Source organism: Actinocrinis sp., assembly GCF_035653575.1.
Taxonomy (GTDB): Bacteria; Actinomycetota; Actinomycetes; order Streptomycetales; family Catenulisporaceae; genus Actinocrinis.
Map to the genome: position 1 here is coordinate 1 of NZ_DASRBQ010000069.1, position 57,671 is coordinate 57,671.

45 protein-coding genes and 2 pseudogenes (1 of these 47 running past the window's edge) are annotated in these 57,671 nt (G+C 69.6%); 27 read left to right on the plus strand and 20 right to left on the minus strand.

Translation table 11 applies throughout. The features are described from left to right. Window positions 1-664, minus strand: a 664-nt coding sequence (locus tag VFA06_RS09940; protein WP_324840169.1) for a sigma-70 family RNA polymerase sigma factor, incomplete at its 3' end; no start/stop codon positions are given. An 82-nt stretch (window positions 665-746) separates the two neighbouring features. On the opposite strand from VFA06_RS09940, the gene VFA06_RS09945 reads away from it, so the two are divergent. From VFA06_RS09945 to VFA06_RS09960, 4 genes are all read left to right on the plus strand, one after another. Then, the gene (locus tag VFA06_RS09945) at window positions 747-1,196 is read left to right on the plus strand and encodes a carboxymuconolactone decarboxylase family protein (protein ID WP_349260138.1); all 450 of its coding nucleotides are present in this window, start codon (window positions 747-749) and stop codon (window positions 1,194-1,196) included. 169 nt (window positions 1,197-1,365) lie between these two features. After that, window positions 1,366-1,749, plus strand: a complete 384-nt coding sequence (locus VFA06_RS09950; RefSeq protein WP_324840171.1) for a hypothetical protein — start codon at window positions 1,366-1,368, stop codon at window positions 1,747-1,749. 83 nt (window positions 1,750-1,832) lie between these two features. Beyond that, entirely contained in the window at window positions 1,833-3,206 is a 1,374-nt protein-coding gene (locus VFA06_RS09955; RefSeq protein ID WP_324840172.1) for a hypothetical protein, read from the plus strand. Between the two features lie 133 nt (window positions 3,207-3,339). Next, complete coding sequence (locus tag VFA06_RS09960) at window positions 3,340-6,618, plus strand: PKD domain-containing protein (protein WP_324840173.1); 3,279 nt, start codon at window positions 3,340-3,342, stop codon at window positions 6,616-6,618. Window positions 6,619-6,712: 94 nt separating this feature from the next. Here VFA06_RS09960 and VFA06_RS09965 read toward each other — a convergent pair whose 3' ends face one another. The 4 genes from VFA06_RS09965 to VFA06_RS09980 form a co-directional block, all read right to left on the minus strand. Then, on the minus strand, window positions 6,713-7,684 hold the full coding sequence (locus tag VFA06_RS09965) for an FAD:protein FMN transferase (protein WP_324840174.1): 972 nt from the start codon (window positions 7,682-7,684) through the stop codon (window positions 6,713-6,715). After that, window positions 7,681-8,424: a hypothetical protein gene (locus VFA06_RS09970; RefSeq protein WP_324840175.1), complete on the minus strand. Its 744-nt coding sequence runs from the start codon at window positions 8,422-8,424 to the stop codon at window positions 7,681-7,683. Before VFA06_RS09970 ends, VFA06_RS09965 begins: the two co-directional genes overlap by 4 nt. 142 nt (window positions 8,425-8,566) lie before the next feature. Further along, a complete protein-coding gene (locus VFA06_RS09975; protein WP_324840176.1) occupies window positions 8,567-9,925 on the minus strand; it encodes a HAMP domain-containing sensor histidine kinase in 1,359 nt (452 codons plus the stop codon). 116 nt (window positions 9,926-10,041) lie between these two features. Next, a complete protein-coding gene (locus tag VFA06_RS09980) occupies window positions 10,042-10,725 on the minus strand; it encodes a response regulator transcription factor (protein WP_324840177.1) in 684 nt (227 codons plus the stop codon). 183 nt (window positions 10,726-10,908) lie between these two features. On the opposite strand from VFA06_RS09980, the gene VFA06_RS09985 reads away from it, so the two are divergent. After that, window positions 10,909-11,418, plus strand: coding sequence for a DinB family protein (locus tag VFA06_RS09985; protein WP_324840178.1), 510 nt, complete (start codon window positions 10,909-10,911; stop codon window positions 11,416-11,418). Between the two features lie 130 nt (window positions 11,419-11,548). Here the strand turns inward: VFA06_RS09985 and VFA06_RS09990 are convergent, their stop codons facing one another. Together VFA06_RS09990 and VFA06_RS09995 are read right to left on the minus strand one after the other, a co-directional pair. Beyond that, entirely contained in the window at window positions 11,549-12,664 is a 1,116-nt protein-coding gene (locus tag VFA06_RS09990) for a glycoside hydrolase family 19 protein (protein WP_324840179.1), read from the minus strand. 205 nt (window positions 12,665-12,869) lie between these two features. Then, the gene (locus VFA06_RS09995; protein ID WP_324840180.1) at window positions 12,870-13,511 is read right to left on the minus strand and encodes a TetR/AcrR family transcriptional regulator; all 642 of its coding nucleotides are present in this window, start codon (window positions 13,509-13,511) and stop codon (window positions 12,870-12,872) included. Between the two features lie 105 nt (window positions 13,512-13,616). On the opposite strand from VFA06_RS09995, the gene VFA06_RS10000 reads away from it, so the two are divergent. The 4 genes from VFA06_RS10000 (at window position 13,617) to VFA06_RS10015 (ending at window position 17,314) form a co-directional block, all read left to right on the plus strand. Then, window positions 13,617-14,768 (plus strand): acyl-CoA dehydrogenase family protein, encoded by a 1,152-nt coding sequence (locus VFA06_RS10000; protein ID WP_324840181.1) that lies wholly within the window; start codon window positions 13,617-13,619, stop codon window positions 14,766-14,768. A 95-nt stretch (window positions 14,769-14,863) separates the two neighbouring features. Further along, window positions 14,864-16,051 (plus strand): acetyl-CoA C-acyltransferase, encoded by a 1,188-nt coding sequence (locus tag VFA06_RS10005; RefSeq protein ID WP_324840182.1) that lies wholly within the window; start codon window positions 14,864-14,866, stop codon window positions 16,049-16,051. Between the two features lie 52 nt (window positions 16,052-16,103). Continuing rightward, window positions 16,104-16,865 (plus strand): glucose 1-dehydrogenase, encoded by a 762-nt coding sequence (locus VFA06_RS10010; RefSeq protein ID WP_324840183.1) that lies wholly within the window; start codon window positions 16,104-16,106, stop codon window positions 16,863-16,865. Beyond that, the gene (locus VFA06_RS10015; protein ID WP_324840184.1) at window positions 16,862-17,314 is read left to right on the plus strand and encodes a MaoC family dehydratase; all 453 of its coding nucleotides are present in this window, start codon (window positions 16,862-16,864) and stop codon (window positions 17,312-17,314) included. The genes VFA06_RS10010 and VFA06_RS10015 overlap by 4 nt, the downstream gene beginning before the upstream one ends. 70 nt (window positions 17,315-17,384) lie before the next feature. On the opposite strand, the gene VFA06_RS10020 is transcribed toward VFA06_RS10015, so the two are convergent. After that, window positions 17,385-19,838: a glycoside hydrolase family 3 C-terminal domain-containing protein gene (locus VFA06_RS10020; RefSeq protein ID WP_324840185.1), complete on the minus strand. Its 2,454-nt coding sequence runs from the start codon at window positions 19,836-19,838 to the stop codon at window positions 17,385-17,387. A gap of 458 nt (window positions 19,839-20,296) precedes the next feature. On the opposite strand from VFA06_RS10020, the gene VFA06_RS10025 reads away from it, so the two are divergent. From VFA06_RS10025 to VFA06_RS10060, 8 genes are all read left to right on the plus strand, one after another. Then, window positions 20,297-21,982: a hypothetical protein gene (locus VFA06_RS10025; protein ID WP_324840186.1), complete on the plus strand. Its 1,686-nt coding sequence runs from the start codon at window positions 20,297-20,299 to the stop codon at window positions 21,980-21,982. A 367-nt stretch (window positions 21,983-22,349) separates the two neighbouring features. Then, complete coding sequence (locus VFA06_RS10030; protein ID WP_414639862.1) at window positions 22,350-23,255, plus strand: ABC transporter permease; 906 nt, start codon at window positions 22,350-22,352, stop codon at window positions 23,253-23,255. Next, window positions 23,252-24,220 carry a carbohydrate ABC transporter permease gene (locus VFA06_RS10035; RefSeq protein WP_324840188.1) on the plus strand — a complete coding sequence of 323 codons (969 nt, stop codon included), beginning with the start codon at window positions 23,252-23,254 and terminating at the stop codon, window positions 24,218-24,220. The genes VFA06_RS10030 and VFA06_RS10035 overlap by 4 nt, the downstream gene beginning before the upstream one ends. Window positions 24,221-24,307: 87 nt before the next feature. Continuing rightward, complete coding sequence (locus VFA06_RS10040) at window positions 24,308-26,569, plus strand: xyloglucanase (protein ID WP_324840189.1); 2,262 nt, start codon at window positions 24,308-24,310, stop codon at window positions 26,567-26,569. A 35-nt stretch (window positions 26,570-26,604) separates the two neighbouring features. After that, entirely contained in the window at window positions 26,605-28,497 is a 1,893-nt protein-coding gene (locus tag VFA06_RS10045) for a beta-galactosidase (RefSeq protein WP_324840190.1), read from the plus strand. A gap of 67 nt (window positions 28,498-28,564) precedes the next feature. Further along, window positions 28,565-29,116 (plus strand): GNAT family N-acetyltransferase, encoded by a 552-nt coding sequence (locus tag VFA06_RS10050; RefSeq protein ID WP_324840191.1) that lies wholly within the window; start codon window positions 28,565-28,567, stop codon window positions 29,114-29,116. A gap of 36 nt (window positions 29,117-29,152) precedes the next feature. Next, window positions 29,153-29,572 (plus strand): helix-turn-helix transcriptional regulator, encoded by a 420-nt coding sequence (locus tag VFA06_RS10055; protein ID WP_324840192.1) that lies wholly within the window; start codon window positions 29,153-29,155, stop codon window positions 29,570-29,572. A gap of 9 nt (window positions 29,573-29,581) precedes the next feature. Beyond that, a complete protein-coding gene (locus tag VFA06_RS10060) occupies window positions 29,582-30,001 on the plus strand; it encodes a VOC family protein (RefSeq protein ID WP_324840193.1) in 420 nt (139 codons plus the stop codon). 80 nt (window positions 30,002-30,081) lie between these two features. On the opposite strand, the gene VFA06_RS10065 is transcribed toward VFA06_RS10060, so the two are convergent. The 7 genes from VFA06_RS10065 to rsmI form a co-directional block, all read right to left on the minus strand. After that, entirely contained in the window at window positions 30,082-32,844 is a 2,763-nt protein-coding gene (locus VFA06_RS10065; protein WP_324840194.1) for a beta strand repeat-containing protein, read from the minus strand. A 170-nt stretch (window positions 32,845-33,014) separates the two neighbouring features. Next, a complete protein-coding gene (locus tag VFA06_RS10070; RefSeq protein ID WP_324840195.1) occupies window positions 33,015-33,977 on the minus strand; it encodes a 4-(cytidine 5'-diphospho)-2-C-methyl-D-erythritol kinase in 963 nt (320 codons plus the stop codon). 5 nt (window positions 33,978-33,982) lie between these two features. Further along, complete coding sequence (locus tag VFA06_RS10075) at window positions 33,983-34,984, minus strand: rRNA adenine dimethyltransferase family protein (RefSeq protein WP_349260142.1); 1,002 nt, start codon at window positions 34,982-34,984, stop codon at window positions 33,983-33,985. After that, on the minus strand, window positions 34,981-36,774 hold the full coding sequence (locus VFA06_RS10080) for a ubiquitin-like domain-containing protein (protein WP_324840197.1): 1,794 nt from the start codon (window positions 36,772-36,774) through the stop codon (window positions 34,981-34,983). The genes VFA06_RS10075 and VFA06_RS10080 overlap by 4 nt, the downstream gene beginning before the upstream one ends. 366 nt (window positions 36,775-37,140) lie before the next feature. Further along, entirely contained in the window at window positions 37,141-38,034 is an 894-nt protein-coding gene (locus VFA06_RS10085) for a TatD family hydrolase (RefSeq protein WP_324840198.1), read from the minus strand. Further along, a complete protein-coding gene (gene metG, locus VFA06_RS10090; RefSeq protein WP_324840199.1) occupies window positions 38,031-39,659 on the minus strand; it encodes a methionine--tRNA ligase in 1,629 nt (542 codons plus the stop codon). Before metG ends, VFA06_RS10085 begins: the two co-directional genes overlap by 4 nt. A gap of 68 nt (window positions 39,660-39,727) precedes the next feature. Next, complete coding sequence (rsmI, locus tag VFA06_RS10095; RefSeq protein ID WP_324840200.1) at window positions 39,728-40,651, minus strand: 16S rRNA (cytidine(1402)-2'-O)-methyltransferase; 924 nt, start codon at window positions 40,649-40,651, stop codon at window positions 39,728-39,730. 54 nt (window positions 40,652-40,705) lie between these two features. Between rsmI and VFA06_RS10100 the strand changes: the two genes are divergently transcribed. Beyond that, window positions 40,706-42,586, plus strand: a complete 1,881-nt coding sequence (locus VFA06_RS10100) for a dolichyl-phosphate-mannose--protein mannosyltransferase (RefSeq protein ID WP_324840201.1) — start codon at window positions 40,706-40,708, stop codon at window positions 42,584-42,586. Window positions 42,587-42,937: 351 nt separating this feature from the next. Here VFA06_RS10100 and VFA06_RS10105 read toward each other — a convergent pair whose 3' ends face one another. The 3 genes from VFA06_RS10105 to VFA06_RS10115 all read right to left on the minus strand — a co-directional run bounded on the left by VFA06_RS10105 (window position 42,938) and on the right by VFA06_RS10115 (window position 45,277). Further along, window positions 42,938-43,291, minus strand: a complete 354-nt coding sequence (locus tag VFA06_RS10105; protein ID WP_324840202.1) for a hypothetical protein — start codon at window positions 43,289-43,291, stop codon at window positions 42,938-42,940. Window positions 43,292-43,698: 407 nt separating this feature from the next. Beyond that, on the minus strand, window positions 43,699-43,917 hold the full coding sequence (locus tag VFA06_RS10110; RefSeq protein ID WP_324840203.1) for a hypothetical protein: 219 nt from the start codon (window positions 43,915-43,917) through the stop codon (window positions 43,699-43,701). A 367-nt stretch (window positions 43,918-44,284) separates the two neighbouring features. Then, a complete protein-coding gene (locus tag VFA06_RS10115) occupies window positions 44,285-45,277 on the minus strand; it encodes a hypothetical protein (RefSeq protein ID WP_324840204.1) in 993 nt (330 codons plus the stop codon). Window positions 45,278-45,572: 295 nt separating this feature from the next. Between VFA06_RS10115 and VFA06_RS10120 the strand changes: the two genes are divergently transcribed. The 6 genes and pseudogenes from VFA06_RS10120 to VFA06_RS25890 form a co-directional block, all read left to right on the plus strand. Then, window positions 45,573-45,713: a hypothetical protein gene (locus VFA06_RS10120; protein ID WP_324840205.1), complete on the plus strand. Its 141-nt coding sequence runs from the start codon at window positions 45,573-45,575 to the stop codon at window positions 45,711-45,713. Between the two features lie 68 nt (window positions 45,714-45,781). Beyond that, window positions 45,782-46,807: a LacI family DNA-binding transcriptional regulator gene (locus VFA06_RS10125; protein ID WP_324840206.1), complete on the plus strand. Its 1,026-nt coding sequence runs from the start codon at window positions 45,782-45,784 to the stop codon at window positions 46,805-46,807. A gap of 101 nt (window positions 46,808-46,908) precedes the next feature. Then, window positions 46,909-48,939, plus strand: a complete 2,031-nt coding sequence (locus tag VFA06_RS10130; RefSeq protein ID WP_324840207.1) for a glycoside hydrolase family 31 protein — start codon at window positions 46,909-46,911, stop codon at window positions 48,937-48,939. Window positions 48,940-49,002: 63 nt separating this feature from the next. Further along, window positions 49,003-50,889, plus strand: coding sequence for an ABC-F family ATP-binding cassette domain-containing protein (locus tag VFA06_RS10135; RefSeq protein WP_324840208.1), 1,887 nt, complete (start codon window positions 49,003-49,005; stop codon window positions 50,887-50,889). A gap of 125 nt (window positions 50,890-51,014) precedes the next feature. Then, window positions 51,015-51,224: pseudogene (locus VFA06_RS25885) on the plus strand (response regulator transcription factor); the annotation flags it as partial. A gap of 75 nt (window positions 51,225-51,299) precedes the next feature. After that, window positions 51,300-51,488, plus strand: a pseudogene (locus VFA06_RS25890) (helix-turn-helix domain-containing protein); the annotation flags it as partial. A gap of 37 nt (window positions 51,489-51,525) precedes the next feature. Here VFA06_RS25890 and fdhD read toward each other — a convergent pair. Next, the gene (gene fdhD, locus VFA06_RS10145; RefSeq protein ID WP_324840210.1) at window positions 51,526-52,449 is read right to left on the minus strand and encodes a formate dehydrogenase accessory sulfurtransferase FdhD; all 924 of its coding nucleotides are present in this window, start codon (window positions 52,447-52,449) and stop codon (window positions 51,526-51,528) included. A 170-nt stretch (window positions 52,450-52,619) separates the two neighbouring features. Further along, on the minus strand, window positions 52,620-52,823 hold the full coding sequence (locus VFA06_RS10150) for a cold-shock protein (protein WP_324840211.1): 204 nt from the start codon (window positions 52,821-52,823) through the stop codon (window positions 52,620-52,622). Between the two features lie 440 nt (window positions 52,824-53,263). Here VFA06_RS10150 and VFA06_RS10155 point away from each other — a divergent pair, with 440 nt between their 5' ends. The 3 genes from VFA06_RS10155 to VFA06_RS10165 form a co-directional block, all read left to right on the plus strand. Then, on the plus strand, window positions 53,264-55,138 hold the full coding sequence (locus VFA06_RS10155; protein ID WP_324840212.1) for an ABC transporter ATP-binding protein: 1,875 nt from the start codon (window positions 53,264-53,266) through the stop codon (window positions 55,136-55,138). Window positions 55,139-55,143: 5 nt separating this feature from the next. After that, window positions 55,144-57,096 carry an ABC transporter ATP-binding protein gene (locus tag VFA06_RS10160; protein WP_324840213.1) on the plus strand — a complete coding sequence of 651 codons (1,953 nt, stop codon included), beginning with the start codon at window positions 55,144-55,146 and terminating at the stop codon, window positions 57,094-57,096. Window positions 57,097-57,287: 191 nt separating this feature from the next. Further along, window positions 57,288-57,671: the 5' portion of a response regulator transcription factor gene (locus VFA06_RS10165; RefSeq protein ID WP_324840214.1), read on the plus strand. 288 nt of this gene lie beyond the right edge of the window; 384 of the gene's 672 nt are visible here — the first part of the coding sequence; it begins with the start codon at window positions 57,288-57,290; its stop codon lies off the right edge, out of view.

Genomic DNA, 57,671 nt, shown 5'->3' on the forward strand with positions numbered 1-57,671 from the left:
TGGCGCCGAGGGTGACGACCACGCCGGAGGGGGTGTCGACGGTCAGTTTCACCTCGGGGTCGAGGATCCGCAGCAATTCTTCGAAGTCGCCGCGGCGAGCCGCCGCCAGGAAGGCCTGGACCACCTCTCGCTGCTGCCGTCCGACACCGGTCGGCCGCTCGATCCTCTGCACCTTCCTGCGGGCGCGGCTGGCGAGCATCTTGGCGGCGGCGGTGGACTTGCCGAGGATCTGGCCGATCTCGTCGAACGGCACCGCGAACAGGTCGTGCAGCACGAATGCCAGCCGCTCGCTCGGCCCGAGCGACTCCAGGACGACGAGGAGCGCGAGCCCGACCGATTCGGCGATCACCGCGTCGCCCTCGAGAGCGTGATCGTCCTCGAGCGTCACCACGAGCTCGGACAGAGCGTCGTCGTAGGGCGCCTCCGGGCGGGCTTGGCGCGATCGCAGGACGTCGAGGCTGATCCGGCCGACTACGGTGGTCAGCCAGCCGGCGAGGTTGTGGATGCTCGCGGCGTCCTGGCTGGAGAGCCGCAGCCAGGCCTCCTGGACCACATCCTCAGCGTCAGCGTGCGATCCGAGCATGCGATAGGCGACCGCGCGCAGCCGATCACGCTGGGCCTCGAACATCTCGGCTACCGGGTCCGTCGGGCCGGTGTCGGACATGGTGTTACCTTCCTCGGCTCTGCTCCGTCACAGGGAATGACGGGCCCGAAGGGGCACAGGTAACCGAATAAGGGGCAAGAAGATGCAAGCACGTGTGGACAGGCCGTCCCATCCCGACGTGACCACAGCTATCCAGCACCTCTACAAGGCGATTCACGCCGGGGGCGTCGACAAGCGGCTGCTGTCGCTGGTCCATTTGCGTGCCAGCCAGATCAACGGCTGCAGCCCGTGCGTCTTCGCCGCGATCCAGTCGGCGAAGCAAGCCGGTGAGACCGACGAACGGCTGCACAACGTGGTCGCGTGGCGCGAGACGTCCTTCTACTCCGATGAGGAGCGCGCTGTCCTAGCCCTCACCGAGGCCGCCACCCGGCTCCAAGACGGCGCACCGGGCGTCACCGACGAGATCTGGGAGGCCGCCACCGCTCACTTCAGCGAGGAGCAACTGGGCGCGATCACCTTGGAGATCGCGATGACCAACTTCTTCAACCGGATCAACCGTACCGTCCGGGAGCAAGCCGGCAAGAGTTGGTGATGGCGGCTCCGATTCGGGAAACGATCTTGCTGGAGTTGGGAAAGGTTCCGGGGAAGGGGCGGAAGGTCGCAGCCCAGGCCTACTCGTGAACGGCCGACGGGAAATGCAGTTAGAGGCGCCTCGCGTGTTGATACGCGGGGCGCCTCTAGTCGTATGAGTGACTAAGAGAGTGACTATCGTGCCGTTCCGGCTCGGGTTCTTTCGAGAGCTTCCGCACGGCGACCCGGAAGGGCCTTCGCTCCTCGAGGCCGGACGCCAGACGCGGGATGACGAGCCGGCGATCGTGCATTACCTCGCCGAAAGCCCTGTCTTGGTGATCTCGGGCAGCGTCGTGCACGACGTTCTCGACCCGCAGCATCCGGTCGCCGGCCGCAACGCAATTCGCACGGACGGCGTGTGGATCTGGCCCAATGATCTGGCGTATTACGTGGCTAAATACCACATCGAGCTGCCTGCCGAGTTCATCGCGCATGGAACGCGGAATCAGTGGGCTGTTCGTCATCTCGCGCAGGCCGAGCTGGAGGAGCTGGAGCGGGAGATGCTCGGCGAGTAGCCCCCCGCGATGGGCTCGCGGCTCGCGCTTAGCTTCCGCGATGGGCTGGCGGGTCGCTGCACCGAAGCAGTTATGGTGTCTCGGTGACCGCGGAGACTACCGGACAGGAGCGCGCGAACGCTCCGGCGCAGGAAACCACCGCCGCGATGCTGAGGCAGCGCGCTGCAGCGCTCTTCCCCCGGGACGCCGCGAGCCGGGTCGTCGCTTCGCGCGTGGTGCTGGGCATCGCGTTCGTTCTGTCGGCCGCCGCGCTGTCGTTGGCGCGGCAGGGCGGCCCGGGCGCGCTGGACTCGATCTGGGCGGAAGACGGGACGCACTACCAGTTCGCCTTCGACCACGGCGCGATCCACTCGCTGTTCGCGCCGGTCAACGGCTACCTGCTCCTGGTACAGCGGATCGTCCTGTCGGTGATCGCGCTCTTCCCCGTCGCGTGGGCTGCCGCACTCATGGCCATCTTCGGCGGCCTGGCGAGCTCCGCCTGCGCGCTGCTGGTGTACCACGCTTCGGCCGCCCTTGTTCCTTCTCGCGTGGCGCGCATGTGTGTCGTGCTGCCGATGGCGCTCATTCCGTTCGGCGAAAGCGAGGTCGGCAACAACGTCGTCGACACGCAGTGGTACCTGACCTTCAGCCTGTTCTGGATGTTCTTGTGGAATCCGCGTAGCCGCGTCAGACAGGCACTGGCTGCGGCCGTGATTTTTTCCGCGGTCGGCAGTGACCCGCTCGCGCTGGCGTTTCTGCCGCTGCTGGCGCTTCGGTTGTGGAGCCGCCCGCTGCGGGAATCGGCCTGGCAACTCGGTGCAGTTGCCGCCGGCGTTGCGTTTCAGGGCATTGGGCTGCTGCGGGGCGCACTCGGAACGCGTCCCCCGATGTACGACTACAACGTGCCCTTCGCCCTGCGCGGCTATGTGCGTTACGTGACCGGTACCACGTTGGCCAGCTCGCGGGAACTGGCTCACGTGGGGCTGCGTGGAACGTTCGCAGCGGAGGTCACCGGTCTGCTGGCGGTCCTCGTCGTCGCCTGCGCAGCACTGCTGCTGGTCAACCGCGCGGCGAATCGCACGTTCGCGGCGATCTGTGCGGTGCTCAGTGTCGGCTTCTACTGCCTCGTAACGATGCAGGGCGGTGCGTATACGGACCGGTATGCCGTCGTGCCGCTGCTGCTGCTTATCACCGCGCTCACCGTGTTAAGTAGTGCTGCTGAGCTGCACCGGGACTCTCAGCGCGTTGCGATGCGCACCTACCTGCCGCTGGCCGCGTTATGTGTCTTGGTCGGCGCCAACGTGGCGGCTAATTACCGCGGAGGCAGCGAACCGCGCGCGACCGCGCCCTCGTGGAGCAGCCAGGTGAGCGCAGGCCGGGCCGCATGCCGCGTCCCGGGGACCCGTGAGGCTCGCCTGCAGATCGCTCCTGGCGGTGGCTGGCACGTCACGGTGCCGTGCTCGCGCTTGACCGGCTGATATCAGGGCCGACGTTGTAGCGAACTCGTGACGTCAGCGGCTTTCTTAGAGGCCGGATCGTCGCCCGCGGCTGGTACTGTCAGCGATCCGGCGGGGGCGGGCAGGCCGCCCGGCCGTGGTTCGGGTGGGATACATGAGAACTAAAGTGCGCGTCGCGCTGACATTGAGCGCCGTCACTGTCGCAGCGGGGCTGACGGCCTGGCCCGCGCAGGCGGCCGGGACTACCTACTACGTCGACATCTCCAACCAAGCTTGCTCGGACAGCGGAAGCGGTACCGCGGCCGCGCCGTTCTGCAGCATCCAGGCGGGCGTGAACGCCGCGTCGGCGGGCGACACGGTCATAGTGTCGAGCTCGCTGAACCGGACGTACCAGGCCGGCACCGTGATCTCCAAGTCCGGTTCGGACAGGTCGCCGATCACCATCGTGTCCAACCCCGCGCAGCACTACCAGAGCAACGGCAATCCGCTGATCTGGATGACGTCGGGCTCGTCCGCCTTCACGCTCAACGGCGCCAGCCACATCGTGATCCGGGGCTTCGCGATCCTCAACTACGCGTCGGCTCCGCTGGTCCAGGTCCAGAACTCTACGGACGTCACGCTCGACGGCATCGACGGCGCTGGCTCCGCGAACGACGGCGGGTCGGCGGCGGTGACCGTCGACGGAGCGTCCAGCGCCGTCACGATCAGCCGGAGCATGCTGAGCGGCGTCACCGTGAGCTCGGGCGCCGCGAACGTCACGGTGACGACGAACCGCCTCTTCGGTAATTTCGGGCAGACCCCGATTCTGGCGACCGGCGTCAACGGCCTGAGCGTGACCAGCAACACCGTCCAGCGCGCCTGTCCGTCGGGGATCGACGTCGAGGGCACGTCCCAGCAGGTATCGATCGAGAACAACATCGTCATCGACGACTGGGGCTGGGGACCGGGCATCTCGGGCGGCTACCGGGACTGCGCCGGCGTGGTTTCCGGCACGACGCCGGCCAAGCCCGAGGTGACCGTGTCCGCTGGCTCCGCGGCACAGACGACAAGCGACTACAACGACCTCTACACCTGGCCCACCAACAACACGGCCATGTACAGCTGGAACGGCGCTACCTACCCGGGTCTCGCCGCGTTCACCGCGGCCACGGGGCAGGGAACGCACGACCTCGCCTCGCTGCCGTGGCCGGCCCAGCAGCAGGCGAACCCGTATCCGACCGCGGATCTGCCGCTCACCGAGGGTTCGCCGGCGATCGACTCCGGCGACGCGAACGCGCCGGGATTGCTGGCCACCGACATTCTCGGTAACGGGCGCACGGACGACCCGTACGTGCCGAACGCCGGCACCGGATCAGGCTACGTCGATCGCGGTGCCTACGAGTTCGTGCCGCCGGCCGGCAGCCCGGCGACCGTCACCGCGACGCCGCTGACCGGGACGTACCCGCTGGTGGTCACCGCGACGGCGACACCGCCGAGCGCTTGGGCCTGGGCCAGCACCTACTCGTTCAACTTCAACGACGGCACCGGGTGGACGACCCCGTCATCGTCGAACAAGATCCAGCACACCTACGAGAAGCTCGGGGCCAACACCGCCGGGATCGACGTCCGCGAAACGCTGTACGGTGCCACGACCTCGGCGCACGACTCCGACACCATCACCGTCAACCCCGGCAGCGCCCCGCTCGTCGCCTCGCTCAATCTGTCGTACCCGAGCGTGCCGGCCGCGCCGATCTCCGTCACCGCCAGCGGAGCGGGGACCACGGACGGCGCGCCGATCTCCTCGTACTCCTTCGACTTCGGCGACGGGTCCGCTCCGGTGGTCGTGTCCGCGGCTGACGGGAATTCGGCCACGCACCTGATGGCGGTCGGCACGTACACCGTGAAGCTGACTGTCGTCGACGCGCTCGGGAACACCGCGACGGCCACGCAGCAGCTCGTGGTCTCGACCAACGCCGCGGAAGCCGCCGCGCTGACCGTCACCGAGGGAGCACCGGTCAACGGCCTGGTGCCGGTGACCATGGATCCGAAGGGCACCAGTGACGGCGCGCCGATCACCTCGTACTCCTTCGACTTCGGCGACGGGTCCGCTCCGGTGGTCGTGAACGCCGCGACCTCCGCTCCGGTGACGCGCTCGCTGCCGCTGGGCTTGTATCCGGTCAAGCTCACCGTCTCCGACGCGCTGGGCCGCACGCAGAGCGTGTCGAAGACGGTCGCGGTGGGCGGCGGCTTCCAGCCGTACGGCCCGGCGCGGATCATGGACACCCGCAAGGGCATCGGCGTCCCCGCGGGCGCCGTGCCCGCGCTCGGCACGGTCAAGCTCAAGCTGCCGCAGGCGCTGCTCGGCACCGCGGACAGCCCGACGCTCGCGGTCGTGCTGAACGTCACCGTGACCGCGCCGTCTTCCGGCGGCTACCTGACGGTCTACCCCGACGGCGTGACTCGGCCCACCAGCTCGAATCTGGACTTCAACGCCGGCGAGACCGTGCCGAACCAGGTCACCGTCCCGGTCGGCGCCGGCGGCACCGTGGACTTCTACCTCGGCAGCGGCGCGAGCGCGCAGCTGATCGCCGACGTGGAGGGTGTGTATACCCTCGGCTCGGGAACCGGCTACACCGGGGTCGGCCCGACCCGAGTGCTGGACACGCGGTCCGGGCTCGGCGGCGCGGGCGGCCGGGTGGCCGGCGGCGGCACGCTGACGTTGACCGTGCCGACGAGCGTCGTTCCAGCGAGCGCCACGGCAGTCCTGATGAACGTGACCGTGGTCCACCCGTCCGGTGGCGGCTACCTCACCGTCTACCCGGATGGCGGCTCCCGGCCGACTACCTCAGTCCTCGACTTCCCGGCGAACGACACCGTGCCGAACCTCGTCGTCGTGCCGATCACGAACGGCAAGGTCGACTTCTACCTCGGCAGCGCGGGCAGCGCGGACCTGGTGGCGGATGTGGCGGGGTACTACAGCCCGTCGTCCACGAGCGTGTTGCTGCCCTTCGTCCCGACCCGGCTGCTCGACACCCGCAAGATCGGGCCGCTGCCTGCGGGCACGTACGGCACGCTGGAACTGTCGACCGCGCTCGGCGTTCCGTCGAACCTGCTCAGTGCGGCGCTCTACAACGTCACCGTGACGCGGCCGCAGACGGGTGGCTACCTGACCGTCTTCCCGGACGGCCTGCCGGCGATGCCCAAGGCCTCGAACCTGGACTTCGCCGCCGGACAGACCATCGCGAACGCCGTGCTGTCCCCGCTGCTCGACGGCGGATCGAACATCTACAACGGCTCGGGAGGCAACGTCGACGTCATCGTCGACCTGTTCGGAGTCTTCGCCCCGACGATCTCGCAGAGCCCGCTCGGCTCGTCCGTCACGCACCTGAGCGGCGTGGCCGGGCAGCAGAGTGCCCTGCACGCTCCGCACGGAGCTTCGAGCGGAACGCGTTGACCGTCGAAGCACCCTGACGAACCACGCTGAGGAGCAGGCGTTCGGCTCCGGACCCGGTGACGGGTTCGGAGCCGAACGCGTTATGCGCGGGCTGTCACAGCGCCGGCCAGTCCGCGAGGATCAGGACACTGCCGTCGACGTGCACGAGGCGCGCGGGCAAGCCGAGATCGGTGAGCCAGCGGGCGGCGGATTCACCGCGAGCGATGGCTGCCGTGGCCGCGATGCTGGCGTCGACGCACGTGATCGCGGCGACGCTGACCGCGCTCCAGCAGGACTGAGCGGGCGCGCCGAGGCGGGAATCGACAAGGTGTTGCAGCGCCGTGCCCGCCGCGATCCAGCGAGGTGCCGCCGCGCTCGACGTGGCGAGTCCGCCCTCTGCGATGCTGACGGATCGGCCGGGAGCGTCGGCGTGACCGATGGCCGCCTGCTCGGACGCACCGTCGCAGGCGCCGTCGTGGGGATCGTCGGCCACGCGCACCCGCCAGCCTCCATCAGGGGGCTGACCTTGGACGGCGAGGTCATCACCGAGGCTCACCAATACACCGCAGCCAGCGGCTCGGTGCGCGGCATACGCGGCGCGGTCCGCCGCCAAAGCCTTGGCTGTAGCGCCGAAGTCGAGCAGTGAGCCCGGTTGGATGCGGACCGACTGCCGGCGCGGATCCCAGTCGACCGATCGCCAGCCGGGGGCCGGGGTAGCCCGGGCCAGGCTGATACTCGCGCCGCCAGCGCGCACCTGTTCGAAGTCCCGGTCGTACCCCGCGCCGACGACCGCAGCCGCGCGGGTCGGGTCCACCGCGCCCTCGGTGAGCCGAGCCGCCCGCAACGCGACCTCCACGGCCTCGGCGAACAGGTCGCTGACGGGCACAGGTCGACCCGCGCTCGCGTTCACGCGCGCGAGTTCCGAATCGGCGCGGAAACGGCTGCACGCCGAATCCATTGCCTCGATCTGCGCGCGCGCGGCCGCGCAGGCCGAATCCAGCCGATCGGGCACCACCGACAGCACGACCGCTGTCCCGCCGAACGCGGGGAACTCGGCCCGCGCGATGTCGAACGCGGGAGTGGTCACCGCTGCCACGACGCCGACAGGTGCGCGGCGGCCATCGCGATCGCGACACCTGCGGCCAGGCCGACCGCCGTGATCGACCAGCGCAGGCCGCGACCGCCGACCGCGACCGCCGTCCCGTAGGCCCGTGAGCTGCGCAGGTCCGCGCCGATGAGGCCGGGCAGCCGCCAAATGTAGGCGAGCACGTGGATGGTCATCACTCCCAGCCAGAGCACGAAGCACGCTTTGTGCAAAAACAGCAGCGGGATGCCGTGGTAGGACGTGCCCTTCTCGAAGCCGAGCGCGACGCCGGTACCGAGAACGCCCACGCTCGTGAGGATCACGAACGGCCCGAGCACGCGCAGCAGCGGCGCAGGCGGTCCTTTGCGCGCATATTCGCGATCGCCGGTGTAGTAGCGGACGAAGCGGTAGAACGTCGAGCCGATCTTCACGCAGACCGGACCGATGAGAAGCAGCCCGATGAAGTAATGCCAATACAGCAGGCTGCGCAGGGACAGAATCGTTACGCCCTCCGCGGCGAACAGCACGAGCAGCACCGCTCCGGTGATCGCGGTCAGCCGCTCGTTGCCCTCGGGTCCGGAATGCGACCCGGTCGGCGGAGTCCGGCGATGGGACGTCGCGCCGGAGGAGTACGCGGCCTCGTTCGATGCGGCGTTGCCTGACGCTGCGTTGTCGGATACCGCGTTGTTCCACGCGGCGCTGTCGGACACGGCGTTGTTCCACGCGGCGCTGTCACGTACCACGGCCCGGTGCGTCCCTTCTGCAGAGCTCCCCTCCAGGATCGATTCCGGGCTTCGTGAATCCGGTTCAGAACTCGCTCAGAAGCGGTAAAGATCGCTGCTCGGTCCTAGCGAAGCAGCGTGCCGCGGGCGTTTCAGACGCCGATCAGGACACTGACGGAAGATCGAGTTCCACGGTCAGTCCGCCGCCGGGGGTGTCCGTGAGCCGCACCGCGCCGCCGTTCGCCGTGATCAGCCGGTGCACGATCGCCAGGCCCAGCCCGTTTCCGCGCGCGTCCGGATTGCCGAAGCGGCGGAACGCGGCCTGCTTGGCCGGTTCGTCCATGCCGGGGCCGTTGTCGATCACGTGGAGCAGCACCCGGCCGTCGACGCGGCTCACCCGCATCTGCACACGGCCCGCGTCCGGGACCGCCTCCAGGGCGTTGGCCAGCACGTTGTCGAGCATCTGCTCCAGATCCCCCGCTCCGAGGCGCGCCACCGCCTCCGAGCCGATCGCGCCGGCGGTCTCGGGCAGTTCCAGTTCGATCCGCCGCTCCCTGGCCAGCGGTTCCCACGCCGCGACGCGTTCCGCCGCGACCGCACCGACGTCGACCGGCTCGCGGCGCGGCACCCGCCCCTCCGCCCTGGCGACCGCGAGCAGACCATCCACGAGCCGGGAGAGCCGGCCGATCTCCTCCAGCGCTCCGGCCAGTTCGGCGGCGGTTCCGCCCTCGGTCTCCGCGGCCAGCACGTCCAGTCGCAGCCGTAGCGCGGTCAGCGGCGTGCGCAGCTGGTGTGAGACGTCGGCGACCCACGCCCGATGCCCGTGCACGAGAGTCTGCGTCCGCTCTGCCATGCGGTTGAAGGTGGCCGCGAGTGCGCGCACCTCGGCTGGCCCGTGGCTGGTCTCGGCGCGGACGGTCAGCTCTCCATCACCGAGCCGCGCCGCCGCGGCGCCAAGCCCGCTCAGCGGCCGGGATACCCAGCGGGCCAGCCGAAGCGAGAGCGCCACGCCAAGGATCAGGGCGGCAAGTCCAGTCAATCCGAGCCAGACCCAAAGCACCGTCATGTGCTCGTCGAGCTCACCGGTTGAGCGCCCGAACACCACGGTGCCCGAATACTTGTCGTCATCCGAGACCGGCACCGCGGCCAGGAACCACGCTCCATTCTGCGCGGTCTGCTCGTGGTCGCGTGCGGTGCGTGCCGTCACGACTAAGGCTCGGGCGTGTGCGTCCGTCGTCGCCGAGCAGCCCGCGGAAGCGAGCAGGCTGTCATCCGGCCCGTAAACGGCGGCGCAATCGTGGTGCTTCGCCGCATCGGCGAGGGCGGCGTTCATCGCGGTGGGTGGGTGGTGGTCGGTCAGGTACTCCTCGGCGGCGGAGGAGATCTGGCGTCCGGCCGAGATCGCGTCGAAACGAAACGATTCGCGTTCCTTGGCGTCGACCGCCACGCCGATCGGAACCACCGCCACCACCAGCAGAGCCGCGATCAGTGCTACGAACGTGAGCGCAATGCGTCGGGACACGGCCGGTCAACCCGCCGTCACGGCGCTGCGTGCGGCAGTGCCGACAGTCGCCGGGCTGCGTACGACGGTGCTGGCGGTCGCCGGTCTGCGGGCCGGGCGCGCAGCGGTCGAGGGGCTCATTCGAGTTCGCCGAGCCGGAACCCACGCCCGTACACGGTTTCCACCAGGCCTGTCACGCCGAGCTTGCGGCGCAGCGCCGCCACATGCACGTCCAGCACCTTCGTCGGCCCGTACCAGTTGGCGTCCCAGACGCGCTCCAGCAGCTCCTGGCGGGAGACGACGCGACCGGGGTCGGCGGCCAGGCACTCGAGGATGTCGAACTCCTTCGGGGTAAGCGACACCTCGGTCCCGTCCACGGTCACCCGGCGGGTGCGCGGATCCACCGTCATCGGGCCGTGAATGTACACCGCCGGGCCGCTCGGCCGGATGCGGCGCAGCACCGCCCGGATGCGTGCCAGCAGCTCCGCGAGGCCGAAGGGTTTGACCAGGTAATCGTCCGCGCCCTCGTCAAGGGCGACGACCCGGTCCCCTTCCTCTCCGCGCGCGGTCACCACGATGATCGCCGCGTCGCAGCGCCGGCGCAGGCCGCGGCACACCTCGAGGCCGTCCATGTCCGGCAGCCCGAGGTCGAGCAGCACCACGTCAGCCGGCGCCGCGGCCAGGGCCTGCGCGCCGGTCCCGACGACCTCGACCTGATATCCGGCCCCGGTGAGCCCGCGGGCCATCGAGTTCGCGATCCCAGGATCGTCCTCGACCACCAAGGCCTGGATGCGCCCGCCACCGCTGCCGCTTGCCGTCACAGGGCCACCTTATGACGCCGGCCGGTACCCGCCCCAGCTAGCCGGGCGAAAAGCGGCAGGATAATCGAGCGATGTCAGCCGCGAGCTGCGCGTCGCCGGCCTTGAGTAGCATCGCGCAGAGTCAGATCCCCGGCTGAAATTCCGGGACCAGTGCCCGGGCCACGCACAGCGAAGGAGAACTCCGTGGATCAGGAAGAAGAACGCTGCGAGGAGTGCGGCTTCGTCTACCACCTCGACCACGCCGGCGCGGCGATCCGGATCCTCCCCGAGCTCGCCGAGGAGATGGCGCAGCTGATGCGCACCGAAGGGGCCGACCTGCGCGGCCGGCGGCAGCCGGAGGTCTGGTCACCGCTGGAGTACGGGTGCCATCTGCGTGACGTGCTCCTGGTCCAGCGTGAGCGGGTGCTGCTGGCGCGTCGCGTCGACCGGCCGGAACTCACCTCGATGGGCCGGGACGAGCGCGTGGAGCACGACGGCTACGCGTCGCAGCAGCCTGAGGATGTCGCCCGCCAGCTGTCGGACGCCGGGCTGATGTTCGTCGGCGTGCTCAGCCAACTGAGTCCCGCCGACTGGGAGCGCGAGGCGCTTTATCCGTTCCCCGCGCCGACGCCGCGCACGCTCGCGTGGGTCGCGGTTCACACCGTGCACGAGGCCCGACACCACTTGATGGACGTGCGTCGGCAGCTTGGCTGAGTGAGAGTATTGACTGAGTGGCGCTGACCGGCTCAGACGGCGGAACGGCGCGATCGCGTGGACCGGAAAGGGAATCCGGGCCACGCGATCGCGCCGTTCTCGGTGTTTCGCGGGCGCTCGGCTCAGGCGGTCAGCAGGTCAGGTTCGATCCGGCCGGCACGCCCAGGATCTGGACGAACTGCTCGTAGTCGTTGACCCGGTCCTGCATCTCGGCGGTGTTGCCGCCGTTGCACTCGATGCTGCCGTTGATTGCGCGGATGGTCTGGCCGAAGCCCGCGCCGTTGACCATCGCGTCGTGCGCCGTCATCGAGCCGGGGCCGGTCTGGGTGTTCCAGTACCAGAGTCCTGTCTTCCACGAGGTGGCCGCGTCCGTCGCCACCAGGTTCGGGTTGTCCAGCAGGTCGATGCCGAGCGCGTCGCCGGCGGCCTTGTAGTTGAAGTTCCAGCTCAGCTGGATCGGGCCGCGGCCGTAGTAGGCGTAGGTGCCGGCCGGGCAGCCGTAGGGCTCGCTGGCGCAGTAGTTGCCCGACTGGTCGATCTCGTTGATGTAGACCAGGCCGCCGGTCTCGTGGTCCACATTGGCCAGGAAGGCCGCGGCCTCCTGCTTCTGCACCGTGCTGCTGCCGGTGGTGGCGAACGCGGGGTACGCGCTCAGCGCCGCGACCAGGCCGCTGTAGGTGTAGAAGGAGTTCCGGTTCGGGAACATCTGGTCGAACTGGGCCTCGCTGACGACGAAGCCTGACGAACCGCCTCCGCCGCCGGTTCCGCCACCGCCGCCACCGCTGGAGCCGGAGCAGCTGTACGGACTCCAGAACCAGGTGCTGATGGTCGGGTCGTAGCCCGGGTTGTCGTGCGTGGCCTGGTAGTACTGGCCGTTCGGCGGATAAAGGACGATCGCGCCGGTCGTGTAGTTGGTGCCCGCGGTCCACACCGTGTAGGTGCAGCCGCCGGTTCCGCCTCCGCCGCCCCCAGTGCCGCCTCCGCCGCCACCGCCGCACGGGCCCTGGTCGGACCAGACGCCCGCGGCGCCGCCGGGCGTGTCGCCCTGCGTCCACCACTTGGCGGTCCAGTTGTCGCCGTTGTAAGAGGCCTGCATTCCGCCGGTGTAGACCGCGCTGCTGCTCCAGGCGGCCGCGCAGGGGGTCGAGGCGGAGGCCGCGGTGCTGTTGAGGACCGGAACGCCGACGGCGACCGTCGCGGTGGCGGCTGCGGCGCTCAGCCAGATCAGAAATCGCTTTCTGGACACGTGCTCTCTCCTTCGTGCAGCGTGCGCTGCACTTCGTGCACGGCCCACCGACCGGGCGCCGTACGGCTCGGTCGGCCGATTACTGGTGTCGCAGGGACTAAACCGTGGCCGCACGGGCCTGTCAAGGTCTAGACCAGTAATCCCTGGTCAGCGGGGTATTGGTCTAGACCTAGTAAAGCAGGAGGCTGCCGGAAGACGGCCGCGGTTACGCCGGACGGGTGGCGGGCAGCGCGGCGAAGCGCAGTTCCAGCCCTGCGATGAGCGCGTCGAGCCCGGTCTCGAAGGCGCCCTCGTCGATCTCTCGGCGGCGCGACTGGAGCCGGTGCGCGTCGGACAGATGCGGGTAGTCCGCGCCGTAGAGCGCCGGATCGTCGACGAACCCGGCCGCGAACGAACCGGTCGCCGCGCCGACCACGAAGTAGCGCATCAGAGCACCGATACGGGTCGCCTCGCGCGGGGGCCAGCCTGCCTGAACAAGGGCGCCGTACACCGCGTCGGCGAGTTTGAGCGCGTGCGGCCGGCGTCCCGGGCCGTGCGCGACGACCGGGACCAGGTTCGGGTGCTCGGCCAGGGTCTGCCGGTAGGAGACCGCCCAGGCCCGCAGCGCCTCCGGCCACGGCCGGGCGCCCAGCGGCGAGATGTCCACCTGCGCGGTCACCGCGTCGGCCACGGCTTCGAGCAGGTCGTCCTTCGTCGCGAAGTGGTTGTACAGGGACGGCCCGCTCACCCCGAGCTCCAGTGCCAGCCGCCGGGTGGAGAGCGCGGCCAGGCCCTCCGCGTCGACCAGCGCGATCGCCGCGGCCACGATGCGGTCGCGGCTGAGCAGCGGCGACCGGGGCCTGGCCATGGTGACGTACCTCGCTCTTCCGGGACGGGCGTGCGGTGGGTTACAGTCAACCAAAACTAGCACTGTAAGTTTTTTGTGGCGACGAGAAGGCAAGGCGGTGCGGCCATGGATCTCTCGCTCGACGAGGAGCACGCGGCGTTGCGGCGGCTGGCCGCGGACTTCACCGACCGGGAGATCGTCCCGCACGCCGCCGAGTGGGACCGGGCCGAGTCCGTGGACCGCGGCATCATCAAGCGGCTCGGGGCGCTCGGGCTGCTCGGTCTGACCATTCCGGAGGAGTACGGCGGCTCCGGCGGCGACCACTTCGCCTATGTGCTGGCGCTGGAGGAACTCGGCCGCGGCGACTCCGCGGTGCGCGGCATCGTCTCGGTCTCGCTCGGCCTGGTGGCCAAGTCGATCAACGCGCACGGCACCGAAGAGCAGAAGCGCGCCTGGCTGCCGCGGCTGTGCTCCGGCGACGCGCTCGCCTGTTTCGCGCTGACCGAACCGGACACGGGCTCGGACGCCGCGAACCTGACAATGCGCGCGGTGCGCGACGGTTCGGACTGGCTGCTGACCGGCTCGAAGATGTTCATCACCAACGGGACGTGGGCCGATGTCGCCCTCGTCTTCGCGCGGTCGGGCGAGCCGGGGCATCGGGGCATCACCGCGTACCTGGTGCCGCTGGACGCTGAGGGCGTCGAGCGCCGGGAGATCCACGGCAAGCTCGGGCTGCGCGGCCAGGCCACCGCTCAACTCACCTTCGACGGCGTGCGGGTGCCGGACACCGCGCGGCTCGGCGCCGAGGGCAAGGGATTCACGGTCGCCATGTCCGCGCTGGCCAAGGGCCGCATGTCGGTCGCGGCCGGCTGCGTCGGCATCGCGGAGGCGGCGCTGCGGCACGCGGTGCGCCACGCGACCGAACGGGTCCAGTTCGGAAAGCCGATCGCGCACCGGCAACTGGTGCAGGAGCTGATCTGCGACATCGCCACCGACGTGGACGCGTCGCGGCTGCTGGTCTGGCGGGTCGCGGACCTCATCGACCGCGGCCAGGAGTTCGCCCGCGAGTCCTCGATGGCCAAGCTGTTCGCGAGCGAGGCTGCGGTGCGGGCGGCGAACAATGCCCTTCAGGTCTTCGGCGGCTACGGCTACATCGACGAGTACCCGGTCGGCAAGCTCGTGCGCGACGCCCGCGTGATGACCCTGTACGAGGGCACCAGCGAGTTGCAGAAGCTGCTGATCGCGCGGGCGCACACCGGCGTCAACGCGATCGCGTGACGGCAGGACGGCGCGGTGAATCTGACAGCGGTGAATCTGACAGCGCGGCGGCAGGGTCGGGAAGGACGTCGGACGAGGAGCGTGGAGTAAGAGCTATGAGAACCGTGTACGTGGCCGCCGCGCGGCGCACGCCGATCGGCAGGCTGCGCGGCGCCCTCGCCTCGGTGCGGCCGGACGACCTGGCCGCGACCGTCATCAAGGACCTGATCTCGGGGCTGCCCGGCCTGGACCCGGCGCGCATCGACGACGTCTACTGGGGTGCGGCGAACCAGGCGGGCGAGGACAATCGGAACGTCGCGCGGATGGCCGTGCTGCTGGCCGGGCTGCCGGACTCGGTGCCCGGCGCGACGCTCAACCGGCTGTGCGCCTCGGGCCTTGAGGCGTTCACCGTCGCGGCCCGGACCATCGCCGCAGGCGAAGCAGACATCGTACTTGCTGGTGGCTCGGAGTCGATGACACGCGCCCCGTTCGTGCTTCCCCGGCCGGATGACGCGCTGCCGCACAAGATGGAGCTGGCCGACACCCGGCTCGGCTGGCGGCTCGTCAACCCGCTGATGAGCGAGCTGCACGGGCTGCTGGCGATGGGCGAGACGGCCGAGGAGGTCGCCGCCCGCCACGGCATCGGCCGCGAGCGGCAGGACGAGTTCGCACTGCGCAGCCACCAGAAGGCCGCCGCGGCCCGCGACGCCGGCCGCTTCAAGGACGAACTGGTCGAGGTCCACACACCGCAGGGCGCCGTGGTCGACGCCGACGAGGGCATCAGGTCGGACACCAGCCTGGAGAAACTCGCGGGGCTCAAGCCGGTGTTCCGCAAGGGCGGCAGCGTCACGGCCGGCAATTCCTCCCCGCTCAACGACGGGGCGGCGGGCCTGGTCCTGGTCTCCGAACAGGGCCTCGCCGAGCTGGGCGTCGAGCCGCTGGCCCGATACGTCGCGGGCGCCTCGGCCGGCGTGCACCCGGACGTCATGGGCGTCGGCCCGATCCCGGCGACGCAGAAGGTGCTCGGGCGCAGCGGCTGGAGTATCGCAGACCTCGATACCGCCGAGCTGAACGAGGCCTTCGCCGCGCAGTCGCTCGCGGTCATCGACGGGATCGGCATCGAGCCCGAGATCGTCAACCCGGACGGCGGCGCGATCGCGCTCGGGCACCCGCTCGGCTGCTCCGGCGCGCGCATCGTGACCACGCTGGTGCACCGGATGCGGCGCGAAGGGCACCGCCGCGGCCTGGCCACGATGTGCGTCGGGGTCGGGCAGGGCACGGCGGTACTGCTGGAAGCGCCGTGATCGACGAACGTCTTTCGGTCGGAACACAGAAGAGCGGATTAGGAGTAGCAGGATGAGTCGCTTCGAGGGCAAGGTCGCGATCGTGACCGGCGCGGCGCAAGGCATCGGCGCGGCGATCGCGCGACGGCTGGCGAATGAGGGCGCGAAGGTCGGCGTCGTGGACCTGACCGCCGATCGGGCGCAGGGCACCGTCGATCAGATCGTCAAGGACGGCGGCGAGGCCTTCGCGGTCGGCGCCGACGTGTCGAAGACCGCTGACGTGCAGGCCGCGGTCGCCGCCGTGGTCGAGGAGTTCGGGCGCATCGACATCCTGGTCAACAACGCCGGGATCACCCGCGACAACCTGCTGTTCAAGATGACCGACGAGGACTGGGACTCGGTCATCGCGGTCAACCTGCGCAGCGCCTTCCTCATGTCGCGCGAGTGCCAGAAGCACTTCGTGGCGCAGAAGTACGGCAAGATCGTCTCGCTCTCCTCCCGCTCCGCGCTGGGCAACCGCGGCCAGGCCAACTACTCGGCCTCCAAGGCCGGAATCATGGGCCTGACTTCCACGCTGGCGATCGAGCTCGGCCCGTTCGGCATCAACGTCAACGCGGTCGCCCCCGGGTACATCGCCACCGACATGACCGACGCCACCGCGCGCCGGGTCGGCTTCGAGCCGGAGAAGTTCCGCGAGGCCGCCGCGCAGATGACGCCGGTGCGCCGGGTCGGCACCCCGGAGGACATCGCCGCCACGGTCGCGTTCCTGGCCGCCGACGAGTCCTCGTTCATCTCCGGCCAGACCATCCACGTCAACGGCGGGGCCGACCGGTGAAGGTGTTCGCGAGCCCGGCCGAGCTGGCGCAGGCGGTCGGCCAGGAGATCGGCGCCAGCGACTGGCTGGTCATCGAGCAGGACCGGATCGACCAGTTCGCCGAGGCCACCGGCGACCACCAGTGGATCCACGTCGACGAGGCGCGCGCGAAGGAGGGGCCGTTCGGCTCGACGATCGCGCACGGCTTCCTGACGTTGTCGCTGCTGCCCGCTCTACTCGCCGAGGTCTACCGGGTCGAGGGCGTGCGGATGGGCATCAACTACGGCTTGAACCGGGTGCGCTTCATCAACCCGGTCCGGGTCGGCTCCTCGGTGCGCGCGGTGATGACCGTCGCCGAGGTGGATCAGCAGGCTGACTATGTGCAGGTGACGGCCAAGGCGGTCGTGGAGATTCAGGGCGTAGAGAAGCCGGCGGCGGTCGCGGAGACCGTTTCCCGGTTCTATCTCTAGCGCTTCGGGTCTGCCGGAGTTTCGAAGCGGTGGCGGGCGGTCAACCGGCGCGACGGCGCGGCTTGACCGCCTAGCCGCAGAACACTGTCACGCTGGCCGGCAGGTCGGCGCAGGAACGCCCGACCGCGAACTCGAACTCGCCCGGCTCGCCGACGAAGCCGCCGTCCAGCTCCGACCAGTGCGCCAGGCGGATTGCCGGCACTTCGAAGACGAGCGCCCGGGATTCGCCCGGCTCCAGCCGGATCCGCTCGAAGCCCTGCAGCTTACGCAGCGGCGTGGGCACGGAGGCGTCGATCGCGTGCGAGTACAGCTGGACCACTTCGTCACCAGCTATGTCGCCCGCGTTCGTCACCGTCACCTCGATGGTCACCGTAGGCGCGCCCTCATGTGACAGCGCGACCGTTCCGATCGGGTCGCCATACTCGAAGGTCGTGTAGGACAGGCCGTGCCCGAACGGGAACAGGTGCTTGCGCTGCGAGTACTGATACGTCCACTGCGAGCCGATGACGTCGTAATCCCCGGGCTCGGGAAGCTCCGCCTCGGCCGAGTACCAGGTCTGCGGCACCCGTCCGGCCGGGCTGTAAGCACCGGTCAGCACCTCGGCCACCGCGTTGCCCAATTCCTGGCCGCCATGTGAGGTCCACAGGATCGCGGGCACATGCTCGGCGGCCCAGTCGATCGCGTACGGGTAACTGGAGACGACGATCACCGCAGTGTTCGGATTCGCCTCAGTCACCGCGCGCAGCAGGCTCTCCTGAGCGGCCGGCAACGCCAGGCCGTCGCGGTCGACCGTTTCACGGCCGTTGATGTGCGGGTCGTTGCCCACAACCACGATCGCGCTCTCGGCCGACGACGCGGCGGCCACCGCTTCGTGCGTGCCCGAGGTCAGCAGTTCGACGGTGAAGCGAGTCGCGTCCTGCGGCGATTCGGCATCCGCGACAAGGCTTCCGGTCTCGTCTACGCGCACGTACTTGCGGCTGTGCTCGGCGTTGGAACGCAGCAGAACCTGACCGGCCGCCGAGGCTTCGCCCACCGGGTGCAGCTCCCACAGTTCCTTGACGAACCAGCCGTCCGGAGTCTGCGCCGCCGCCTCGACCTGGCGGTCGTGCTCGCCAGTCAGCGTCAGATACCTGCCATTCTCGGTGGACTGGAATGTGTGCACAGGCACCGGGCACTGCACGCTCGTGCCCCAGTCGTTGTGAACGAAGGGGCCGAACTCCCGCTCCCCGGCGCGCAGCTTGACCACGTCGGCCCCGTCGACGGCCGCCACCGAGTCCGCGCCGAGCCGAGTGCGCAGCCCGTCCGCGATGCTGACCGCGTAAGGGAGCGTGCCGCTGTACCAGTCGGTCAGTACGCGCGTGCCCAAGTGCCCGATCACCGCGACCGATCCGGGGCGCGGGTCCAGCGGCAGCGCGCGGTTGTCGTTCTTCAGTAACACGATCGACGCTTTCGCCGCCTCCAGCGCCAGCGCCGCGTGCGGCTCGCAGACCACCACGTCGGCCCGGATGTCCGCGTACGGGTCGAGTTCGGGGTCGAATTCGCCGGTGCGCGCCCGCATCGCCAGCAACCGGCCGACCGCCGCGTCGATGTCCGCCTCGCTGATCAGCCCCTGCTGCAGCGCCGCGGTGAACCGTTCGATCGTCGGCTGCGCGTTCGCGTCATTGTCGGTGTAGCTGTCCAGCCCGGCCTTAAGCGCCGCGGCGTGCGACTCGACATGCGAGGGGAAGTACTTCTCGATCTCCACGAGGTTCGACGGAGCCTGCGCGTCGGAGCAGATCACCAGCTCCGGGTTCCAGGCCCGCAGCGCTTCGGCGAGCAGCGGGTGCACATGGTTCGGGATGCCGTTGGTCAGGTTGTAGCCCGGCATCACCCCGGCCACCACGCCGGCCTCGATCGGGCCGCGGAAGGCCGGCAGCTCGTATTCGTGCAGCACACGCGGCGGTACTCGCACGTCGATGGCGGCCCGATCGGTCTCCACGTTGTACGCGAGGAAGTGCTTGAGCACCGGCGCTGTGCGCCAGATCGTCGGGTGGTCGCCGCGCAGCCCCCGGCAGTAAGCCGTCGCCATTTCCGCGGTCGCGAAGGGGTCCTCGCTGTAACCCTCCTCGTTGCGGCCCCAGCGCGGATCACGCAGCAGGTTGACCACCGGCGACCAGACGTTGAGCGAAACCATCGTGTGCTTTTCGTACACGTCGCTGCCCTGCACGGCGCGCGCGTCCTGCCGGAAGGCGCGCACCTCGGTCGACACCGCCTGGCCGATCCGCCGCAGCAGTTCCCGGTCCCAGGTCGCGCCGAGCCCGACCGCCTGCGGGAACACGGTGGCCCGCCCGATCCAGGCGACCCCGTGCAGCGCCTCGCAGCCGGTGTGGAACCGGCCGAGGCCGAGCCGTTCGACCGCGGGCTGGTGCTGATGCAGGAAGGCGATCTTCTCCTCGAGGGTCAGCTGGGCCAGGAGCCCGGCAACCTTCGCGGCCGGATCGGCGACAGTCGCAGCAGGCGCGGAAGCAGCAGGCACAGCGCTCACGGAAAAGACCTTCCCCACGGTTCCACGATCGAAGCGCTTCGAAAGTCCCATCCCAGCAGTCCCGGTGTCAACCCCGGCACGGCCTACCGCGCCGGGTCTCTGCGCTGGTCCAGACAACTTCGCGCAGATCACAAGCGGTATCGATCGGGCTGGTCCAGGGCTGCGGGCGGGCCGCCCGCGGCCTCGAACGACATCACTCCCGATATCGAAACGTGACCGAACACCCTTGCGTGGGCGGTGGGGCTGACCTAACCTCAACGCAATATTGAAGCGCTTCGACAGTCTCGCCACAGGGCGGTGCTCTCCCTCGGTGCGGTGACGATCCGGAGCCGCCGACTGGCAGACGCAGTCCCGCACCACGACAACTTGACACCCACCCGCCGAGACCCGGCGCGGATCCGCTCTTAAGATCGGATTCCCAGGACGAGGCGGAGCCACTTCCGTCAATGGAGAGTTCAATGCCGAGCTCCAACGCCTTTACCCGCCGCGGCTTCGTGACGGCCACCGCGGGCGCCGCAGGCGCGTTAGCCCTCTCCCCGCTGCTTGCCGCGTGTGGCAATGGCTCCTCCACCGCGAAGGGGAGCACCAACACCAAGACCGGCCTTGCGGCCGCGCTGCCGACGTACAAGGCCAACTCCGCCGTGACCCCGGACATCCCCGTCGTCCAGGGCTCCGGCGGAGCCGTGACCGACGCGGGCTACCTGACCTACCCGGCGAACCCGGTCGCGACCGTGAGCGGCACTCCCGGCTCCGGCGGCACCTACAACGCGATCACGCCGCTGTGGGGCTCGATCCCGGCCGCGAACAACGCCTACTACCAGGCCGTGAACAAGGCCCTCGGCGCGACGATCAACATGCACCCGGCCAACGGCAACACCTACAACACCTCGGTCACCGCGCTGATCGCCGGCAAGAAGCTGCCGGACTGGATCCAGATGCCGACCTGGTGGAACTCGGCGTTCACCGTGGGCGAGCTGACCGGGAGCCAGCTGGCCGACCTGACCCCGTACCTGGCCGGCGACAAGATCCTGCAGTACCCGAACCTGGCTGCCATCCCCACCGCGGCCTGGACCGCCGGAGTGTGGAACAACAAGCTCTACGGCATCCCGTCCTTCGCCAGTGGCGCGGCTTTCGCGGGCTGCTTCTTCTACCGCAAGGACATCCTCGACAAGCTCGGTCTGAGCGGCGAGGTGAAGTCGATCGCCGACTTCGAAGCCCTCATGAAGGAGTGCAAGCAGGCCAACGGCGGCATCGGCGCCTGCGACGACCTGTGGCCGTACACGTACCAGCCCTTCGGCGTCCACTCGAAGTTCGAGGTACAGAGCGGCAAGCTGGTGCACATGTACGACACGCCGCAGTACCTTGAGGCGCTGAACTGGAACTACAAGGTCGCCAAGGCCGGCTACATCCACCCCGACGCGCTCGCGGGCGACACCAGCAACGCCAACACCCGGTTCTACTCGGGCAAGACCATCCTCGGCTCGGGCGGCACCGGCGCCTGGAACCTGATGGACGCCCAGTCCGGCATCGCCGCCAACCCCAAGTACAACCGGCAGGCCTTCAAGGTCTTCTCCGCCGACGGGACCACGACGCCGACCATCTTCGTCGGCTCCGGCGCGAGCATCATGAGCTACCTGAACAAGAGCCTGACCCCGGCGCAGATCAAGGAATGCCTCTCGATCGCGAACTTCCTCGCGGCGCCGTACGGCTCCAAGGAGTACACGCTGATCAACTTCGGTGCCGAGGGCGTGGACTACACGATGACCTCAGCCGGGCCCACCTACACCGACAAGGGCAAGACCGAAGCGAACCAGGACACCTACCAGTTCCTCGCCGCGCCGCCGAGCGTCGTGTCGAACCCCGGCATGGACCAGCTGACCAAGGACTTCTGCGCCTGGCAGGCCGACGCGGCCAAGCACGCCTACAAGCCGGTCTTCGACAACGCCAACATCCAGGTGCCCGCCCGGCTGGCAGCCGCCGACACCGCGCAGGCCGTCGAGGACACGGTCAAGGAGGTCTACCACGGTCTCAAGCCGGTCTCCGCGTTCCAGGACGCCGTCACCACCTGGAAGAAGAACGGCGGCACCGAGCTGATCAACTGGTACCAGACCAACGTGTACGACAAATTCGGCTCGATGCAGTAGCTCGCGCAGCGCGCGAGTTCGCCGGGCGCGCCGTGGCGGCGCCCGGCGCCGGGCCGGATTCACTGTTGGTTCGATTCACGATGAGTCCGATTCACAGTTGGTCCAGTTCACAGACTCCGGTTCCGTGTCGCTAACGGCGCACGCGACACGGAACCGGCTCCAGCGGTCACGCCGGACGAGCAGCAGGTAGCAGACGGCACGAGTGAGGAGTCAACCGGTGGCGGCGATCACGACAGGCGGCGGGGGACCGGAGCGCGCGAACGCGCTCACGGCCGATGCCGCCCGGACCGGCGCGCTAGCGGCCGGTCCGGACCTTGATCTGGGCGTACCCGAGGACAGCGGGTTCCGGCCGGCCCCACGCCGCCGGATGACCTGGCGCTCCCGGCTGCGCAGGGACAAGACGCTGCTGCTGATGACGCTGCCGGCCATCGCCCTCGTGATCGTCTTCAACTACCTGCCGATGTTCGGCGTGATCACCTCCTTCGAGTTCTACGACCCGCTGGTCGGCGTCCTGCACAGCCAGTTCATCGGCCTGGACAACTTCCGCCAGCTGTTCGGCGACCCGCTGTTCTGGACGGCGGTGGAGAACACCCTGGCGATCAGCGCCGTGCAGCTGATCCTCTACTTCCCGGTGCCGATCGTGCTGGCGCTGCTGCTGAACACGGTGATCAGCAACAAGGTGCGGGCCTTCGTCTCCGCCGTGGTCTACCTGCCGCACTTCTTCTCCTGGGTGCTGGTGGTCTCGATCTTCCTGCAGATGCTCGGCGGCGCGGGCCTGCTCAACACCTTCCTGATCCACCACCACATCACGCCGTGGAACGTGATGACCGACCCGGGCACCTTCAAGCTGCTGGTGACCTCCCAGGCGGTGTGGAAGGAGGCCGGCTGGGGGCTGATCGTGTTCCTGGCCGCGCTGGCCGCGATCGACCCCACGCTCTACGAGGCGGCCGCGGCCGACGGCGCCGGGCGCTGGCGGCGGATGTGGCACATCACGCTGCCCGGCATGAAGGGCGTCATCATCCTGATGCTGGTGCTGCGCCTCGGCAACGCGCTCACCGTCGGATTCGAGCAGATGCTGATCCAGCGCGACGCGGTCGGCCACGAGGCCGCGGACGTGCTGGACACCTTCGCCTTCTACTACGGCATCGGCACCAACAACTATGGTTACGGCGCCGCGGCCGGCCTGTTCAAGAGCGTGATCTCGCTGCTGCTCATCTACGGCGCAAACCGGCTCGCGCACGCCTTCGGTGAGGATGGGTTGTACCGCAAATGACCGAGTTGGGAATCGAAGGCGCACTCGCTCCCAGGGCGCTGGCCAAGACCCCGCCACGCAAGCGGGCCAAGGGCCGTCCGGTCTGGGAGGAGCCGCCCACCAAGGCCGGGCAGTTCGGCAAGGGCACCGTCATCGCCGTCGTGCTGGCGGTGGTCCTGGTCCCGCTGTACTGCGTCGTGCTCACCAGCTTCTCCACCCAGGGGGCGATCAACCGGGCCGGCGGCCTGGTGCTGGTGCCGCACGGGCTGACCTTCGACGCGTACCGGCAGGTCTTCGAGAACAGCACGGTCACCCGCGCGCTGGAAGTCACCTTCGGCATCACCATCGTCGGCACCTTGATCTCGATGGTGGTCTCCGTGCTGTGCGCCTATGGCCTGTCCCGCTACCGCTCGTTCGCGCATCGCACGATCCTGATGACGCTGATCATCACGATGTTCGTCAGCGGCGGCCTGATCCCGACCTTCATCGTGGTCACCGAACTCGGCGGCTACGACCAGTACTGGGCGCTGATCCTGCCCAACGCGGTCAGCGTGTTCAACATCCTGGTGCTGCGCTCGTTCTTCGCCGGCACCGCGGTCGACCTGATCGACGCGGCGCGCATCGACGGCGCGGGCGAGTGGCGCATCCTCTGGTCGGTGGTGCTGCCCACCTCGCGCGCGGTGACCGCGGTGATCACCCTGTTCTACGCGGTCGGCTACTGGAACACCTTCTTCGGCGCGATGCTCTACATGCCGGCCGACCAGCAGAAGTGGCCGATCCAGTACGTCCTCTACCAGTACGTGAACCTCGGCATGACGATGCCCGGCGTCGCGAACAGCGGCTACGGCGGAATCCACCAGCAGAGCTCCCCGCTCTCGCTGTCCATGGCGGTCGTCGTGCTCACCGTGCTGCCGATCGTGATCGTGTACCCCTTCGTGCAGAAGCACTTCGCCAAGGGCATGCTCACCGGCGCGATCAAGGGCTAGCTGGCGCTTCCCACCCTTTCCCAGTCTTCCGCCAGGCGGGCGCCGCACTCGCCCGCCCGGCGGAGCCCATCCCGCAAGGACACTCCCATGCGTCATGCAACGAAGAGGGCACTGCTGTCCGCGGCCGCCTGCTCGGCGCTGCTGGCCGGTTCGCTGGCCGCCGCCCCCGCGGCGCTGGCCGCCGGCTCGGCCTCCGGGCTCGGCTTCGGCCTGTCACCGCACTGGAGCAACGTCAAGATCGGCGCCGGCGGCTTCATCACCGGCGTCGTCTACAACCCGACCCAGCCGGGACTGGCTTATCTGCGCACTGACATCGGCGGCCTGTACCGCTGGGACGCGTTCGGTCAGAACTGGATCCCGCTGCTGGACTGGACCGGCTTCAACGACTGGAACCAGCTCGGCGTCGAGTCCGTGGCCACCTCTCCGCTGCACCCGAACCGGGTGTGGGCCGCGGTCGGCGAGTACGCGGACAGCTGGAACTCGGTCAACAAGGGCGCGATCCTGCGCTCCGACGACTACGGCGCGCACTGGAAGACCACGCAGCTGCCGATCCTGCTGGGCGCCAACGATCAGGGCCGCGACTCGGGCGAGCGGCTGGCCGTGGACCCGAACGACGACGACATCCTGTACTTCGCCTCGCGCAACGACGGGCTGTGGAAGTCCACCGACGGCGGGGCGACCTGGGCGCAGGACGCCGCGTTCCCCGACCTCGGCTCGAACTCCACCAGCGGCCTTCAGTTCGTGACCTTCGATCAGACCGAGAAGCACCGGCGCGGCACCCCGACCCGGCACATCGTGGTCGGGGACGCGGACAAGAGCGCGCTGTATGAGACCACTGATGGCGGGCAAACCTGGTCCGCGGTCGCCGGGGGACCCGGCACGATCCCGATCAAGGCGCAGTTCGCCGCGAACGGGTCGCTGTACGTGGTCTACGACCAGATCACCGGCCCGTACTGGATGGGCACCGGCAAGCTTTACAAGTTCGCGAAGGGGTCCACCGCGGCAGCGGTGACCTCTCCGGCCGACGTCTCTCCGCCGCCCTCGTCCAACTGGTACGGCTACGACGGCCTCGCGGTCGACCCGGAGAATCCGAATACTGTCATCGTCTCCACCAACGACCGGTGGAACCCGATCGACACCCTCTACCGGTCCACCGACGGCGGCGCCACCTGGCAGGACGTGTCCGCGTCGACGTCCCTCGACATCTCCGATTCGCCTTACCTGGCCTGGGGAGCGACGCCCAAGTTCGGCTGGTGGATCGGCGCCGTGGCGATCGACCCCTTCGACTCCAACCACGTCGTCTACGGCACCGGCGCGACGCTGTACGGCACCTACAACCTCGGCGCGATGGACAGCGGCGGCACCGTCACCTTCTCCTCGAAGGCCGCGCGCGGCATCGAGGAGACCGCGATCAACGACCTGCTGGTGCCGCGCGGGACCAGCTCCTGCAAGCTGATCAGCGCGGTCGGCGACCTCGGCGGGTTCTGCCACACCTCGCTGACCAAGTCCCCAGCCACCGGCATGTCCGCCAACCCGATCCTCAGCTCCGGCACCGGCCTGGCCCAGTCCGCGGACGGCTCGCTGATCGCGCGCGTCGGGTATGGCAGCAACAACCAGTTCGGCGCGTACTCGACCGACGGCGGCAGCACGTGGACCCCGTTCACCAAGCCGGCGACCACCACCAGCGGCGGCGGGAAGGTCGCCGTCTCGGCCGACGGGAAGACGATCGTATGGTCAGCTGGTGACACGTCCAATGCCGGCTCAGGCACGTCCTACTCGGCCGACGACGGGCAGACCTGGACCGCCGTGAGCGGCCTGCCCGCCGGGCTGACGCCGGTGGCCGACGCGGTCGACTCCGCCGTCTTCTACGCCATCGACGGCACGAACGGCACGTTCTACAAGTCCACCGACGGCGGCCACACCTTCACCAGCACCGCGACCTCCTTCTCCGGCGGCAACAACACGCAGGTGAAGGCGACGCCGGGCAAGGCCGGCGAGCTGTGGCTGTCAGGACTCGACGACGGCCTGTTCCACTCGGCCGACGGCGGCGCGACCTGGACCAAGGTCGGCTCCGCGAGCTCGTCGTACACGCTGGGCTTCGGCAAGGCCGCGCCCTGGTCGAAGTACCTGACGCTCTACCAGGTCGGCGTGGTCGGCGGGGTGACCGGAGTCTTCATGTCCACTGACGACGCGGCGTCCTGGCACCGGATCAACAGCGACGCGCAGAACTGGGGCTGGACCGGTCAGGCGATCACCGGCGACCCGAACGACTTTGGCCGCGTCTACCTGGCCACCAACGGCCGGGGGATACAGACCGTCGACGTCGCCCCACTCGGCCTCTCCTTCTAACCCGCTCGCCCGCACCGCAAGATCAGGAACCGCCCATGTCCTCCTCCTTCACCGACCGCATCCTGTTCGGCGGCGACTACAACCCCGAGCAGTGGCCGCGCAAGGTCTGGGAGGAGGACATGGCCCTGATGCGGCAAGCCGGGGTGAACCTGGCCACGGTCGGCGTGTTCTCCTGGGCGATGCTTGAACCGACGCCGGGCGTATACGAGTTCGGATGGCTCGACGACGTGCTGGACCTGTTGCACGCCAACGGGATCGGCGTCGCCCTGGCTACACCGACCGCATCGACGCCGCCCTGGATGAACCATCGATGGCCGGAGACGCTGCCGCAGAACCCTGACGGCACGATCCGCACGTACGGCTCGCGCAACGCCTACTGTCCCTCCTCCCCGGTCTACCGCGAGTTCGCGGACAAGATCAGCGAGGCGCTGGCCGCGCGGTACGCGCACCACCCGGCACTGCGGATATGGCATATCGGCAACGAGTTCGGCACGGTCTGTTACTGCGACCGGTGCGCCGCGCGCTTTCGCACCTGGCTGCAGGTCCGCTACGGCGACCTGGACGGCCTCAACCAGGCCTGGGGAACCGCGTTCTGGTCGCAGCGCTATAGCGACTGGGCCGAGGTGATCCCGCCCCGGCAGGTGCAGTACGTGATCAATCCGACCCAGGATCTCGATTACCAGCGCTTCGCCTCGGACCTGCTGCTCGGCGGCTTCGTCGCGGAACGCGACATCGTGTGCGCGCACAACCCGGCGATCCCGGTGACCACCAACTTCATGGGCTTCTTCAAGGGAACCGACTCCTGGCGCTGGGCTCGTGAGGAGGATCTAGTCTCGCTCGACACCTATCCCGACCCGAACGACCCCGACGCGGCCCGCGACAACGCGATGGCCCACGACCTCACGCGTAGCCTCGGCGGCGGCAAGCCGTGGCTGCTGATGGAGCAGTCGCCGGCGGGTGCCGGGTGGCGTTACATCGCTACGCCCAAACGACCCGGCCTCAATCGGCTGTGGTCCATGCAAGCGGTCGCACGCGGCGCCGACGGCGTGCTGCACTTCCAGTGGCGCGCCTCGATGCAGGGAGCGGAGCGCACGCACGGCGCGATGGTGCCGCATGCGGGCCCTGATTCCCGGGTGTTCCGCGAGATCTGTCAACTCGGCGGGCAACTCGCGCGGCTCGGTGATGTGATCGGCACGCGGGTGACCGCCGAGGTGGCGATCCTGCACGACTGGGACGCCTGGCGCGCGGTCGAGCTGGACCACCAACCGCACAGTGGATTCAGGTACCTCGACCGGATGCGCGAGTACTACACGCCGCTGTGGCGCGCGAACATCACCGCCGACTTCGCGCATCCCGAGGCGGATCTGAGCACTTACAAGCTTGTCGTGGTGCCCAATCTTTATCAGGTTACTGACGTCGCGGCGGCCAATCTGGTGCGCTACGTCGAGCGCGGCGGGCACCTCGTCATGGGCCCCTTCTCGGGAGTGTCAGACCCCGACGAGCGCATCAGGCTGGGCGGGCACCCGGTCCCGTTCCGCGAGCTGCTGGGTCTGCGTATCGAGGAGTACTGGCCGCTGCCCGACGAACCGCTCACCCTGGAATCGGCGGAACTCGGCGACTTCACGGCCGCGACCTGGGCCGAGTGGCTGACCGTCGAGGGAGCGACCCCGGTGGCCACCTTCACCAGCGGGCCGCTCTCCGGCATCCCCGCTGTCCTGCGCAACACCTACGGCGAGGGTACGGCCTGGTACGTCGCTACCCTTCCCGAGCCCGCGGCCCTCTCCCGCATCCTCGCCTCGGCCTGCGCGGCGGCCGGAGCCCGGCCGGTACTCGCCGGTCTTCCGCCGCGCGTCGAGGCGATTAGGCGCGGCGACAAGGTCTTCCTGCTCAACCACGAGGACGAGTCCGTCGAGATCCGCGACCTCTAATCAGAGGTTGGCAGTCAACAGCCAGCGCCCGCTCCGCGCTGTCAGACCCTCTCGCGACCATGGACGCATGCACCTGCGTGATGTGGAACTCGGCGACGTTGACGCCTACATCCGGCTGCGCTGCGATCCGGTGATGATGGCCGAACTCGGCGGTCCACTGCCGCCCGAGGGCATGGAGGACAAGGTCCGCCGGGACGTGGCGACCGTCGCGGCAGGCGAGGGCTGGATCAAGATGATCGTCCCCGACGAGAGCGCGCCGCACATCGTGGCAGGCAACGTGGTGCTCTGGTCGCACGAGGACGAGGAGCCCGATCCGGCCGACCCGCGGCCCGCCCCGATCACCGAGATCGGCTGGATGGTGCTGCCTGAGTTCCAGGGGCGCGGGCTGGCGAAGCGGGCCGTGCGCGAACTGCTCCGGCTGGCGCACGAGGACGGACGCTGGGGCCGCGTGCACGCCTTCCCCGGCGCCACCAACGGCCCCTCCAACGGAATCTGCCGCCCGCTCGGCTTCACCCTGGTCGGAAAGCGCGACGTGACGTTCGCCGACCGGGTCATCCACTCCAACCACTGGCTGATCGACCCGGCTGATCTCTTCGCCTCCGCCGCCGAAGCCGGATGATCCGCGCATGTCAGCGGTCCGTGCCATCCTGGTCTGGTGACCGTGGAAGAACTCATCCGGCTGCGCAAGGCCCGCGACCAGATGGACCGCGACTACGCGCAGCCACTTGATGTGGCCGCGCTGGCCCGCACCGCGTACATGTCGGCCGGGCACTTCTCCCGCAGCTTCCGCGCGGCGTTCGGCGAGACGCCGTACAGCTACTTGATGACCCGGCGGATCGAACGCGCGAAGGCGCTGCTGCGGCGCGGCGACCTCTCCGTCACCGAGGTGTGCTTCGAGGTCGGCTGCACCTCGCTCGGCTCGTTCAGCAGTCGCTTCACCGAGCTGGTCGGCGAGAGCCCGACGTCGTACCGCAGCCGCTCGCATGAGGAGAGCGCGGTCATCCCGCCCTGCTACGCCAAGATCGTGACCCGCCCGCTGCGCGATGCGCGGGCGAAGGACCTCCCGCGGTCGTAGCGTGTAGCCATGGACCTCAAGCTCTCGCACTGCTTCATCTCGGTGGACGACCACGACAAGGCGCTCGCCTTCTACCAGGACGTGCTCGGCCTCGAGGTGCGCAACGACGTCAAGTACGAGGGAATGCGCTGGATCTCGGTCGGGTCGCCCGCGCAGCCCGAGGTGAACATCGTGCTCGAGCCGCCGGGCGTGGACCCGAACGCGACCGCGGCCGACCGGCAGGCGTTGATCGAGCTCCAGGCCAAGGGTCTGCTGCGCGGCGTGAACTTCGCCACCGACGACGTCGACGCGCTGTTCGAGCGGGTCGCCGCCTCCGGCGCCGACGTGCTGCAAGCACCGATGGATCAGCCGTACGGCGTGCGAGACTGCGCGTTCCGCGACCCGGCGGGCAACGCGTTGCGGTTCAGCCAGGTATCGCGAAAGAGCTAGGCGAGGCGGGGCCTCGGGTACACCCTCCGTGTGCCCGAGGCCCCGTCACTCAGTGCTCGTGCCCGCGACCGGAACCGGCCTCAGTCGGCCTGGTAGTAGCCGAACTGATCGACGATCAGGTCCATGTTCCCGCCGCTGCGGTTCCAGTAGTCGACGATGCCGTTCTGGCCGGTGCTCGCCTGAACCAGGTTCGGCACGGTCTGCCCCTGGCTCCAGTCCAGCGTCGAGACGTTCGGCGGCGTCGGGAAGACCGCCGTACCGCCGTTATAGGCATTCAGCGAGTTCGGATCGGGCGACACGGTTTCGTAGCCCGAACCCTTGGTGCGCGTCACCGTCGTATTGACCACGACCGCCGTGAGCTTGGGATCGGTCGTGCTCAGTTTGCTCCAGAGGTAGGCGTAGCCGCCCGGCGTGATGGGCCCGTACGCCCAAGTACGCGTGTCGAGCAGGCGGATCGGGGTCACCGGCACGAGCGCGCTCGTGCTCGACGTGCTGTAGTAGCCGACCACGTCCACGAGCACGTTGGCGCTCCCGCCGCTGCCGTTGTAGACGTCGATCTTGCCGTCCGAACCGACCGGTACGATCACCGCGTTCGCGATGACCTGGCCCGCGCCGAAGTCGAGGTTCGAAGCGGTCGGCCGCGAGCCCCCGTCCGGGTAGAGCGTGAGATACCCGCCGGTCTGCGGAGTCACCACGGTCACGTTCAGCGCGACGGCGGTCAGGCCGGAGGGCAGCTGCCCGCCGTCCGCGCCGGCGATCTGCACGGTGAGCTTGCCGCCCGCGGCCACCGGGGCCTTCGGTGCGCCGACCCCCTTGCGGGTGTCGACCAGCCGGGCCGGGCTCAGCGGGCTGTATCCGCTCGCGGCCGACTGCGTGAAGTATCCGCTGACGTCCGCGATGAGGTTCACGGTGCCGCCCGAGCCGTTGTAGAGGTCGACGATGCCGTCCGGGCCGACCGGGACGACGGCCAGGTTCGGCGCGGTCTGGCCGGCCTGGAAGTCCACGTTGCTCGACGTCGGCCGGTTCTGCGGCACGCCTCCGTACCCCTGGTTCGGATACGCGGTCAGATAGCCGGTCGCGGTCGGGTTGGTCACCGTCAGGTTCAGCACCACCCCGGTGATTCCGGCCGGGATCAGGCTGCCCGGCGTGCCGCTCCCGCTCACCTGGAGCTTCACCGTCCCGTTGGGGCCGACCTTGGCCGCGGTGCCACCGATGCCGGTTCCGTTGCGGGTGTCCAGGATCCGCACCGGTCCGTACGCGGTGTAATCCGATCCCGCGGTCGTGACGCTCACGGTGTTGCCCACCGTGTCGCCCTGGTTGTCGGTGACCGTGGCGGAGATCGGATAGCTGCCCGGCTTGCTGTAGGTGTGCACCGTGAAGTACGTGTTGCTGCCGGTAAACGACGTGTTCGAGGTCGTTCCGTCGCCCCACGCGATGGTCAGGTCCAGCGGCACGTCGGTGCTTGTCACGGCCGCCTGGAACGAGAACCCGAGCGCGCTGGTGTTTTGAGCTGACAAGGACACCGCGAGGTTCGGGTCGACCGGCACGTACTCGACCGCACCGCGGCTCGTGTACGGGCTGGCACCGTAGAAATCGCTGCTCAGCGCGCCGGGAGCGCTCGTGTTAGCGGAGCCGATGGCCGCCGACCCCTTCACCAGCTTGGCGTCGATCGCGCCGTCCGTGTTCGACCGGAAGTTGCTGATCTGCTGGGCCTGCTTCGAGTCGATCACGTCGTGCGCGCCCTGGCCGGTACCGGTTTGGAAGGCGCTGAGCGTCGTGTATGCGGTGCCCGCCCACGAGTACAGATCGGTGGCGTCCGTGCCGTAGACATAGAAGTCGTTGTAGTCCGCGGTCGCCTGTGCGCTCGCATTCGCCGAGATCACGACGTCGGGCGCCCATGCCTGGCTGTTCGCCGCGCAGTTCGACTGGTATCCGGCGCCGTCGGATTGCGGGTTGGCGTCTTCCAGGAGGTTGTTCTGGATCGAGATGCCACTCGACGCGCCCTCGACGTCGATGGCCGCGGCGCATGTGCGTTGGATCGTGTTCCCGGTGACGGTGAGCCCTGCGACTGTGTCGGCCTTGATGCCGGACGCGGCAATCAAATCGCTGGCGAGCGTGACATTGCCCGCACCGGACGCGATGGAGATCGCCGAATGGCCAGGGGCCGTCCAGGTGCCGTTGTCCACGAAGGTGCGGCTCACCGTGATGTTGCTTGACGCGCCGTCGATGGTGAGAGTGTCCGTGCCCGCGGTGAACCGCTGGTCGATGTAGTCCGAGTCCAGGGTGATCCCCGAGGAGCCGACGATCTCGACGCTCGGCACGTTCGTCGCGGTGAGCATCAGATTGCTTACCGTGACGTCGCTGACGCCGTCCAGGATGAGCGCGGGCTTTCCGGCGTCGGCGTTCCCGGGCCAGATCCACGACTGGTCACTCGTGCCGACGATCGAGATGCCCGAGGTCTTCACGACCACGGCGTGCGACGAGAAGTAGCCGGTCGAGCCGGAGACGTCGATGGTGTCGCCTGGCGCCGCCGCATTCACCGCGTCCTGCAGGAAGCAGTACGGGTTGGCCTGCGTGCCGTCGCCGGCCTCGACCGCGCAGTCGTAGGTGCCCGCGTAGATGATCTTGCCGGTGGCTGAGGTGCGACTCTTGACCGGCTGCGTCGCGGCCCTCTGCAGGCGCACGGACTTGCTCGCCGGGCTGCTGAAGGTCTTGAAGCCCGACGCCGCCCCGGCGCCGGTCGCGAAGGTGGAACCATGCGCGGCGGGCGCGTGGTGCGCGGTGGCCGCCGATGCGTAGGCAGGAAGAAAAGCCGCGCCGACCGCAATGGCTGCGACAGGCACGGCAAGACGTCGAAGATACATCCCCCCGGCTTTCTCTGAAGTTCTGAAGTACTGATAGTTGTACAGCAGAGCGAGGATATGTGGTCTGGATTAAACGGATAAGCGGACGGCGGTAACGAGTCCGCTACAGTCAAGACCATGACGCAGGGTGCTGACTTGCGCCCCCGCCCCTATCGCACGTTCGAGACCAACGCTCCGGAGACCGGTCCGCGAGCCCGGCGGACCGCGCGGCACAGGCCGCTCGAGCGCAGCTGCTCCTCGACCTCGGCCGCGCTGACCGGCCCGTCCACCAGGAAGACCGTGGTCGGTCCGGAACCCGACACCAGCGCGCCCGCGGCGCCCGCGGCGCGCCCGATATCGAGCAGCTCGCCGATCTCGGGCAGCAGCTCGATCGCGGCCGGCTCCAGGTCGTTGTACAGCGCCGCGCCGATGCGGTCGGCGTCGCCGGAGCGCAGCGTGGCCATCAGGTCCGGATGCACGCCGGGCTCGGGGGTCTCGCGCCGGTCCCGGCGGCGCTGCAGGTCGCAGGTCTCGAACACCTTGGGCGTGGACAGACCGCCGTCGTAGACCGCGATCACCCACTCCAGGCCGGCCGCCGCGAGCACCGGGGAGATGTGCTCGCCGCGTCCGGTGCCGATCGCCGTGCCGCCGTGTAGCGCGAAGGGCACGTCGCTGCCCAGGCTCGCGGCCAGGTCGTGCAGCTCGTCGCGGCGCAGCCCGGTGCCCCAGAGCCGGTCGCAGGCCACCAGCGCGGCCGCCGCGTCCGCGGAGCCGCCCGCCATGCCGCCGGCCACCGGGATGTCCTTGCGGATGGTCAGCCGCACGTCCGGCTCCACCCGCGCGTGCTCGGCCAGCAGCAGCGCCGCCTGCCAGGCCAGGTTGCGCTCGTCGTCGGGCACCCCGCTCACGTCCGAGTCGCGGCGCAGCGGCTCCACGGTCAGCGACAAGCCGCGCGAGGCCCGCGCCACGATCTCGTCATAGAGCGAGACCGCGTGAAAGACGGTCACCAGCTCGTGGTAGCCGTCGGGGCGCAGCGGTCCCACCGAGAGCGAAAGGTTGATCTTCGCGGGGACCCGGACGGTGACCGCTTCGGGACGGAAGGGCCCGTCATCCCAGTCTTCCAGCGCGGTCACTCCAGTCAGCTCCCATCCAGCCCCGGCTCGCGCCCGGGGTCCGCCGCGTCGGCGTTCGCGGCCTCGGCAATCGCAGCGTACTGGTCCACGGTGAGCGCTTCGCCGCGCGCCGCCGGGTCGACCCCCGCGCGGCGCAGGATCTGCTCCGCCCGCGGCGCCGATCCCGCCCAGCCGGCCAGCGCCGCCCGCAGGGTCTTGCGGCGCTGCGCGAAGGCCGCGTCCACCACCGCGAACACCTCCTTGCGACTCGCCCGCGTCGTGGGCGGTTGCCTGCGCTCCAGCGCTACCAGACCGGACTCGACGTGCGGGGCCGGCCAGAACACGTTCTTACCGATAGAACCGGCCCGGCGTACAGAGGCGTACCAGCGGGCCTTGACACTCGGTACCCCGTATACCCGGCCGCCGGGCTCGGCCGCCAGCCGATCGGCGACTTCCGCCTGCACCATGACGAGCACCCGTTCGAGTGACGGGAACTGCTCGAGCATGTGCAGCAGCACCGGCACGGCCACGTTGTAGGGCAGATTCGCGACCAGCGCGGTCGGGGGAGGGCCAGGCAGTTCCGTGATGCGCATCGCGTCGGCTTGGACGAGTGCGAAACGCGGCAGCGCCGGGTCGCCGTAGGCGGCTGCTGAAGAGCCGTCAGGGCTCGCCGCGGGATCCGCGCCGTCGCCGGGCCCGGATAGCGCCTCGGGAAAGCGCTCGGCGACGGTCTGCGGCAAGGCGCCGGCCAGCACCGGGTCGATCTCCACCGCGACCACGCGGCGGGCCGCGCCGAGCAGCCCGAGCGTCAGCGAGCCGAGCCCGGGGCCCACCTCCACGACCACGTCGTCAGAGCGCACGCCAGCGGCCCGCACGATGCGGCGGATGGTGTTCGGGTCGATGACGAAGTTCTGGCCGAGCTGCTTGGTCGGCCGCACGCCGAGCCGCTCGGCCAGCGCGCGTACGTCGGCGGGGCCGAGCAGCCCGGGCTGACTTGCCGCCGGGCGCTCGCCCCCGCCATCGCTCAGCTGAACAGGAAGTGGCCGCACACCGGCCATTGTCCAGCACCGGACCGCTGGTAGAGCAATTCGGCCCGGGTGGTCTGCTCCGCCGCCGAGGCGTTCGACGGCAGTCCGGAGCCGCCCAGCGAGTCCCAGGTCGAGACCGAGAACTGGTAGAGCCCGTAGTAGGTGCCGCTCGGGTCCACCGCGTGCGGGTTGCCGCCCGACTCGCAGTTGGCCAGCGCCGCCCAGTTCAGCCCGGAGGCGCTGCTCGGCAGCGCCTTGGTGCCGACCTTCTCCACCTCGGTCACCGGTTGCTTGGTGACCACGCGGGAGATCTCCTTCGGGGCCTGCTTGACCCCGTTGATGATCTGCAGCGCGTAGGTCACCTTCGCGACGCCGTTCTGGCCGGGCGTCACGACCGTGGTCGTGCCGACGTAGCTGCTCGGGTCGTCCTGCTTGGTGACGGCGTAGGGCAGCGAGACTTCCTTGACCTCGGTGGTCCCGGTGACGCGCAGGATCGAGATCGTCTCGCCGTCGGTCGGCAGCGAGGCCATCGGCACCGAGGCGGTGTCCTGGTTCTGCAGTGTTATCCCGGCCTGGCCCATCGCGTCCTGCACGGTGGCCGCGGTGGTGTCGATCTGGTCGGTCTTGCCGTCCACCAGGAAGGTCACGTGCCGCATCGTGAAGACCGCGAAGTCACGGCCGGAGCGGCTGATCGGGGTGCCCGGGTCGACCGACACGAAGCGGGCGCCCTGGATCCGGATGCCCAGCTCCTGCATCGCCCCGCCGACGGTCGGCGCGTGCACCCACGCGTGCTCGGGGGTGCCGTTGACCGTGACGTTTATCGGACGACCGTACTTGACCGTGATCGTCGAGTTGTCCGCCAGCGCGGCGGACGGCGCGGGGCTGACCAGGTCGTGGCTGCCGGTGGTGATGCTGTCCGAGGCCAGCGCGGCGCCGACGGTGGCGGCGAAGGAGTGGATCTGCCGCGTCGAGCCGTCCACCGAGACGGTGACCGTCTTCTCGAAGGCCACGTACGCGGTCACCCCGCCGAGCAGCGCCGCGAGCACCAGGCCCTGCACCGCGCGCCCGGCCCAGCCGATCTTCCGGCGGCCGGACTGCGGCTGCCGCTGCGCGCCGCCGCGGGTGCGCAGGCTCTCCGGCTGCCGCTGGCCGGGAAGGTCGAGATCGGTGGCCGGCGTGAAGGCCGCCGCCCCGAGTTCGGCTTCGGTGTCGAGGTCCGATTCGGGACCGTCGAGTTCCGGCAGGCGCGGCTTGGTCAGCAGGCGCGTGCGTCCGCGCTCGGGCTCCGGCTCGCCGTAGCCGCCGTCGCCCTCGTAGCCGCCGGTGTGGCCCGCGTATCCGGCCTCGTCTCCGAAGCGGTGCGGGTCGTACGCGTGCGCCGGGTAGTCATCGCCCACGTATGCGGGGGCGGGAAAGTCGGGCGCGGCGTAGTCGGCCGGATAGTCGCCGCCGCGGTGGCCGTAGGGCTCGCCCGCGTAGGACGCGGCAGCATACGAATCCGCCTCGTACACGCCGCTGTCGTAGGACTCGCTGCGGTACTCCGCCTCGTAGTCGACTGAGCCGTAGTCAGCCGCGTTGTATCCCTCCGCGGCATACGGGTCCGCATACTCGGCGGCGCCGTCCGCGTACGGGGCGTAAGGCTCGCCGTGTGCGGTCGGTTGGTCGTCGGCCGCGCCGGTGTTGAACGGGGGCGAATACCGCGCGGGACCGGTGAAGGAGGACGGCCAAGCGGAGGCGCCTTGGATCGGGCCGCCGCCACCCGTGCCCCGGGTCGAGCGTGATCCGCTCACTACACTCCAGACCTCGCAGGTTCCGGCCACGGACTCCGCGACGCCCGGGAAAGCGGCGGGGGAGTGAACCGATCCGGCTACCGAGCAAGGGACTCTATTCCACTCCCGTTCATGGTCGCCATAGCCCCTTTCGGTCCCCTGGCTAAATCTGATGTCCAGTTAGTCCTATTTGTGGGCGGCGCTTTATGGCGATTTGAGCTGGATTGCAGCCTGCGATTTGTGGTCTTCGTCACCGAAGCGCTCGATTGGCGTAGTGCGAAATGGCTACCGCAAATGGTTACCGAAGCGTGGCAGTGCTCTGCGAAAAATGACCAGATGGGGGCACGCACCGTCCGCGCCGATCGACGCAGCGTCAGGAAAACCTGGTCAGCGCAGCCCGAACACCCGACGCGTGTTGGCGTCGATCGCCGCGCACAGCTCGGCGACGTCCGTCCCGCGCGTCTCAGCCATCGATCGCACTGTGTGCGGGATCAGATACGGTGCGTTCGGGCGTCCGCGATACGGCACCGGCGTGAGAAACGGCGCGTCCGTTTCGACCAGTACCAGATCGAGCGGCGCGACCTGCAGGGCCTCGCGCAGCGCCTCGTTCGCCTTGAAGGTGACCGGCCCGGCGAATGACATGACATAGCCGCGCTCGGCGCAGATCTTCGCCATCGCCGCGTCCCCGGAGTAGCAGTGGAAGACGACCCGCTCCGGCGCGCCTTCCTCCTCCAGGATCCGCAGCACGTCCTCGTGCGCGTCGCGGTCGTGGATCACCAGGGCCTTGCCGTGCCGCTTGGCGATCTCAATGTGCCGCCGGAAGGACTCCTGCTGCGCGGCCACACCCTCTGGTCCGGTCCGGAAGTAGTCGAGGCCGGTCTCGCCGACCCCGACCACGTGCGGCAGCGCCGCGAGCTCGTCGATGCGGGCCAGCGCCGCGTCCAGCGCCGCCGAGCCGCCGGGCGCCCGGTGCTGCCGGCTCCAGCCGTCAACGTCCCCCAGGACCAGACGTGGTCCCTCGTTCGGGTGTAGCGCCACGGTCGGGTGAATCTCCGGGTGCTGCTGCGCCGTCTGCACCGCCCATTCGGAGGACGGCACATCGCAACCGACCTGAATCAGCGTCGTCACATTGACGGACACTGACAGCCGCAGCGACTCCTCGACGCTGCGGTCCTGCATGTCGAGATGCGTGTGGCTGTCGGCCACCGGCAACGGCAACGCCTCGGGCGCGGGAGGAGGAATGTCCTGCCCCCGCGCGCCCTTGTCTCTGTTGGCACTCACGCCGCCACCGGCTCCTCCAGCCGCGGGAAGAGCACGGCGCCCTTGGTGATCGTGGAGCCGGCCGGCAGCAGGCCCCAGCGGCCCGCGTCCTGCACGACTTGCTCGGCCAGCGCGCCCAGCGAGGCCTGCGCGCCCAGCGAGTCCCACAGCGCGGCCGAGGACTTCGGCATCACCGGGTTCAGCAGCACGGCCACCGCCCGCAGTGACTCGGCCGCCGTGTACAGGATCGTGGCCAGCCGCGCCTTCGACGCCTCGTCCTCGCCCTTGGCCACCTTCCACGGCTCCTGCTCGGTGAGGTAGCCGTTGACCAGCTTGATGAAGTCGAACACGGCCGCGATGCCGCCCTGGAAGTCCAGCGCGCAGACCTTCTCGTCCGCGGCCGCCACGGTCGCCGCCAGCGCGTCGGCGATCGCCTGCTCGGCCGGGCCGTGGTCGGTCGCCTCCGGCAGCGTCCCGCCGAAGTACTTGCCGACCATCGCGGCCACCCGCGAGGCCAGGTTGCCGTAGTCGTTGGCCAGCTCCGAGGTGTACCGCGCGGACATGTCCTCCCAGGAGAACGAGCCGTCCTGGCCGAACGGGATCGCGCGCATGAAGTAGTACCGGAACGCGTCCGAGCCGAAGTGGTCGGTGATCTGGTGCGGGGCGATGCCGGTCAGCTTCGACTTCGACATCTTCTCGCCGCCGACCAGCAGCCAGCCGTGCCCGAACACCTGCTTCGGCAGCGGCAGCCCCGCGGCCAGCAGCATGGCCGGCCAGATCACCGCGTGGAAGCGCAGGATGTCCTTGCCGACCAGGTGCACGTCGGCCGGCCAGGTGCGCTCGAACTTCTCCTTGTCGGCAGCCGACGGCGAGTCGAGCCCGATCGCGGTGGCGTAGTTGAGCAGCGCGTCGATCCAGACGTAGAGCACGTGCTTCGGGTCCCACGGGATCGGGATGCCCCAGTCGAACGAGGAGCGCGAGATCGACAGGTCCTGCAGGCCCTGCTTGACGAACGAGACCACCTCGTTGCGGGCCGAGGCGGGCTGGATGAACTCCGGGTGCGCCTCGTAGTGCTCCAGCAGTCGCTCGGTGTACGTGGACATCCGGAAGAAGTAGTTCTCCTCCGCGATGTACTCGACCGGCGTGCCGTGGATGGCGCAGACCTTCTGGCCGGCGTACTCGCCCTCGCCGTCGAGCAGCTCGCCCGGCAGCTTGAACTCCTCGCAGCCCACGCAGTACGGGCCCTCGTACGAGCCCTTGTACACCTCGCCGGCGTCGTAAAGCCGCTGCCAGAACTCCTGGACCCGCTCGGTGTGCCGCTGCTCGGTGGTGCGGATGAAGTCATCGTTCGCCGCGTCGATGGTGACCAGTGCGGGCTTCCAGGCGGACTCGACCAGCCGGTCGGTCCACTCCTGCGGCGTGGTGCCGTTGGCCTCGGCCGTGCGCATGACCTTCTGGCCGTGTTCGTCGGTGCCGGTGAGGAACCACACGGACTCGCCGCGCTGACGGTGCCAACGCGTCAGGACGTCACCGGCGGTCGTCGTGTAGGCGTGCCCGATGTGCGGCGCGTCGTTCACGTAGTAGATCGGCGTGGTGACGTAGAAGGTCTTGTCCCCGGAGCCCGGGGCGTCGCTGCCAGAAGCCATGCACAAATCCTAACGGGGCTGTTCGCCCGATCCGGCACGGTTTAGCGGCAGCGGACGATGGCGACCGTTCATCGCGTCGAGGACTCGCCCGCCGATCCCTCCTTTTCCTCCTTCGCGGCCACCACCGCATCGAACACCGCCCGCTTCGGCACGCCGGTCTGCGCCGCCACGGCCGCGATCGCCGCCTTGCGATGCTCCCCCTCCGCCTCCCTCGCGGCCACCAGCGCCGCCAACTCGTCGGGCGCCGTGTCCTCTGCGCGCTTTGGTTCCGCCCCCCCGACCACGACCGTGATCTCCCCGCGCACCCCTTCGGCCGCCCACGCCGCCAACTCACCGAGCGGCCCGCGCCGTACCTCTTCGTAGGTCTTCGTCAGCTCGCGGCATACCGCGGCCGGACGGTCCGCGCCGAACGCGTCAGCCATCGCCGTGAGAGTTTCACCGAGCCGGTGCGGAGCCTCGAAGAACACCATGGTGCGCGGCTCGGCGGCGTTCGCAGCTAGGGCCCGCGCCCGCTCGCCGGCCTTGCGCGGCAGGAAGCCCTCGAAGCAGAACCGGTCGACCGGGAGTCCGGAAAGCGCCAAAGCCGTCAGCACCGCCGAGGGGCCGGGCACCGCGGTGACCCGCACCCCGGCCGCGACCGCCGCGGTGACCAGCCGAAAGCCAGGGTCTGAGACGGACGGCATCCCGGCGTCGGTGACCAGCAGCACCCGGGCGCCCTCGACGAGCCGCGCGACCAGCTCCGGCGTGCGGGCGCTCTCATTGGCCTCGAAGTACGACACGACACGCCCGGCCGGCTCGACCCCGAGCTCCTGGGTCAGCCGCCGCAGCCGCCTGGTGTCCTCAGCTGCGATGACGTCCGCGGTGGCGAGTTCCGTGGCCAGCCGGGCCGGGGCGTCGGCGGGATCGCCGATCGGCGTGCCGGCCAGCACGAGCACGCCGGCGCCCTCCTGCGAACGCGAGGCCGAGTACAAAAACGGACGATCAGGTTTCACGAATCCATCGTCCCCTGGTGCGCGGGGCGGGGGCCAATCCGTACGATGGCCCGCGTGACCAGCGACCTGCAGAGCGACAACGCGGCCGAACTGCCCGACTGGCCGGAGCCTGCGAGCCCGGCTGAGGAGCTCGGCGGCGCGCCACGGCGCGGCGAGCACCACGCGCCCGGCGCCGCGACCGCGAACGGCGAGGCGCACTTCGAGGGCGGCGCGGCGGAGGCGTGGCCGGAGGCAGAGCCCTTCGACGCGCCCTGGCGCCGCCGAATGCGCCGCGGCTGGGAACGCGGGCGGGTCTGGTATCGCGCCAACGGCACGCCGACTCCGGAGCCGCGCGCCCCGCTGCGCGACCGGCTGGTGCCGCCGTACTATCCGGAGTTCTTCCGCGGCGCCGGCTGGATTCTGCCGCTGGCGATCACCATCGTCGGCGGCGTGCTGCGGTTCTGGAACCTGGTGTGGCCCAACTCGGTGATCTTCGACGAGACGTACTACGCCAAGGACGCCTGGTCGATGTACGTCTACGGCTGGGAGCACGGCTGGGACCCGGCCAGCAACGGCTCGGTCGCCAACGGCAAGCTGGTCGGCCCCGGAACCTTCGGCCACAACGGCGTCGCGGACTTCAGCTGCTCCTCCGGCTGCCAGGAGTTCGTGGCGCACCCGCCGTTCGGCAAGTGGGTCATCGGCGCCGGCGAGCAGATCTGGGGCCTGAACCCGGTCGGCTGGCGGCTGATGGAGGCGGTGCTCGGCACGCTGGCGATCTTCATCATCGCCCGCGCCGCGCGCCGGATGTTCCGCTCGACGCTGATGGGCTGCATCGCCGCGCTGCTGTTCTCCTTCGACGGCCTGGCCTTCGTGATGGCCCGCACCGCGCTGCTCGACGGCATCCAGATGTTCTTCATCCTCGGCGCCTTCGCGGCGCTGCTGGTGGACCGGGACAAGACCCGCGCGAAATTCGCCGACTGGCGCGAGGAACGCGGGCTCACCGTTCTGCTCTCGGCGAAGGAACGCGGGCCCAGGCTCGGCTTCCGGCCCTGGCGCTGGATCGCCGGCCTCTCGCTGGGCCTGGCCACCGCGACCAAGTGGAACGGCATCTTCTTCGTCGCCGGCTTCGCGATCCTCACCGTGCTCTGGGACCGCGGCGCCCGCCGGGCCGTCGGCGTGCGCAAGCCCTCGGTCGCCACGCTGATCCGCGACGTGCCCTGGGCGTTCCTGGCGCTGCCGATCACGGCCGCGGCCGTGTTCGTGGCCTCCTACGCCGGCTGGTTCTTCGACACCAGCAACGGCGGCGGCTACAACCGGTTCTGGGCCAACACGCACCCCTCGAACTTCTGGCCGACGTGGACCAACCCGTTCCGGTCGCTGTGGAACTACGTGGACCAGCAGTACGGCTTCAACTCGAACCTGCAGACCCCGCACCCATACCAGTCGAACCCGTGGTCCTGGTTCATCATGGGCCGCCCGGTCGCCTTCTACTACGAGTCGCCGAAGACCGGGCAGCAAGGCTGCACCCCGTCGATGGGCACCTGCTCCGCCGAGGTGCTCGCGCTCGGCAACCCGCTGCTGTGGTGGTTCGCGACCGCGGCGATCCTGTTCCTGTTCTGGCGCTGGATCGGCCGCAGGGACTGGCGCGCGGCCGCCATCCTGGCCGGCATCGCGGCCGGGGTCGGCCCGTGGATGTGGTACGCCCAGCGCACGATCTTCTCCTTCTACGCGATCGCGTTCCTGCCCTTCATGGTGCTCGGCGCCACGATGGCCATCGGCGCGATCCTCGGCCGCGCGGACGCGTCGCCGACCAGACGGGTCTGGGGCGCGGCGGTGTCCGGAACGCTGGTCATCGGCGTCGTGGCGCTGTTCGCGTACTTCTATCCGATCTACACAGGGCAGACGATCCCGTACACGGACTGGTCCAACCACATGTGGCTGCCGTCCTGGATCTGATCCGCGAGTCTCCTTGGCTCACCGCGCGCCGCCTGCCCGCATCTCCGGGCGGGCGGCGCTGCGCGTTCGTGGTCCGGTGTCGCGGCTTCTCGGGCGGCTCCGGTTGCGCTTCGGTTGGCTTGGACCCACCCGCCCGCCCCGCTCCGCGTCCTCGCCTAGGACTCGGCCGCTCCACGGACTCAAGGCGCTGCCGCGCACGGGCTTCGCCCTGGACGCTGCGCTGGCCCTCCGGGCCGTTCCGCTCGTTCAGCGCGCTCCGGGGCACACATCGGGCGCACCGAATGATGGGCAGGAGCAGGAATCGGCTGCGTCAATGATGGGTAGCCACTTAAGTCGTACTGCGACGGGGAATTAGATGCGTTCCCAGCGCCAGCCGTTGTTGTACTCGCACTTGATCGCATCGCCGTTGGCGTCGATGCCGGTCGCGCCATGGTCGCTCTTGCGGCAGTATTCGCCGGGTTTGTAGCAGTTGCCGCCGTCGGTCAGTGGGTAGCAGCTCTGGGCCTGCGCGGTCGTGGGCGCGGGCTGCGGGGCTTGCGTTGTCGGTACCGGGGCAGGCGGTGGGTTAGCCGCGGCGGTGGCGATCGGAGTCGTCGGAATGACGGTGGGTGCCGCCGGCGGTGGACTCGGCGAACTGTCTGCTGGGCTTGGGGTTGCTGAGGTGGTGTCGCTGATAGTCGCGCTAGGGCTCGACGTGCTGTCCACGGGGATTGTCGTGGTGCCGCTCGTACCACCGCAGGCTGCTGCTAGGAGGAGCAGTGCGACGAACCCGCCGAGTCGCGCGCCGAGGCCACGGTTGGCTCTCTGTTTCCCAGCTGCGGCAGGTATTTCTGGTTCGGAGCCGGAGTCAGAAGCGGTGGGTGTGGTCACAGCCGGTCAATTTATCGCGACGTAGAGCGCTGGCGCGGGTGATTCGTCGAACTCGTGGCCACCGTCCCGGTAGGGGTCACCGAGCCAGCTGCGGGCGTTGAGGTGGAGCGCAGCGGAGCCGAGGCCAGCGCAGCGTTCCGCGCGTAGCGCCTGCGCGGCAGCGGAGCGCGCGTTGTTCTTGCGTATTAGTCCGTGGCCGACGCCGGTTGATCCATCGCTGATGCCGGCCGGACCCGCATCGCCTACTGCACGACGATGGTGACGTGCCAAGTGGTGCCGCTGGGGAGCGTGCTGCTCAGCGTCGTGGCTCCGCGATGTGCGCCTACGAAGACGCCTGCTGTGACGTTCACCGGCGGCGTGAGGACACCGTTGTTGCCGTATCCGATCACTGACGTGTCGGTCACGCGGATGTCGCTCCAGCGCGATCCGGCCGGCGTGTTGGCGGGCGCGGTGAGGAACACGTCGAGGATCTGTCCCGGGGCCAGGCAGAACGCGCCGGAGTCGGCCTCGGTGAGACTGCCCGCAGCGTGTGGGAGGGTGGCCGGTTCGGGGGCGCGGCAGGTCGGCAGGCTCGCGGAAGCGGAGGCGGCGGCGGATGGGGTCGGGTGCGCCGAGCTGCAGCCGGCGATGAGTGCGGTCGCGGATGCTGCGAATGCCGCGAACGCCGCTAAAGCCGTGAATCGTGCGGGAGCGGATGCGTGGGTGCGCGCGCGGATGGAAGGCTCCTGAGCTCCGGCCGTGGCGCCGCCCGCGAAAGGGCGGCGCCACGGGTGATCGGTGTGGGATCAGGGGTTTGGCATGAATTGTCGGGCGGTCGTCAGGCAGTCGTCAGTGCTGGTTGGTCGCGCTGGCGTAGTAGCTGACGCAGTTGCCCGCGCCGTTGTTGTAGTTGTTGCTGAACTCCGACTGGACCGCGAAGTAGGCGCCGTTCATGCTGATGATCGTCGAGGCGCCCTGGCCGCTGGAGATCCAGGCGCACTTGTCGCCGGTCTCGTAGCCGGAGGCGTCGAGCCAGCCGCTGCCGGCCTGCGGGTCGGTCAGGGTCTCGGCGTACTCGTGGCCGCCGACGATCGTGATGCCTTCCTTCGAGCCCGTCACGCCGTTGGTGGCGCTGACGAAGTTCGCGCCGCAGCCGCTGCCGGCGTCGGTGATGTACGGGAAGTTCGTGTACGGCACGTCGGCGCCGCTCGAGCTGCTCGTCACGTCGTGCCACGCGCAGTACTGCGTCTTGAAGCCCGAGGGCACGACGCCGTGCGGCGAGTCGACGATGATCTGGATGTTGTCGCCGGAGACGCCGAAGTGCGCGGCGGCGCGCTTGGCCTCGGCCGCCAGCTGCGAGTCGGACGGCTTGCTCGGCGCGGCAGAAGCGCTGTCAAGCCAGGTGCCCTTGACCGGGTTGGCGGAGGGGTGACCGACGTGGGTTCCGGAGCTTCCGCACTGCGTGGTGCCGGTGGCGACGCCCTCGCAGTACTGCGTCTGCGAGGTGAAGTACGTGTCGCCGCTGCCGTAGGCGTGCTGGAAGAAGGACAGCTGGAGCGCGGCCTCGCCCGAGGGGTCGCTGGTCACCGTCGATCCGGTGCCCCACTGGTTGCCCCAGTACACGATGTAGATCGTCGGGGACGTCACGACCGTGCCGCCGCCGTAGGACAGCAGGCCGCTGCCGCTGTACGCGGGGGAGGCGGCGTGGCGGTGGGCGGTGGCGACCGCCGTGGCCTTGTGCGAAGTGGTGCTCGACGCCGCGTTTGCCGGCGCCGCGACTGCGACCAAGGCAGCGGTGGCTGTGGCCGCAGCGAGGACACCGGTGGGTATGCGGTGGCGCATTGTCTCTCCTTGTTGAGGGACTCGCGAGGTGAGGCGATCGCCTCGCAGCAATCAAAGAGATGGCACGTGTCCCCTACAAGACGCCGTTCGCCAAGAATTCATCGCACTATCGCAAAGTTCTAACCAACTTCGTCGTTCGAACTCTGTCGCGGCGCGGTCACTGACGGCTTTCCAGCCTTGTGAACGCCTGTGCGGTGGAGGGAGCGACGCGGCGGACGGGAAGCCGGGGCGGATTCCAAGCGGCCGTTCCCGGGGGCCAGCTCAGCCTGGCTATCGAAGCGCTTCGACGATCCCCATGGACATTCCCTACCTGCCCGGTCTACCCTTCATGGGCAAGACCGGGTGCGGCCCCGTCGGAAACGAGTCGAAGCGCTTCACCAAGCAGCTCCCCACCGCTTCGGCCCGGCTCGCCGCCGTTTCGCTCGCTCCCGACTGATCTGTTCCGTCAACCGCTCATACTGTCCGAGCCCGGATGGCATCCACCGGGACGGCATGGAGGATTCCATGGTGACCCTGGCCGAAGTCGCCCGCCAGGCGGGCGTCTCGCCCTCCACAGTCTCCTACGTGCTCTCCCGGAAAAGGTCGATTTCCGACGACACCCGGCGCAAGGTGGAAGCCGCGATCGAGGCGCTCGGCTACCACCCGCACGCGGGCGCCCGGGCGCTGGCCTCGAACCGCTCGAACATTCTGGCGCTCATGGTGCCGCTGCGCAGCGACATGTACGTGCCGGTCATCATGGAGATCGCGATGGCGGTCACCACCGAGGCCCGCGAGTACGGCCAGGACGTGCTGCTGCTGACCAAGGACGAGGGCACCCGCGGCGTGCGCCGGATCGCCGGCAGCGGCCTGGCCGACGCGATGATCCTGATGGACATCGAGCTGGACGACGACCGCATCCCGGTGCTGCGCGAGACCGACACCCCGGCCGTGCTGATCGGGTTGCCCGCCGACCCGGCCGGCCTGGCCTGCGTGGACCTGGACTTCGAGGCCACCGGCGCGGCCTGCGCCGACCACCTGGCCGACCTCGGCCACCGGGACGTGGCGCTGATCGGCGAGGGCGAGGGCGTCTACCAGCGGCACACCGGGTTCGCCGCGCGCACGCTCACCGGCTTCCAGCGCCGCGCCGCCGAGCGCGGCCTGCGCGCGATGCACCGGGCCTGCGAGGGAACGTACGAGTCCACCGCGGGGATACTGTCGCGCATCCTGGAGGAGCGCCCCTCGACCACCGGCTTCGTCGTGCAGAACGAGTCGGCCATCCCGCCGCTGCTCAGCCTGCTGCGATTGTCCGGCCGCGCGGTGCCCGAGGAGACCAGCGTCGTCGCGATCTGCCCCGACCAGGTCGCGCTCCAGTCCTCGCCGCGGCTGACCAGCGTGTCCATCCCGGCGCAGGAGATGGGGCGGCGCGCGGTCCGGCTCGCCATGGCCCAGCTCGAGGGCGATCGCTCCGAGTCGATCACGCTGATCCCCCCGACGCTCACCGTGCGGGAATCGACCGCGCCGCTCGCCGCCGCCGGCTTCGTCGCCTCCTGATCTTCGACCGCAGACCCGTCCGAGTCCGCCCGCGCCAACGGACCCGAGGCGACCGCGAGGCCCCCGCCGGCCCCACCTCTTCACGTCCGAAAGGCTCATGAATGTCTGACGAAGCGCCGCTCGCCTCGCTCGCCCACGAGGAGGGCGAGTTCCGCGCAGCCCCCGGCGGCCTGGAGTGGACCGGCCGCCAGGAGACCCTACGGATCGAGGCCTGGGGCGCCGACGCGCTGCGAGTCCGTTCCCGGGTCGGCGGGCCGATCCTCGACGCTCTGCCGGGCGCCCTGGTCGCCGAGACCGCTCCGCCGCTCGATATCGAGCCGACGGTCGTCATCGGCACGCGCGAGGCGACCATCGTCAACGGCGCCGTTACCGCGACGATCTCCGTCATCGGCCGGATCACCTTTACCCGTACCGCTGATGGCGCCGAACTGCTCGCAGAGCAGGATGCGCACTTCTGGTGGCCTGGGCCGCGACTGCGTACCGCACACGGCAACGGCTACGCGCGCCTTGAGCAGCGTTTCGCGGCGTACCCCGACGAACGGCTGTACGGCCTCGGCCAGCACCAGCACGGCCTCTACGACCAGAAGGGCGCTGTCGTCGAGCTCGTACAGCGCAACTCAGAGGTCAGCATCCCTTTTCTGGTTTCCTCGCGCGGCTACGGCTTCCTGTGGAACAACCCCGCCATCGGCCGCGTGGAACTGGCCGTCAACGGCACCCGCTGGGTCGCTGACAGCGCCCGCCAGCTCGACTACTGGATCACCGCGGGCTCGCCCGCGCAGATCCAGCGCAACTACGCCGACGCCACCGGCCACGCCCCGCTGCTGCCGGAGTGGGCGGCCGGATTCTGGCAGTGCAAGCTGCGCTACAAGTCGCAGGAGGAACTGCTTGAGGTCGCCCGCGAATACCACCGCCGCGGCCTGCCCCTCGCGGTGATCGTCGCCGACTTCTTCCACTGGACGCATCTGGGCGAGTGGCGCTTCGATCCGGCCGAGTGGCCGGACCCGCAGGCCGCGGTCAAGGAGCTGGAGCAGTACGGAACCCGGCTGATGGTGTCGGTCTGGCCCTCCGTCAGCCCGTTGTCCGAGTTCCACGCGGAGATGGAGCGGCGCGGCCTGTTCATCGGCACCGAGTTCGGCCCGGTCGCGCACGCCGACTGGCCGGACAAGGGCATCGACAAGACGGTGCAGGTCGCCTTCTACGACGCGACCAACCCGGTGGCCCGCGAGTTCGTGTGGTCAAAGGTGCGGGAGAACTACCTCTCCCTCGGCATCGAGGTCTTCTGGGCCGACGCCTGCGAACCCGAACTCAAGCCCGGCTACTCGGCGAACCTGCGCTACCACGCCGGTCCCGGCCTCGAAGTCGGCAACATGTACCCGCGCGAGAACTCCCGGATGTTCCACGAGGGCATGCTCACCGAGGGCCGCACCGAGGTGGTCACCCTCAACCGCTCGGCCTGGGCCGGCTCGCAGCGTTATGGCGCGATCCTCTGGTCCGGCGACATATTCACCGACTTCGAGACGCTGCGTAAGCAGATCCCGGCAGGCCTGAACACCGCGCTGAGCGGAATCCCGTGGTGGAACACCGACATCGGCGGCTTCCACGGCGGCGACCCGACCTCCCCGGACTATCGCGAGGTGATGGTCCGCTGGTTCCAGTTCGGCGCGTTCAGCCCGATCTTCCGGCTGCACGGCGTGCGCTCCCCGGCCACGCCCTTCGGTCCGCAGATGACCGGCGCGCCCAACGAGATCTGGTCTTACGGCGAGGAAGCGGCCGAGATCATGGCCTCGTACATCGCGCTGCGCGAGCGGATCAAGCCGTACATCGTCGACGTGATGCGTGACGCGCACGAGAGCGGTCTCACTCCGATGCGGCCCTTCTTCGTCGAGTTCCCGGATGACCCGAAGGCGTGGGAGATCGACACGGCGTACCTGTTCGGCCCGGATCTGCTTGTCGCGCCGGTGCTTGAGGCCGGTGCGCGTGAGTGGACGGTGTACCTGCCCTCGGGCGCCTCGTGGCGCGATGCGTGGACCGGACAGGAGTACGAGGGTGGCCAGTCGGTGACCGTCGACGCTCCGCTGGAACGCATTCCGCTCTTCCTGCGCGACGGTGCGGTACTGCCGATCACCGAGTAGTCGTCAAGAGCGCTGAGCTGCGCGTAAGCAGAGCACACGTCGCGTCCGGGTACCGTTGCTGTCGTGGCAAACCTGGTCAACATCGAGGCCGTGAGCAAGGCGTACGGCACCCGGACGCTGCTCGACGGCGTGTCGCTCGGCATCGCGGAAGGCGACCGTATCGGCGTCGTCGGGCGCAACGGCGGAGGTAAATCGACGCTGCTGCGCCTGCTCGCCAAGCTCGAAACGCCGGATGCCGGCCGGGTGATCCACAGCGGCTCGGTGCAGGTCAACGTGGTCGGGCAGCACGACGAGCTCGACCCGGCCGCGACGATCCGCCAACTGCTACTCGCCGGTATGGCAGAGCACGAATGGGCCGGGCAGGCGCACGTGCGCGACGTGCTCACCGGCCTGCTCGGCGGCATCGGCGCGCCCGCGTACCGGGACGGCCTGGACACGGTCGTCGGACCGCTGTCCGGCGGCGAGCGGCGGCGGATCGCGCTGGCGAAGGCGCTGCTCGAAGCGGACCGCGGCGACCGGCTGCTGCTGCTCGACGAGCCCACCAACCACCTCGACGTCGAGGCGATCGCCTGGCTGGCCGCGCACCTCAAAGGCCGCCGGTCTGCGCTGCTCGTCGTCACGCACGACCGCTGGTTCCTCGACGAGGTCTGCACCGCCACCTGGGAGGTCGCCGGCGGCCAAGTGCACTCCTACGAGGGCGGCTACTCGGCGTACGTGCTGGCGCGGGCCGAGCGCTCCCGGGTCGCCTCGGCGGACTGGGACCGCAAGCAGAACCTGCTGCGCAAGGAGCTGGCCTGGCTGCGGCGCGGGGCCCCGGCGCGCACCTCGAAGCCGAAGTTCCGGATCGAGGCCGCCAACGCGCTCATCGCCGCCGAGCCGCCGCCGCGCGACTCGGCCGAGCTGATGCAGTTCGCCACCGCGCGCCTCGGGCGGACCGTCTACGAGCTCGAAGACGTCACTTACTCGGTCGGAGGCGCGGACTCGGGCGCTGGCGCAGACGGCAGCGGCGACGGCACCGCCGCGGCGCGCATCCTCTTCGAGCACGTCACCTGGCAGCTCGCGCCCGGCGAGCGGATCGGCCTCGTCGGCGTCAACGGCTCGGGCAAGACCAGCCTGCTGCGGCTGCTGACCGGGGCCGTCACGCCGGACTCCGGCAAGGTCGTGGCCGGCGTCACCGTCAAGCCCGCGCTGCTCTCCCAGGAGATCACCGAGATCCCGCCGGACACGCGCGTGCTCAAGGCCGTGGAGGACGTGCGGTCCGCCGTCGATCTGGGCAAGGGCCGCGCGCTGACGGCCTCTCAGCTGCTCGAGCGCTTCGGGTTCCCGGGCGAGAAGCAGTGGACCCCGGTCGGCGACCTTTCCGGCGGCGAGCGGCGGCGGCTGCAACTGCTGCGGCTGCTGATGGACGAGCCGAACGTGCTGCTGCTCGACGAGCCGACCAACGACCTGGACATCGACACGCTGACCGCGCTTGAGGACCTGCTCGACGGCTGGCCCGGCTCGCTCATCGTGGTCTCGCACGACCGCTACTTCCTCGAGCGCACAACGGACCGGATCGCGGCGCTGCTCGGCGACCGGTCGATCAGGATGCTGCCGGGTGGCGTGGACCAGTACCTCCAGCGCCGCACGGAATCGGTCGCCGCGGCCGAGGCGGCGCAGCAGCGCGGCAGGCAGGCGGCGGCAGAACGCGCCGCCGGCGCGCCGGGCGCTGGGCAAGCCGCGAGCGACCGCGCCGTGCCCAGCGCCCGGGACCAGCGCGCCGCGCAGAAGGAGATGGCGCGCATCGAGCGGCAGCTGGACAAGATCTCGGCCCGGGAGGCGGAGCTGCACGAGCGGATGGCGCAGTCGGCGACGGACTACGAGGCCGTCGGCAAGCTCGACGCGGAACTGCGCGACCTCGCCGCCGAGCGCGAGCGGCTCGAGGAGCAGTGGTTGGCGCTCGCCGAGTAGTCCGCTTCGGCTAGCGGTTCGGAAATTCGTATTTTCGCAGTACGCGCATACCGGCCGCGAAGTTCACGCTTTCGAGTGAGGGCAGTGGATTTCGCCACGCGAGCGATCCCGCGCGCCTACGGTCGATGTGTACTGACCGCGTCGTGTCGTCGGGGGTTGAAGCCGTGACGTACGGGAGCTGCGATAACTTGACCGAGCGGGAGCGTCACGTGCTGATGCGCCTGGCCGAGGGCGAGTCGAACCGGCAGATCGCCAAGAACCTGTCCATCACGCCGTCCACCGCCCGCACGCACACCCGCAACGTGCTGACCAAACTCGGCGTCAGCTCGCGGGTTCTGGCCATCGCCTCCGCGCAGCCGGTTCAGGTCTCGATCCCGGCGCTCGTGCCGCAGCCCGTACCCGCCGATCCGGTCGACGCGCTGACTCGCCGCGAGCGCGAAGTGCTCGGCTGCATGGTCGAAGGGCTGGCTCGGGCCTCGATCGCCGCGCGGCTCGGCGTCTCCCCGAACACCGTGCGCACGCACGTGCGCCACATCCTCGCCAAGCTCGGCGTGCACTCGACTCCGGAGGCCGTGGCGCTCGTCTCGAAGCGGGCCTAGCGTCCGACGCTGTGTGCCCCGGCTACGGCTGCCACGACTACGGCTGATGGACCACAATCCGCTCCGTGCCGCAGTAGACGTTGGCGGATTCGCCGCGCACGAAGCCCGCGAGCGTCATGCCGGACTCCCGCGCCAACTCCACCGCCAGCGAGGAGGGCGCGGAGACCGCGGCGAGGAGCGGAATTCCGGCGGCCGCCGCCTTCTGCACGAGTTCGAAGGAAGCGCGCCCGCTCACCGCGAGCAGATGCCCGCGTAGCGGCAGGCGACCGTCGCGCACCGCCCAGCCGATCACCTTGTCCACCGCGTTGTGCCGCCCGACGTCCTCACGCACGCACAGTAGCGTCCCGTCCGACGCGAACAGCCCGGCTGCGTGCAGGCCACCGGTCTTCGAGAACAGCTTCTGACTGCCGCGTAGCGTCTTCGGCAGCGAATACAGAACCTCGGCCGTGATCCGCAGGGGATCGGTCTCCACGCTCCAGTGCGCGTTGGCGCGGACGGCCTCGATGCTGGACTTGCCGCACACGCCGCAGGCGCTCGTGGTGTAGGTGTTGCGGTCGAGCGACCAGAGCGGCAGAGCCGTGCCCGGCGCGAGATCGACGTCGACGATGTTGTACGTGTCGTGCGCCGCCTCGATACGCCCAGTCTCGTGGCGCCCGAGCTCGATGCGCTCGGCTGAGGACCACTCGCCGCCGAGCCCGACCGGACCCGAGCAGGCCGAGTCGCCGCAGAACCGCATGCGGGCCAGCTGGTGCGCGTCCCGGATCACGCCTTCGCCGACGAGGTAACCCGCCACCAGGTCGAAATCGTCGCCCGGCGTCCGCATCGTCACCGCGATCTGCTTGCCGGCGACCCGGATCTCCAGCGGCTCCTCGGCAGCCAGCGTGTCCCGCGAGCGCCGCGCTCCGCCGCCCGCGTCACCGCCGAGCTTCAGCACTGCCTCGCGCGTCGTCACCCTGCCCATGCCATGCACGGTACCCCCGCTGCGCGAACCGCAACGTACCGCACGAGCCGGCGCAAAAGCACGACGCTCCGCGTCCCGATGGACGCGGAGCGCGCGAGATGCCCGTTCAGCGAAGAGGGGCTTCTTGGTGCAACTGACTACAGCGGCCTGTGACTACACAGCGGCCTGGACTACAGGGGCTTGACGTTCTCCGCCTGCGGGCCCTTCGGGCCGTTGGTAACTTCGAACTCGACGCGCTGGTTCTCGTCGAGCGAACGGTAGCCGCTCGTCTGGATCGCAGTGAAGTGGACGAAGACGTCGGCGCCGCCGTCGTCCTGGGAGATGAAGCCGTAGCCCTTCTCCGCGTTGAACCACTTGACCGTACCGGAAGCCATCTCTCTCCTCTAGGAAGGGGACGTCGGACAGGTCCCACACTGCGTGGGTCCCGGGTTGCCCTCCACGAACCGTCCCGCTTTGCCAGTCACGCCGGGAGAGGATGCGCCACGAAACACAAAGGCCCGCGGCCGTACTCCCGCGGGCGTTCAAACGAAGCATTCAGGGAACTGCAGCTGCAACCGGGGCCACCTTAACACGTGACTACCGCCACGTCCCTCGTTCCAACGGGTGAAATTCGAAAAGATCCCCGTTCGCTAGGGGCGAACGCTGTCCGAGACCTGGCACAAACCACCGTATGCGGTACCACCAGGTCAAAAACCGGGTGCGCGATGGTCATACAGCGCCTATGGTCCTTACCATGCCCCCTTCTTCGCCGTCCGGCGGTTCTTTCGCGTCCCTATGGCGTCTGAAGACCTATGTTCGTCCGTATCGGTGGCAGATGCTGCTCATGTTCACCGTCGCCCTCGCCGGCACGCTCGTCGGCGTCGCCGTACCCCTGCTGACCAAGGCGGTCGTGGACGGGCCGCTGCGCCGGGGGGACCGCGGCGCGCTCTGGCTGCTCGGCTTCTACGCGCTGCTGTTCGGCCTGGCCGAGGCCACCCTCATCCTCGCCCGCCGGCTCACCCTGGCCAACAGCGCGCTCGGCATCGAGAAGGACCTGCGCGACGAGCTCTACGCGCACCTGCAGCGCCTCGACGTCGGCTTCCACGACTCCTGGCAGTCGGGCCAGCTGGTCGCCCGGATGACCAGCGACATCTCCGCGATCCGGCGGTTCCTCGGCTTCGCGCTGATCTTCCTGGTGGTCAACACGATCACCTTCGGCGTGGTCGGCGTGCTGCTGATCGTCATCCACCCGCTGCTCGGCGGCGTGATCGTGGTGCTCGGACTGCCACTGAGCTATGTGATCTTCAAGTACTCGCGGACGTACCGGCGGCAGATCCGCGCCGTGCAGGACCAGCAGGGCGAGGTGGCCACCGACGTCGAGGAGTCGGCGCTCGGCATCCGCGCCATCAAGTCCTTCGGCCGAGCCGGCTTCCTGGCCGACCGCTACCTGGCCAAGGCGCGCAAGCTGCGCGGCCTCCAGCTGACCCAGATCAAGACGCTGGCCGAGATCTGGGCGGTGATCATCGCGCAGCCGCAGGTGGTGCTCGGGCTGATCGTCCTCGGCGGCGGCGTCGCGGTGGCCGACGGCACCCTCACCCTCGGCACCCTGGTCGCCTTCATCTCCCTCTACCTGCTGCTGATCTGGCCGATCGAGTCGATGGGCTGGCTGCTCGCGGCCTCCCAGGAGGCCAACACCGCGGCCGAGCGGGTCTTCGAAGTGCTCGACGCCGAGCCGCAGATCCTCAGCCCGCAGATCCCAGATCCCCAGGCGCAAGGTGCCCAAGTGCAAGGTCCTCAGGCGCAAGGTCCCCAGGCCGACGCCGCACCGGCCGCCGCACAGCTGCCCGCGCAGGCCTCGGCGGCGGCTGACGTCCCGGCCGCCGCCCGGCTGACCGAGCGCCCGCGCCCCGAGGTGCGGCCGGCTCCCGCGGCCGACAACGCGCGCCTCGCCTTCGAGCACGTGAGCTTCAGCTACCCGGTCGCCCTGGGCCGGGTTTCCGAGCAGGCGATCCTCACCGACGTGAACCTGCGCCTGGCCCCCGGCGAGACCATCGCGATCGTCGGCCCGACCGGCTGCGGCAAGACCACCCTGACGTCGCTGGTGCCGCGACTCTACGACGTCACCGCCGGCCGGGTGCTGGTCGACGGGACTGACGTGCGCGACCTGCCGCTGACCGAGCTGCGCGCCCGGGTCGCCTGCGCCTTCGAGGACCCGACCCTGTTCTCCGCCAGCGTCCGGGAGAACCTCGTGCTCGGCCGCCCCGAGGCCACCGAGGAGCAGGTCGAGGAGGCGCTGCGGATCGCGCAGGCCGGCTTCGTGCACGAGCTGCCCTGGGGCCTGGACACCCGGGTCGGCGAGCAGGGCCTGTCCCTCTCCGGTGGACAGCGCCAGCGCCTGGCCCTGGCCCGCGCCGTGCTCGGCCGCCCGCCGGTGCTCGTGCTCGACGACCCGCTCTCCGCGCTCGACGTGCACACCGAGGGCCTGGTCGAGCAGGCGCTGCGCGCGGTCCTGGCCGAGACCACCGGCCTGGTCGTCGCGCACCGCGCCTCCACCGTGCTGCTCGCCGACCGGGTCGCCCTGCTCGGCCCGCACCCCGACGGCGGCCACACCATCACCGCGCTCGGCACCCACCACGAGCTGCTGGAGACCGAGCCCGCCTACCGCGACCTGCTGTCGCAGAGCTCTGAACTCGTCGAGGAAGGCGTTTAACCCGCATGACCGTGCTCGACACCGACTCCGACGCATCCGCCGCCCGATCCGCCGACTCCGACAAGAACGCTGCCGACAAGAACGCCGAAGACAAGAACGCCGCCGTACTGGACGACTGGCGCGGGGTCGCCGCCGAGAAGGCCGACGAGATCTCGGCCAGCGGCGGGCTGTTCCTGCGCGCCCGCTCCCGCCGGCTGCTCGCCCTGCTGCTGCGCCCGCACCGCCGCGCCCTGGCCTGGGCCACCTTCCTGATCGTCGTGGTCACCGGCGCCGAGATGGCCGGCCCGTACCTGGTGTCCGTCGGCATCGACTCCGGCATCCCGGCGATCCACCGCGGCGACTGGGCCCCGATCGGCGCCGCGGTCAGCGGCATCCTGGTCACCGCGCTGGCCGGAGCCCTGCTGCGGCTGCGATTCCTGAAGGTGGCCGGACGCATCGGCCAGGACGTCCTGTTCGACCTGCGCGGCCGGGTCTTCCGCCACTTCCAGCAGCTGCCGATCGCCTTCCACGAGCGGTACACCTCGGGCCGGGTGATCTCCCGGCTCACCAACGACCTCGACGCCCTGGGCGAGCTGGTCAACGCCAGCCTCGACGGCCTGATCGACGCGACGCTGAACATCGCGGTGATCGGCATCCTGCTGGCCGTGCTCGACCCCGAGCTCTCGCTGTTCCTGCTGATCTGCCTGCCTGCGCTCTACCTGCTGCTGCGCTGGTACACCAACGGCTCGCGGGTCGCCTACCGCCGCACCCGCGAGGCGATCGCCGCGCTGATCGTGCAGTTCGTCGAGACCCTCAACGGCATCCGCGCCGTGCAGGCCTTCCGCCGCGAGCCGCGCAACGACGCGATCTTCGACCAGCTCAGCCGCGACTACAAGGACGCCAACGCGGACGCGCTGCGGCTGATGGCCTGGTTCATGCCCGGCATCAAGGCGGTCGGCGCGGTGATGACCGCCGCGGTGCTGATCTTCGGCGGCTTCCAGGTGATGGACCACGCGCTCGAGGTCGGCGTGCTCACCGCCTACCTGCTCTACCTGCGCCGGTTCTTCGACCCGCTGCAGGACCTGGCGATGTTCTACAACTCCTACCAGTCCGCCACCGCCGCCCTGGAGAAGCTCTCCGGCGTGCTGGAGGAGGAGGCCAGCGTCCCCGAGCCGGCGAACCCCGCCGAGCTGCCCTCCCCGGTGCGCGGCGAGCTGCGCTTCGAGCATGTGCGCTTCGCCTACCCGCGGCGCGAGCAGCAGTCCCCGGACGGCGAGGCGACCCCCGAGAAGGTCATCCTGCCCGACCTTGAGCTGACCATCCCGGCCGGGCAGACCGTCGCGCTGGTCGGCGCCACCGGAGCCGGCAAGTCCACGCTGGCCCGGCTGATGTGCCGTTTCTACGACCCGGACGCCGGCGCGGTACGGCTCGACGGCATCGACCTGCGCGACCTGCGCGACACCGACCTGCGCCGCGCCGTGGTGATGGTCACCCAGGAGAACTTCCTGTTCAGCGGCACCGTCGCGGACAACATCCGGTTCGGCCGGCCCGACGCAACCGACGCGCAGGTGCGGGAGGCCGCCCAGGCCATCGGCGCGCACCAGTTCATCGCGGCGCTGCCGGACGGCTACGACACCGATGTGAAGAAGCGCGGCGGCCGCCTCTCGGCCGGGCAGCGGCAGCTGGTCGCCTTCGCCCGCGCGTTCCTCGCCGATCCCGCCGTCCTGGTGCTCGACGAGGCCACCTCCTCGCTCGACGTGCCCAGCGAGCGGCTGGTGCAGCGGGCCCTGCGCACCATCCTGGCCGAGCGCACCGCGCTGATCATCGCGCACCGGCTCTCCACGGTGGAGATCGCGGACCGGGTGCTGGTCATGGAGGGCGGGCGGATCGTGGAGGACGGCACGCCGGCCGAACTGCTCGACGCCGCCGCGGGCCACTTCGCCGGGCTGCATTCCGCGTGGGTGGATTCGCTCGCCTAACCGATCGGACCCGGGAATTGCGCCGGCGTTCGGCGAACCGGAATTCATAGGGAAAACCCTTGGTCCGGCGGCGGGCGCGAACCGGCTGAGAAAGCCGCGAAACCGGACGAATCCGAGTTCGCGGGCCCGAAACACAGGCGAGTTACCAGGGAGTATCCCGCTAATCGACCGAAGCAGCCTACGATCGCCCCATGACCCGCGTACTGCTCGCAGAGGACGACGTGGCTATCGCCGAGCCTTTGGCCCGCGCGCTGCGCCGAGAGGGCTACGACGTGGACCTGCGCGCGGACGGCCCAGGGGCGCTGGCCCTGGCCCAGTCCGGCGTGGTCGACCTGCTCGTCCTCGACCTGGGGCTGCCCGGCATGGACGGGCTCGAGGTGTGCCGGCGGCTGCGCACCGACGGCCACGGCTTCCCGGTACTGGTGCTCACCGCCCGCGCCGACGAGGTGGACACCGTGGTCGGCCTCGACGCCGGCGCCGACGACTACGTGACCAAGCCCTTCCGGCTGGCCGAACTGCTGGCCCGGGTGCGCGCGCTGCTGCGCCGCGGCTCCCCGGACAGCGGGACGGCGGCC

Coding starts and splice junctions, on each gene's coding strand:
- VFA06_RS09945 (WP_349260138.1), top strand. CDS start 747: ATGCAAGCACGTGTGGACAGGCCGTCCCATCCCGACGTGACCACAGCT.
- VFA06_RS09960 (WP_324840173.1), top strand. CDS start 3,340: ATGAGAACTAAAGTGCGCGTCGCGCTGACATTGAGCGCCGTCACTGTC.
- VFA06_RS09995 (WP_324840180.1), bottom strand. CDS start 13,511: ATGGCCAGGCCCCGGTCGCCGCTGCTCAGCCGCGACCGCATCGTGGCC.
- VFA06_RS10000 (WP_324840181.1), top strand. CDS start 13,617: ATGGATCTCTCGCTCGACGAGGAGCACGCGGCGTTGCGGCGGCTGGCC.
- VFA06_RS10005 (WP_324840182.1), top strand. CDS start 14,864: ATGAGAACCGTGTACGTGGCCGCCGCGCGGCGCACGCCGATCGGCAGG.
- VFA06_RS10010 (WP_324840183.1), top strand. CDS start 16,104: ATGAGTCGCTTCGAGGGCAAGGTCGCGATCGTGACCGGCGCGGCGCAA.
- VFA06_RS10025 (WP_324840186.1), top strand. CDS start 20,297: ATGCCGAGCTCCAACGCCTTTACCCGCCGCGGCTTCGTGACGGCCACC.
- VFA06_RS10030 (WP_414639862.1), top strand. CDS start 22,350: ATGACCTGGCGCTCCCGGCTGCGCAGGGACAAGACGCTGCTGCTGATG.
- VFA06_RS10035 (WP_324840188.1), top strand. CDS start 23,252: ATGACCGAGTTGGGAATCGAAGGCGCACTCGCTCCCAGGGCGCTGGCC.
- VFA06_RS10040 (WP_324840189.1), top strand. CDS start 24,308: ATGCGTCATGCAACGAAGAGGGCACTGCTGTCCGCGGCCGCCTGCTCG.
- VFA06_RS10045 (WP_324840190.1), top strand. CDS start 26,605: ATGTCCTCCTCCTTCACCGACCGCATCCTGTTCGGCGGCGACTACAAC.
- VFA06_RS10050 (WP_324840191.1), top strand. CDS start 28,565: ATGCACCTGCGTGATGTGGAACTCGGCGACGTTGACGCCTACATCCGG.
- VFA06_RS10060 (WP_324840193.1), top strand. CDS start 29,582: ATGGACCTCAAGCTCTCGCACTGCTTCATCTCGGTGGACGACCACGAC.
- metG (WP_324840199.1), bottom strand. CDS start 39,659: ATGGCTTCTGGCAGCGACGCCCCGGGCTCCGGGGACAAGACCTTCTAC.
- VFA06_RS10115 (WP_324840204.1), bottom strand. CDS start 45,277: ATGCGCCACCGCATACCCACCGGTGTCCTCGCTGCGGCCACAGCCACC.
- VFA06_RS10120 (WP_324840205.1), top strand. CDS start 45,573: ATGGACATTCCCTACCTGCCCGGTCTACCCTTCATGGGCAAGACCGGG.
- VFA06_RS10125 (WP_324840206.1), top strand. CDS start 45,782: ATGGTGACCCTGGCCGAAGTCGCCCGCCAGGCGGGCGTCTCGCCCTCC.
- VFA06_RS10130 (WP_324840207.1), top strand. CDS start 46,909: ATGTCTGACGAAGCGCCGCTCGCCTCGCTCGCCCACGAGGAGGGCGAG.
- fdhD (WP_324840210.1), bottom strand. CDS start 52,449: ATGGGCAGGGTGACGACGCGCGAGGCAGTGCTGAAGCTCGGCGGTGAC.
- VFA06_RS10150 (WP_324840211.1), bottom strand. CDS start 52,823: ATGGCTTCCGGTACGGTCAAGTGGTTCAACGCGGAGAAGGGCTACGGC.
- VFA06_RS10155 (WP_324840212.1), top strand. CDS start 53,264: ATGCTGCTCATGTTCACCGTCGCCCTCGCCGGCACGCTCGTCGGCGTC.
- VFA06_RS10160 (WP_324840213.1), top strand. CDS start 55,144: ATGACCGTGCTCGACACCGACTCCGACGCATCCGCCGCCCGATCCGCC.